Annotated in this window: 58 protein-coding genes, 1 other RNA gene and 1 pseudogene (2 of these 60 running past the window's edge); 7 read left to right on the top strand and 53 right to left on the bottom strand. The window is 65.6% G+C overall.

Translation table 11 applies throughout. The annotated features are described in order from the left end of the window. The 24 genes from FURADRAFT_RS19805 to FURADRAFT_RS00440 all read right to left on the bottom strand — a co-directional run. Window positions 1-430: the beginning of a retention module-containing protein gene (locus FURADRAFT_RS19805; RefSeq protein ID WP_008952132.1), read on the bottom strand. Its footprint begins 1,049 nt before the window's first position; 430 of the gene's 1,479 nt are visible here — the first part of the coding sequence; it begins with the start codon at window positions 428-430; its stop codon lies beyond the left edge, outside the window. 89 nt (window positions 431-519) lie between these two features. Beyond that, a complete protein-coding gene (locus FURADRAFT_RS00550; RefSeq protein WP_008952131.1) occupies window positions 520-1,134 on the bottom strand; it encodes a helix-turn-helix transcriptional regulator in 615 nt (204 codons plus the stop codon). A 4-nt stretch (window positions 1,135-1,138) separates the two neighbouring features. Next, entirely contained in the window at window positions 1,139-2,557 is a 1,419-nt protein-coding gene (locus tag FURADRAFT_RS00545; protein ID WP_008952130.1) for an HlyD family type I secretion periplasmic adaptor subunit, read from the bottom strand. Then, complete coding sequence (locus FURADRAFT_RS00540) at window positions 2,554-4,662, bottom strand: type I secretion system permease/ATPase (RefSeq protein ID WP_328268997.1); 2,109 nt, start codon at window positions 4,660-4,662, stop codon at window positions 2,554-2,556. Before FURADRAFT_RS00540 ends, FURADRAFT_RS00545 begins: the two co-directional genes overlap by 4 nt. A 142-nt stretch (window positions 4,663-4,804) precedes the next feature. Continuing rightward, window positions 4,805-5,155 carry a DUF2069 domain-containing protein gene (locus FURADRAFT_RS00535; RefSeq protein WP_008952128.1) on the bottom strand — a complete coding sequence of 117 codons (351 nt, stop codon included), beginning with the start codon at window positions 5,153-5,155 and terminating at the stop codon, window positions 4,805-4,807. Then, window positions 5,152-5,880, bottom strand: a complete 729-nt coding sequence (gene tatC / locus FURADRAFT_RS00530; RefSeq protein ID WP_008952127.1) for a twin-arginine translocase subunit TatC — start codon at window positions 5,878-5,880, stop codon at window positions 5,152-5,154. The genes FURADRAFT_RS00535 and tatC overlap by 4 nt, the downstream gene beginning before the upstream one ends. After that, window positions 5,877-6,395: a Sec-independent protein translocase protein TatB gene (gene tatB, locus FURADRAFT_RS00525; RefSeq protein WP_008952126.1), complete on the bottom strand. Its 519-nt coding sequence runs from the start codon at window positions 6,393-6,395 to the stop codon at window positions 5,877-5,879. Before tatB ends, tatC begins: the two co-directional genes overlap by 4 nt. 15 nt (window positions 6,396-6,410) lie before the next feature. After that, window positions 6,411-6,608 carry a Sec-independent protein translocase subunit TatA gene (gene tatA / locus FURADRAFT_RS00520; RefSeq protein ID WP_008952125.1) on the bottom strand — a complete coding sequence of 66 codons (198 nt, stop codon included), beginning with the start codon at window positions 6,606-6,608 and terminating at the stop codon, window positions 6,411-6,413. Between the two features lie 67 nt (window positions 6,609-6,675). After that, on the bottom strand, window positions 6,676-6,999 hold the full coding sequence (locus FURADRAFT_RS00515) for a histidine triad nucleotide-binding protein (protein ID WP_008952124.1): 324 nt from the start codon (window positions 6,997-6,999) through the stop codon (window positions 6,676-6,678). Between the two features lie 19 nt (window positions 7,000-7,018). Further along, window positions 7,019-7,345, bottom strand: a complete 327-nt coding sequence (locus tag FURADRAFT_RS00510) for a phosphoribosyl-ATP diphosphatase (RefSeq protein ID WP_008952123.1) — start codon at window positions 7,343-7,345, stop codon at window positions 7,019-7,021. A gap of 114 nt (window positions 7,346-7,459) precedes the next feature. Continuing rightward, the gene (gene hisI, locus FURADRAFT_RS00505; protein ID WP_081455917.1) at window positions 7,460-7,858 is read right to left on the bottom strand and encodes a phosphoribosyl-AMP cyclohydrolase; all 399 of its coding nucleotides are present in this window, start codon (window positions 7,856-7,858) and stop codon (window positions 7,460-7,462) included. Window positions 7,859-7,872: 14 nt separating this feature from the next. After that, window positions 7,873-8,640, bottom strand: coding sequence for an imidazole glycerol phosphate synthase subunit HisF (gene hisF, locus FURADRAFT_RS00500; RefSeq protein ID WP_008952121.1), 768 nt, complete (start codon window positions 8,638-8,640; stop codon window positions 7,873-7,875). A 77-nt stretch (window positions 8,641-8,717) separates the two neighbouring features. After that, window positions 8,718-9,458, bottom strand: coding sequence for a 1-(5-phosphoribosyl)-5-[(5-phosphoribosylamino)methylideneamino]imidazole-4-carboxamide isomerase (hisA, locus tag FURADRAFT_RS00495; RefSeq protein ID WP_008952120.1), 741 nt, complete (start codon window positions 9,456-9,458; stop codon window positions 8,718-8,720). A 24-nt stretch (window positions 9,459-9,482) separates the two neighbouring features. Next, the gene (hisH, locus tag FURADRAFT_RS00490; protein WP_008952119.1) at window positions 9,483-10,124 is read right to left on the bottom strand and encodes an imidazole glycerol phosphate synthase subunit HisH; all 642 of its coding nucleotides are present in this window, start codon (window positions 10,122-10,124) and stop codon (window positions 9,483-9,485) included. Next, a complete protein-coding gene (gene hisB / locus FURADRAFT_RS00485) occupies window positions 10,121-10,714 on the bottom strand; it encodes an imidazoleglycerol-phosphate dehydratase HisB (protein ID WP_040652113.1) in 594 nt (197 codons plus the stop codon). Before hisB ends, hisH begins: the two co-directional genes overlap by 4 nt. A 2-nt stretch (window positions 10,715-10,716) precedes the next feature. Continuing rightward, window positions 10,717-11,787, bottom strand: coding sequence for a histidinol-phosphate transaminase (gene hisC / locus FURADRAFT_RS00480; RefSeq protein ID WP_008952117.1), 1,071 nt, complete (start codon window positions 11,785-11,787; stop codon window positions 10,717-10,719). 131 nt (window positions 11,788-11,918) lie between these two features. Further along, on the bottom strand, window positions 11,919-13,211 hold the full coding sequence (gene hisD, locus FURADRAFT_RS00475) for a histidinol dehydrogenase (protein WP_008952116.1): 1,293 nt from the start codon (window positions 13,209-13,211) through the stop codon (window positions 11,919-11,921). Between the two features lie 18 nt (window positions 13,212-13,229). Then, window positions 13,230-13,871, bottom strand: coding sequence for an ATP phosphoribosyltransferase (gene hisG, locus FURADRAFT_RS00470; RefSeq protein WP_008952115.1), 642 nt, complete (start codon window positions 13,869-13,871; stop codon window positions 13,230-13,232). A gap of 39 nt (window positions 13,872-13,910) precedes the next feature. Beyond that, window positions 13,911-14,681, bottom strand: coding sequence for a flagellar brake protein (locus FURADRAFT_RS00465; protein WP_236261502.1), 771 nt, complete (start codon window positions 14,679-14,681; stop codon window positions 13,911-13,913). Window positions 14,682-14,718: 37 nt separating this feature from the next. Next, on the bottom strand, window positions 14,719-15,306 hold the full coding sequence (locus tag FURADRAFT_RS00460; RefSeq protein ID WP_008952113.1) for an SCO family protein: 588 nt from the start codon (window positions 15,304-15,306) through the stop codon (window positions 14,719-14,721). Continuing rightward, window positions 15,306-16,205 carry a heme o synthase gene (gene cyoE / locus FURADRAFT_RS00455; RefSeq protein WP_008952112.1) on the bottom strand — a complete coding sequence of 300 codons (900 nt, stop codon included), beginning with the start codon at window positions 16,203-16,205 and terminating at the stop codon, window positions 15,306-15,308. Before cyoE ends, FURADRAFT_RS00460 begins: the two co-directional genes overlap by 1 nt. Next, a complete protein-coding gene (locus FURADRAFT_RS00450; protein ID WP_008952111.1) occupies window positions 16,202-17,218 on the bottom strand; it encodes a COX15/CtaA family protein in 1,017 nt (338 codons plus the stop codon). Before FURADRAFT_RS00450 ends, cyoE begins: the two co-directional genes overlap by 4 nt. Before the next feature lie 132 nt (window positions 17,219-17,350). Continuing rightward, complete coding sequence (locus tag FURADRAFT_RS00445; protein WP_008952110.1) at window positions 17,351-17,899, bottom strand: hypothetical protein; 549 nt, start codon at window positions 17,897-17,899, stop codon at window positions 17,351-17,353. Then, window positions 17,896-18,627, bottom strand: a complete 732-nt coding sequence (locus FURADRAFT_RS00440; protein WP_236261513.1) for an SURF1 family protein — start codon at window positions 18,625-18,627, stop codon at window positions 17,896-17,898. The genes FURADRAFT_RS00445 and FURADRAFT_RS00440 overlap by 4 nt, the downstream gene beginning before the upstream one ends. On the opposite strand from FURADRAFT_RS00440, the gene FURADRAFT_RS00435 reads away from it, so the two are divergent. Beyond that, window positions 18,593-18,790 carry a DUF2909 domain-containing protein gene (locus FURADRAFT_RS00435; RefSeq protein WP_008952108.1) on the top strand — a complete coding sequence of 66 codons (198 nt, stop codon included), beginning with the start codon at window positions 18,593-18,595 and terminating at the stop codon, window positions 18,788-18,790. The genes FURADRAFT_RS00440 and FURADRAFT_RS00435 overlap by 35 nt on opposite strands. A 61-nt stretch (window positions 18,791-18,851) precedes the next feature. Here the strand turns inward: FURADRAFT_RS00435 and FURADRAFT_RS00430 are convergent, their stop codons facing one another. The 8 genes from FURADRAFT_RS00430 to pssA all read right to left on the bottom strand — a co-directional run bounded on the left by FURADRAFT_RS00430 (window position 18,852) and on the right by pssA (window position 27,182). Further along, a complete protein-coding gene (locus tag FURADRAFT_RS00430) occupies window positions 18,852-19,709 on the bottom strand; it encodes a cytochrome c oxidase subunit 3 (RefSeq protein WP_008952107.1) in 858 nt (285 codons plus the stop codon). 168 nt (window positions 19,710-19,877) lie between these two features. Then, window positions 19,878-20,054 carry a DUF2970 domain-containing protein gene (locus FURADRAFT_RS19920; protein ID WP_008952106.1) on the bottom strand — a complete coding sequence of 59 codons (177 nt, stop codon included), beginning with the start codon at window positions 20,052-20,054 and terminating at the stop codon, window positions 19,878-19,880. After that, entirely contained in the window at window positions 20,051-20,596 is a 546-nt protein-coding gene (locus FURADRAFT_RS00425; RefSeq protein ID WP_008952105.1) for a cytochrome c oxidase assembly protein, read from the bottom strand. Before FURADRAFT_RS00425 ends, FURADRAFT_RS19920 begins: the two co-directional genes overlap by 4 nt. A gap of 9 nt (window positions 20,597-20,605) precedes the next feature. After that, on the bottom strand, window positions 20,606-22,234 hold the full coding sequence (gene ctaD, locus FURADRAFT_RS00420; RefSeq protein WP_008952104.1) for a cytochrome c oxidase subunit I: 1,629 nt from the start codon (window positions 22,232-22,234) through the stop codon (window positions 20,606-20,608). Between the two features lie 43 nt (window positions 22,235-22,277). Continuing rightward, window positions 22,278-23,393, bottom strand: a complete 1,116-nt coding sequence (coxB, locus tag FURADRAFT_RS00415) for a cytochrome c oxidase subunit II (RefSeq protein WP_008952103.1) — start codon at window positions 23,391-23,393, stop codon at window positions 22,278-22,280. Window positions 23,394-23,619: 226 nt separating this feature from the next. Continuing rightward, on the bottom strand, window positions 23,620-24,243 hold the full coding sequence (gene bioD / locus FURADRAFT_RS00410) for a dethiobiotin synthase (RefSeq protein ID WP_008952102.1): 624 nt from the start codon (window positions 24,241-24,243) through the stop codon (window positions 23,620-23,622). 141 nt (window positions 24,244-24,384) lie between these two features. Next, entirely contained in the window at window positions 24,385-26,178 is a 1,794-nt protein-coding gene (locus tag FURADRAFT_RS00405) for a 2-isopropylmalate synthase (RefSeq protein WP_008952101.1), read from the bottom strand. Window positions 26,179-26,402: 224 nt separating this feature from the next. Then, window positions 26,403-27,182: a CDP-diacylglycerol--serine O-phosphatidyltransferase gene (gene pssA, locus FURADRAFT_RS00400; protein WP_008952100.1), complete on the bottom strand. Its 780-nt coding sequence runs from the start codon at window positions 27,180-27,182 to the stop codon at window positions 26,403-26,405. 352 nt (window positions 27,183-27,534) lie between these two features. Between pssA and asd the strand changes: the two genes are divergently transcribed. Next, window positions 27,535-28,374 carry an archaetidylserine decarboxylase gene (gene asd, locus FURADRAFT_RS00395; RefSeq protein WP_008952099.1) on the top strand — a complete coding sequence of 280 codons (840 nt, stop codon included), beginning with the start codon at window positions 27,535-27,537 and terminating at the stop codon, window positions 28,372-28,374. 268 nt (window positions 28,375-28,642) lie between these two features. On the opposite strand, the gene ilvC is transcribed toward asd, so the two are convergent. From ilvC to ilvB, 3 genes are read right to left on the bottom strand one after another with little or no spacing between them, the layout of a single operon-like run. Further along, window positions 28,643-29,659 carry a ketol-acid reductoisomerase gene (gene ilvC / locus FURADRAFT_RS00390; RefSeq protein ID WP_008952098.1) on the bottom strand — a complete coding sequence of 339 codons (1,017 nt, stop codon included), beginning with the start codon at window positions 29,657-29,659 and terminating at the stop codon, window positions 28,643-28,645. Window positions 29,660-29,715: 56 nt separating this feature from the next. After that, window positions 29,716-30,207, bottom strand: a complete 492-nt coding sequence (gene ilvN / locus FURADRAFT_RS00385) for an acetolactate synthase small subunit (RefSeq protein WP_008952097.1) — start codon at window positions 30,205-30,207, stop codon at window positions 29,716-29,718. Between the two features lie 15 nt (window positions 30,208-30,222). Further along, window positions 30,223-31,983 carry a biosynthetic-type acetolactate synthase large subunit gene (gene ilvB, locus FURADRAFT_RS00380; protein ID WP_008952096.1) on the bottom strand — a complete coding sequence of 587 codons (1,761 nt, stop codon included), beginning with the start codon at window positions 31,981-31,983 and terminating at the stop codon, window positions 30,223-30,225. 229 nt (window positions 31,984-32,212) lie between these two features. Between ilvB and FURADRAFT_RS00375 the strand changes: the two genes are divergently transcribed. Then, a complete protein-coding gene (locus FURADRAFT_RS00375) occupies window positions 32,213-32,728 on the top strand; it encodes an RDD family protein (protein WP_008952095.1) in 516 nt (171 codons plus the stop codon). Window positions 32,729-32,832: 104 nt separating this feature from the next. On the opposite strand, the gene guaD is transcribed toward FURADRAFT_RS00375, so the two are convergent. The 3 genes from guaD to FURADRAFT_RS00360 all read right to left on the bottom strand — a co-directional run bounded on the left by guaD (window position 32,833) and on the right by FURADRAFT_RS00360 (window position 36,702). After that, window positions 32,833-34,143 (bottom strand): guanine deaminase, encoded by a 1,311-nt coding sequence (gene guaD / locus FURADRAFT_RS00370; RefSeq protein ID WP_008952094.1) that lies wholly within the window; start codon window positions 34,141-34,143, stop codon window positions 32,833-32,835. Between the two features lie 100 nt (window positions 34,144-34,243). Then, a complete protein-coding gene (locus FURADRAFT_RS00365) occupies window positions 34,244-34,936 on the bottom strand; it encodes a lytic transglycosylase domain-containing protein (protein ID WP_008952093.1) in 693 nt (230 codons plus the stop codon). Window positions 34,937-34,986: 50 nt separating this feature from the next. Next, entirely contained in the window at window positions 34,987-36,702 is a 1,716-nt protein-coding gene (locus FURADRAFT_RS00360) for a proline--tRNA ligase (protein WP_008952092.1), read from the bottom strand. A gap of 286 nt (window positions 36,703-36,988) precedes the next feature. On the opposite strand from FURADRAFT_RS00360, the gene kup reads away from it, so the two are divergent. Continuing rightward, entirely contained in the window at window positions 36,989-38,854 is a 1,866-nt protein-coding gene (gene kup / locus FURADRAFT_RS00355) for a low affinity potassium transporter Kup (RefSeq protein WP_008952091.1), read from the top strand. 283 nt (window positions 38,855-39,137) lie between these two features. On the opposite strand, the gene ampD is transcribed toward kup, so the two are convergent. Then, the gene (gene ampD, locus FURADRAFT_RS20870; protein WP_236261512.1) at window positions 39,138-39,686 is read right to left on the bottom strand and encodes a 1,6-anhydro-N-acetylmuramyl-L-alanine amidase AmpD; all 549 of its coding nucleotides are present in this window, start codon (window positions 39,684-39,686) and stop codon (window positions 39,138-39,140) included. Between the two features lie 96 nt (window positions 39,687-39,782). Beyond that, window positions 39,783-40,172: pseudogene (locus FURADRAFT_RS20865) on the bottom strand (GNAT family N-acetyltransferase); the annotation flags it as partial. A 177-nt stretch (window positions 40,173-40,349) separates the two neighbouring features. On the opposite strand from FURADRAFT_RS20865, the gene FURADRAFT_RS00345 reads away from it, so the two are divergent. Next, window positions 40,350-40,880, top strand: coding sequence for a hemerythrin domain-containing protein (locus FURADRAFT_RS00345; protein WP_008952089.1), 531 nt, complete (start codon window positions 40,350-40,352; stop codon window positions 40,878-40,880). Window positions 40,881-41,099: 219 nt separating this feature from the next. On the opposite strand, the gene tal is transcribed toward FURADRAFT_RS00345, so the two are convergent. The 3 genes from tal to phoB all read right to left on the bottom strand — a co-directional run bounded on the left by tal (window position 41,100) and on the right by phoB (window position 44,259). After that, window positions 41,100-42,158, bottom strand: a complete 1,059-nt coding sequence (tal, locus tag FURADRAFT_RS00340) for a transaldolase (protein ID WP_008952088.1) — start codon at window positions 42,156-42,158, stop codon at window positions 41,100-41,102. A 95-nt stretch (window positions 42,159-42,253) separates the two neighbouring features. Beyond that, entirely contained in the window at window positions 42,254-43,558 is a 1,305-nt protein-coding gene (phoR, locus tag FURADRAFT_RS00335) for a phosphate regulon sensor histidine kinase PhoR (RefSeq protein ID WP_008952087.1), read from the bottom strand. An 11-nt stretch (window positions 43,559-43,569) separates the two neighbouring features. Beyond that, complete coding sequence (gene phoB / locus FURADRAFT_RS00330; protein ID WP_008952086.1) at window positions 43,570-44,259, bottom strand: phosphate regulon transcriptional regulator PhoB; 690 nt, start codon at window positions 44,257-44,259, stop codon at window positions 43,570-43,572. A gap of 418 nt (window positions 44,260-44,677) precedes the next feature. Between phoB and FURADRAFT_RS00325 the strand changes: the two genes are divergently transcribed. Further along, complete coding sequence (locus FURADRAFT_RS00325; protein ID WP_008952085.1) at window positions 44,678-45,118, top strand: Lrp/AsnC family transcriptional regulator; 441 nt, start codon at window positions 44,678-44,680, stop codon at window positions 45,116-45,118. Here FURADRAFT_RS00325 and yedA read toward each other — a convergent pair. The 10 genes from yedA to rnpB form a co-directional block, all read right to left on the bottom strand. Further along, window positions 45,115-45,996 carry a drug/metabolite exporter YedA gene (gene yedA / locus FURADRAFT_RS00320; RefSeq protein ID WP_008952084.1) on the bottom strand — a complete coding sequence of 294 codons (882 nt, stop codon included), beginning with the start codon at window positions 45,994-45,996 and terminating at the stop codon, window positions 45,115-45,117. The genes FURADRAFT_RS00325 and yedA overlap by 4 nt on opposite strands. Window positions 45,997-46,147: 151 nt before the next feature. After that, window positions 46,148-46,798 carry a protein TolQ gene (gene tolQ / locus FURADRAFT_RS00315; protein WP_008952083.1) on the bottom strand — a complete coding sequence of 217 codons (651 nt, stop codon included), beginning with the start codon at window positions 46,796-46,798 and terminating at the stop codon, window positions 46,148-46,150. A 51-nt stretch (window positions 46,799-46,849) separates the two neighbouring features. After that, window positions 46,850-47,365 (bottom strand): L-threonylcarbamoyladenylate synthase, encoded by a 516-nt coding sequence (locus tag FURADRAFT_RS00310; protein WP_008952082.1) that lies wholly within the window; start codon window positions 47,363-47,365, stop codon window positions 46,850-46,852. Between the two features lie 166 nt (window positions 47,366-47,531). Continuing rightward, window positions 47,532-48,260 (bottom strand): substrate-binding periplasmic protein, encoded by a 729-nt coding sequence (locus FURADRAFT_RS00305; RefSeq protein WP_008952081.1) that lies wholly within the window; start codon window positions 48,258-48,260, stop codon window positions 47,532-47,534. Window positions 48,261-48,532: 272 nt separating this feature from the next. Further along, on the bottom strand, window positions 48,533-49,813 hold the full coding sequence (gene purD / locus FURADRAFT_RS00300; protein WP_008952080.1) for a phosphoribosylamine--glycine ligase: 1,281 nt from the start codon (window positions 49,811-49,813) through the stop codon (window positions 48,533-48,535). A gap of 51 nt (window positions 49,814-49,864) precedes the next feature. Next, entirely contained in the window at window positions 49,865-50,407 is a 543-nt protein-coding gene (gene pagP, locus FURADRAFT_RS00295) for a lipid IV(A) palmitoyltransferase PagP (RefSeq protein ID WP_236261501.1), read from the bottom strand. Window positions 50,408-50,464: 57 nt separating this feature from the next. Next, window positions 50,465-52,042, bottom strand: a complete 1,578-nt coding sequence (purH, locus tag FURADRAFT_RS00290; RefSeq protein ID WP_040652105.1) for a bifunctional phosphoribosylaminoimidazolecarboxamide formyltransferase/IMP cyclohydrolase — start codon at window positions 52,040-52,042, stop codon at window positions 50,465-50,467. A 74-nt stretch (window positions 52,043-52,116) separates the two neighbouring features. Next, complete coding sequence (locus FURADRAFT_RS00285) at window positions 52,117-52,353, bottom strand: helix-turn-helix domain-containing protein (RefSeq protein WP_008952077.1); 237 nt, start codon at window positions 52,351-52,353, stop codon at window positions 52,117-52,119. 36 nt (window positions 52,354-52,389) lie between these two features. Continuing rightward, window positions 52,390-53,418, bottom strand: a complete 1,029-nt coding sequence (dusB, locus tag FURADRAFT_RS00280; protein WP_008952076.1) for a tRNA dihydrouridine synthase DusB — start codon at window positions 53,416-53,418, stop codon at window positions 52,390-52,392. Window positions 53,419-53,603: 185 nt separating this feature from the next. Further along, window positions 53,604-54,009: RNase P RNA component class A (gene rnpB, locus FURADRAFT_RS19865), an RNA gene on the bottom strand. A 106-nt stretch (window positions 54,010-54,115) separates the two neighbouring features. On the opposite strand from rnpB, the gene FURADRAFT_RS00275 reads away from it, so the two are divergent. Further along, window positions 54,116-55,255: the 5' end (the start) of a bifunctional diguanylate cyclase/phosphodiesterase gene (locus FURADRAFT_RS00275; protein WP_008952075.1), read on the top strand. Its footprint extends 2,025 nt past the window's final position; the window shows 1,140 of its 3,165 coding nt (coding positions 1-1,140); the start codon lies at window positions 54,116-54,118; its stop codon lies off the right edge, out of view.

Raw genomic sequence — 55,255 nt, 5'->3', positions numbered from 1 at the left:
TGAGCCCGCCATCCTCGCCACCGGCCCCGCTCAAGCCGGCTGCGGCTGGCGCCAAGGCCGCGAAGGGGTCCTGACCAGACTCGAGCGCCTGCAGAATGGCATTGGTATCCGCGGCAGCCTGCTGATCCACCGACGGCGCCTGCAGCGCCGCTTCATGAGTATCGGGAACGGCTTGGGGATTGAGGATGGACTCGTCCAGGCCGACCAGCCGCCCTCCTTCGATGACCAGGGAGTCGCCGCTGGCCGTGAGCAGAACGGCGGAACCATCGGCATCCGCCACGATCCGCTCGCCAACGTGGACGATGTCACCCGCCTTGAGCAGGCGTACTTCACCCTGGCCATTGATGACTCTGACGGAGCCGTGGACACTATCGACCTTGGCTTCGCCCGACACGGCGATTTCGCTGGAAACATGCGTCGTGATGGCCATGGTGCTTCTCCCTATACTCGATGAATGGATACCGTAAGCATAGGAGGCCGATCGACAAGTTCTTATTGTACTGAAGGGCAATCACCCGACTAACTTCGAACCTTCAGCAGCAATTGCAGACGGTCGGAAACATCGAGTTTTTCAAACACCGCGCTCAGGTGCGCCTTGACGGTGCGCTCACTGATGCCCATTTCTCGGGCGATGAGCTTGTTGCTGGCCCCGGTCAGCAGTTGCTCCACAACCTCCTGCTCGCGCACGCTGAGCGCATCGCGCCAGCCATCCACCGTCGGCTTCTCCGGGATGACACGGGACAGAGTGCCGATCATCTGCGCCATCAGCGCCGCGCCGACCCACACCCCGTCATTGAGGACGGTATCGACCATCAGCCGCAGCATGACCGCCGGCGACAGCGTATGCCCGTAGCCGCGCACGCCAAGTCCGAACAGGTGCAGGCCCTGTTGCTCCTGCGGGGCATCGGCCAGCACCAACGGCCGGCACCGCCGGGCGAGCGCTTGCCACTCCGCATCGCTACGCGGTGCATGCGGCCATGCCAGGTCCAGCAACAGGGGAACGGTCGGCGCCTCTCCGGCCAGTTGCCGGTCCAGGTGATCGCCATCGTCCACCACCACCGGGTCGTCGTCGGCCAGTGCCTCCGTCCAGCGTTGGCACAAATACAGACTCGAGGTCGCGAGCAGGATCGTCACGGCCTTACCTCTCGGTCATGGCATAGCTATGGGCACGCAGCACCGGTTTGAGCAGATAGGACAGGATGCTCTTCTTGCCGGTCATGATGTCCACCTCGGCCACCATGCCCGGAATGATCGGGCGCGACGCACTCCCCAAATAAGACTTGCGCGTCCGCACCCGCACCAGATAGAAGGCGTTGCCCTTGTCGTCGGTGACGGTATCGGCGCCAATCTGCTCCAGCGTGGCGTCCAGCCCGCCGTAGATCGCGAAATCATAGGCCGTGAAGCGGACGAAGGCTTTCTGCCCCGGGTGCAGGAAGGCGATGTCACGCGGCAGGATGCGCGCCTCCAGCAACAGCGTGTCTTCCGTCGGCACGATTTCGACGATGTCCTTGCCCGGCTGCACCACGCCGCCGATGGTGTTCACCAGCAGCTGTTTCACCGTGCCGTTGACCGGAGAGCGCAACTCGGCCAGCTTCACCCGGTCGTTCAGCGCCACCCGGGTTTCGGTCAGGCTGCTCAGCTTTCCCAGGGTCTCGGACAACTCGGCGCTGGCCTGGTTGCGGAACGACAGCTCCACCTCCTCGATCTTGCGCTGCGCCTCGGCGATGGCCGCCTGGATCTTGGGAATCTGGGCCGCCGCCATGTCGCGCTCACCGCGGAAACGGCTGACATCACGTTCCAGCCGCAGCAGGTCGACATCGGACACGGCCCCGCTATCCTTGAGCGGGCGGGTTACCTGCAGCTCCTTGGTGGTGTAGCCGAGCCCCTGCTCGGCCTGTTCCCGCCGCGCCCGCACTTCCACCAGCTCCTGGTTGCGCTGCGCCAGCTGCTCGCGGGCGATCGACACGTTGGCCTCGAGCTCGCGCCGTTTCGAGCCGTACAGCTCCAGCTCGTGCGCCCCGATGTCGGGTGCTTCGCGTTGTACCTCGGGCGGCACCACGAAGGCCCGTCCGTCGGTGATGGCGCGCAGCCGCGCCGCCTTGGCCAACAGTGACAGGTACTGTGCGCGGTTCTCGTTGAGCGATGATTCGAAACGGGTGCTGTCGATCTTCAACAACAGCTGGTTCTTCTGCACCCGATTTCCCTCGCGCACCAGGATCTCCGACACCACCCCGCCGTCCAGGCTCTGGATGCGCTGAATCTGGCTGGAGGGCACCACCTTGCCCTCGCCGCGCGCCACTTCGTCCACCTGGGCCAACGACGCCCACACCAAACCGGCAAACACGATCGCCAGCAGCAGCCAGACAAAGAAGCGCGGCCGCACCGGCTGCTGCTCCAGAATCGCCCAATCGGCATCGGCGGCAAAATCCTGCCGCTCCCGCAGATCGCGCGCACTGAGCCAGTCCAGCCAGCGCTCCAGCCAGGCCGGCCCCAGCCCCCCCTCCGCGCCCGACAGCCGCACCCGCAGCCAATGACGCCAACCGCGACCCTCGCTCATAGCCCTCTCCCCAGCCGCCCTTCCTTGAGCGCCTCCAGCACCTGCTGCTTCGGACCATCCGCCACCACCTGCCCCTGATCCAGCACGATGAGGCGATCGACCAGGTCGAGCAGCCCCGCGTGATGCGTTACCAGCACCATGGTCCGTCCCTGCGCCAGCTTGGCCAGCGACTGCTTCACCTTGGTCTCGCTGGCGCTGTCCATATTGCTGGTCGGCTCATCCAGCAACAGGATGCGCGGCGCGTTGACCAGTGCCCGCGCCAGGCACACCGCCTTGCGCTGTCCCCCGGACAGCGACTCGCCACGCTCGCCGATCAGCATGTCGTAGCCTTGCGGATGATGGTTGACGAAATCGCTCAGCCCGACCATCTCGGTGGCGGCAACCACGCTGGCGTCGTGGACGAAGCTCGACCCCATGGTGATGTTCTGCCGCAGCGAGCCATAGAACAGCAGCGGATCCTGCGCCGCATAGCCGACGTGGCGCCGCAATTCGGCCGGATCGAGCTGTTGGATATCGATACCATCGACCCGTACCGCCCCCTCGGTCGGCGAGTACAGCCCCATCATCAACTTCTGCAGCGAGCTCTTGCCCGAGCCCACCCGGCCCAGCAAGGCCACCCGCTCGCCAGCCTTGATGCGGAACGACACATCCTTCAGCACCGCCTGCTGCGTGCCCGGGTAGACGAAACTGACGTTGTTGAACTCGATCTCACCGACAAACTGCACGCGGTGGAAGAAAGGGGTGTCACTGTCGCGCTCCACCGGCATCTTCATCAAGCCCTCCAGCGACGTCAGGGCGTTGCGTGCGTTGTGGTATTGCGTCAGGAGCCCGGCCACCTGCCCCATCGGCGACAGCGCACGGCTGCTGAGCATCATCGCCGCGATCAGCGCCCCCAGGCTGGCGTCCCCATTGATGATGGCGTACACCCCGACGATCAGGATACCGACCACGATCACCTGCTGCTGAAACGAAGCAAAGTGACTCGCCAGCGACGACAGCACCTTGAGCCGGGTACCGATCTGGGCCAGGAACAACGTGGCCGCCTCCCAGCGCCGCTGCTGCTCGCCCTCGGCACACTGCGTCTTGATCGCCTCGAGCCCGACCAGAGCCTCCACCAGGTAGGCGTTGCGCTGCGCCGCCGCCTTGAAGCTGTCCTGCGTCAGCGACTGCATGCGCGGCTGAATCAACAGCGCCGCGCCGAGAATCAGCACCATCGCCAGAGACAGGGGCAGCAGGAACCACGGGGAGATCCAGGCGATCACCGCCATGAACAGCAACACGAAAGGCAGATCGACGAAGGCCGTCACGGTGGCCGAAGCGATGAAATCGCGCACCTGCTCGAAGGCGCGCAGATTGGCGGCAAACGCGCCGACCGATGCCGGCCGGGCATCGAAGCGCAGACCGACGACTTTTTCGAAGATCAGGGAAGACAGCATGACATCGACCCGCTTGCCAGCGATATCGATCAGGTAGCTGCGCGTCATGCGTAGCAGGAAGTCGAACAGCAGCACCAGCCCCAAGCCGAGCGCGAGCACCCACAGGGTATCGGTGGCCCGGTTCGGCACGACGCGGTCGTAGACGTTCATGGTCACCACCGGCGTCGCCAGCGCGAACAGATTCAGCAAGGTGGCCGCAACCAAGGCATCGCGGTATAGCGGACGGCACTCCAGCAGCGCCTGCCAGAACCAGTGGCGCGTGCGTACCCGGCCCAGTTCGGGAGCACGCGGTTCGAAGCGGAAACGGGGACGAACGAAGATGGCATAGCCGAGATACCGCCCATCGAGCTCTTCGCGCGCCATGGTCATCTCGCCGTCGCTCAAGGCGCCCAGGCTGATACGGGCAGAGCCGTCATCGTTCCAGCCCCACAGCAGGCAGGCATCGTCGTCCTTGAGCAGCAATACCGCTGGGAGCAGATGCTGGTCTATCGTGTCGAGCGGGCGCCGGCTCACGCGCGAGGCGAGGCCGGTGCGCCGCGCGGCGCGGCCGAACAAGGCCGGCGTCAGCCGATTGTTGGAGAGCGGGATGCCCGCCACCAACGCCTCGTGCGTGGTCGTCACGCCATGAATGCGCGTCAGCTGGAACAGGCATTCCAGCAGCGGATCCACATGCACGGACCTCGGAGATATCCCGATGTCCTTGATGGAAGCGCTATCCATCTCCTACCCCCTATTGGCCACATTACCTGACTGAATCGTTATTACTGTTTCAGTCAGTTATAGGACATTCCAGAAGGGTAAGGCAGGACAATTATGTATTTTTTTGGGATTGGCTGGAGCGAACGAAAAAGATGACGAAGCCGAAGAACAACACCGTCAGCATGACCTCCACGCCGGCCAGCTGTTGCGAGAGCCCGGCGTCGGCCCAGGCGCGCATCACGCCTTCGGCGAAGAAGGCGAGGATGAACATGCTCGACCACTGGTAAGTGTAGATACGCCCCTTGAGCACCCCCATCAGTGGCGCCAGCAGCACCACGGCCTTCAGGGCCAGCAGCGAGCCGCCCGGACGCAAGGGAGCCAGCCACAGCTCCCAGCCCAGGGTCAGCAGGATCAGGGCGATCAGACTGACGATCGCCCCCCAATGAAAGAAACGTACACTCATGCGGTCTCGCGCTTGGGCTGACGCCCGAAGAAAATGGCCATGATAATGCCGAACTCGTACAGCAACCACAGAGGCAGCGCCAGCATGATCTGCGACAACACGTCGGGCGGCGTCACCACGGCGGCGACGACAAAAGCTCCGACGATGACATAGGGGCGGCCGGCACGCAGTTTCTCCACCGTCACGATGCCCATGCGCGTCAGGAGGATCACCACGATCGGCACCTCGAAGGTGACGCCGAAGGCGACGAACATGCCGAGTACGAAGGACAGGTACTTGTCGATGTCGGTCATCATCGCCACCCCTTGCGGGGTCACCGAAGACATGAAGCCGAACACCACCGGGAACACCAGGAAATAGGCAAAGGCCATGCCGGTGAAAAACAGCACCACGCTGGACACCACCAGCGGCAGAATCAGCCTTTTCTCGTGGGCGTACAGGCCCGGGGCGACGAAGGCCCAGATCTGATACAGGGTATTTGGCAGCGAGATCAGGAACGCCACCAGCATGGTCACCTTGACCGGCACGAAGAACGGCGCAGTGACGTCGGTGGCGATCATGTTGCTGCCGCTGGGCAGCACGTCGAGCAAAGGCTTGGCCAGTAGGTGGTAAATGTCGCCGGACCAGTGGAACAGGGCCAGAAACACAATCAGCAGACCGGCGGCGGCACGCACCAGGCGCGTGCGCAGTTCGATCAGATGCGCCAGGAGAGGCTGTTCGTTCATTCGCGCGTTTCGGCAGGAGGGGTGGCGGGTTTCACCGGAGGACTGTCGAACAGATCCAGCTGGTTTTCATCGTGGACCACGACAGGCGCGGCGCCCGGCTCGGTGCTGTCACCTTCGCGAGCGGCCGCAAACAGATCGGCTCCCAGCGCCGCATCCGGCTCGGGAGAGTGCGGAGCAATCGAGGAGTGGGCGGAATCGAGCACTGCGGTGGCCTCGTCACCGACTGCACGCACGGCCGCGACATTCTCCTGCATCACACCTTCGACCTCCTTCATCTCGGTCTCGATGCTCTGCCGGAACGAAGCGGTCGCGTTCTGTACCTCCTGCTGCAGCGAGGCGAGGCCGGTCAGGTCGGCCTGCTGGTGGATGTCGGCCTTGACGCTGGCGACGAAGCGCTGCGCCCGGCCGATCAAGGCCCCCAGGGTGCGCGCCACCGTCGGCAGCTTTTCCGGCCCCAGGACGACCAGCGCCACCACGCCAATCAGCAGCAACTCGCCAAAACTGATCTCAAACACCGCGCAGTCCGCCGCTTACTTCTTCTCGGACTCGCCGTCGATAACGCGGCCAGCCGGTTTGTCATCCTTCTCGGTCTCGCCCTTCATGCCTTCCTTGAAACCGCGCACGGCGCCGCCGAGATCCTCGCCGACGTTACGCAGCTTCTTGGTGCCGAAGATCAGGACCACGACCACCAACACGATGAGCCAGTGCCAAATGCTGAAAGAACCCATGATGACTTCCCTTTACTTAATACGATCGTTCAGGCCGCGCGCCTGGACAGCGCCGCGGTCATGTTGCTCAGGCCTTGTGGCCGAACACATGGATATGCAGGTGAAACACTTCCTGGCCGCCGGCGCGGCCAGTGTTGATGCCGGTCTTGAAACCGGCGGCCAGCCCCTGCTCGCGCGCCAGCTTGGGAACGTGCGCCAGCAGGCGGCCCAGCATGGCCTCGTGCTCCGGGCCACACTCGGAGAGCGACGCCACGTGCTGCTTCGGAATGATCAGGAAGTGCACCGGGGCGATTGGCCGGATGTCGTGGAAGGCGAGCACGTCGTCGTCTTCGTAGACCTTGTCGCAGGGAATTTCGCCGGCAGCAATCTTGCAGAAAAGGCAGTCACTCATGTCCACAAATCCTTGGATATCAGGCGGTCGGGGTACGGGAGGCTTTTTCGTCGATGCCGGAAATGCCCTCGCGGCGCTTCAACTCCATCAGCACGTCCTCGGCACGAAGGCCATGATAGGTGAGCAGCACCATCGAGTGGAACCACAGATCGGCCACTTCGCGCACCAGGTGCAGCTTGTCCTTGTCCTTCGACGCCATCAGGGTTTCGGCGGCCTCTTCGGCGACCTTCTTCAGGATGGCATCCTCGCCCTTGTGGAACAGCGATGCCACGTAGGAGGACTGCGGACTGGCTTCGCGCCGGGCTTCCAGCGTGTCGCCGATCGTTTTCAGCACGTCAATGCTCATGGTGTCGGGGTTCCTGTGCGGTTAATCCGGCAAGTATATGTCGATTCTGTTGCCGTCCGGTAACAAAGGTCGAGCAGGGTTATCCTAGGTCAAACATCGGCCGGGAAGCCCGGCTCAATGCTGGTGGTAGATGGCGTCTGGGTCTTTCAGCACCTCGTCCACCACCACCCAGCCGCCATTCTCGTAGCGGCGGTAGAAGCAGCTTTCCCTGCCGGTATGACAGGCAATGCCGCCGGCCTGCTCCACCTGCATAGTGACCACGTCGCCGTCGCAGTCGAGGCGCAGTTCCTTGACGCTTTGCAGATGGCCCGACTCCTCGCCTTTCTTCCACAGGCGCTGACGCGAGCGGCTCCAGTAATGGGCGATACCGGTATCGGCGGTGAGCTGCAGCGACTCGCGGTTCATCCACGCCACCATCAGCACACGGCCGCTGCGGACATCCTGGGCAATGGCCGGCACCAGGCCGTCGTCGTCCCACTTCACTTCATCAAGCCAGTTCATCTTCACTTCCATTGTTTCGGTGTGGCTTACAGCCGCACTTCGATGCCGGCGGCCTGCATCGCTTCCTTGGCCTCGCGCACGGTGTATTCGCCAAAGTGGAAGATGCTGGCGGCCAGTACCGCATCGGCCTTGCCTTGCTTGATGCCATCGACCAGATGCTGCAGGTTGCCGACACCGCCCGAGGCGATCACCGGAATGTTCACGCCTTCGGACACGGCCCTGGTCAGCGGCAGGTTGAAGCCGATCTTGGTACCGTCACGGTCCATGCTGGTGAGCAGAATCTCGCCGGCGCCCAGCTCCTGCATCTTCTGCGCCCACTCCACCGCGTCGAGACCGGTGCGGTTGCGGCCGCCATGGGTGAACACCTCCCAGCGGTCGTTCTCAGGCGTCACCGCCTTGGCGTCGATGGCGACCACGATGCATTGGCTGCCGAACTTGTCTGCGGCCTCTTTCACCAGTTCCGGGTTGGTCACGGCGGCGGTGTTGATGCTGACCTTGTCGGCGCCGGCGTTGAGCAGGCGGCGAATATCCTCGACCTTGCGCACGCCCCCGCCCACGGTCAGCGGGATGAACACCTGCTCGGCGACCGACTCGATCACGTGCAGGATGATGTCACGATCGTCGGAACTGGCGGTGATGTCGAGGAAGGTCAGCTCATCGGCTCCCTGTTCGTTGTAACGACGGGCGATTTCCACCGGGTCGCCGGCGTCACGCAGACCGACGAAGTTGACCCCTTTCACCACGCGGCCGGCAGTGACGTCGAGGCAGGGAATGAGGCGTTTGGCTAAAGGCATGGGCGAGTGCTACCACGGCAAGACGGGACACCCCGTCACCAGCCACATGACTGGTGCGGCAGTGCCCCGCAAATCAATTAGACGCTCAACTCGTCGGCCAGGTTCTGGGCCTGGGCGAAGTCGATGCTGCCTTCGTAAATGGCGCGGCCGGTGATGGCACCTTCGATGCCTTCGCCTTCCACCGCGCACAGCTGCTTGATGTCGTCGAGGTTGGTCAGGCCACCGGAGGCGATCACCGGAATGGTCAACGCCTGTGCCAGCTTGACGGTAGCCTCGATGTTGACGCCGTTAAGCATGCCGTCGCGACCGATGTCGGTGTAGATCACCGAGGCCACGCCGTAATCCTCGAAGCGCTTGGCCAGATCGATCACGTTGTGCTGGGTGATCTTGGCCCAGCCGTCGATGGCGACCATGCCGTCCTTGGCGTCGAGGCCGACGATGACCTGTCCGGGGAAGGCATCGCAGGCATCGTGCAGGAAGCCGGGGTTCTTCACCGCGGCGGTGCCGATGATGACGTACTTGAGACCCATGCCGAGATAGGCATCGATGGTGTCGAGATCACGGATGCCGCCGCCGAGCTGTACCGGCAAATCCTCGCCTACCTCGGCGAGAATGTCGCGGATCACCGCCAGGTTCTTCGGCTTGCCGGCGAAGGCGCCGTTCAGATCCACCAGATGCAGGCGGCGGGCGCCCTGATCACGCCAGTGCACGGCCACCTTGACCGGGTCGTCCGAGAACACGGTGGCATCTTCCATCACGCCTTGCTTGAGGCGGACACACTGACCATCCTTGAGGTCGATTGCGGGTATGAGCAACATGGTGCTGAGTGATTTGTCGGTAAGTTAGACACTGCCGTCCCAGGCGAGGAAGTTCTTCATCATCTGAAGTCCCGCGCGGTGGCTCTTTTCGGTGTGAAACTGGGTCGCGAACACGTTGTCGCGCCCCACGATGCAGGAAAACCGGTCAGGGTATTCGCTCTCGGCCAAGGTCAGGCCGGGGTCGGCCGGGGCGAAATGGTAGCTGTGCACGAAGTAGAAGCGCTCGCCGTCGTCGATGCCGGCGAACAGCGGGTGCGACCGGGTCTGGAACACCCGGTTCCAGCCCATGTGCGGTACCTTGAGGCGATCGCCGTTGGCGTCGACCATGCCGTCGGCAAAACGCACCACGTTGCCGGCAAACAGCCCGAGACCGGGGGTATTCCCCTCCTCGCTGTGCTCGAACAACAGCTGGGCGCCAACGCAGATGCCGAAGAACGGCTTGCTCTTGGTGGTCTCGATCACCGCTTCGGCCAGGCCGTAGCTGTTCAGTTCGCGCATGCAATCGGGCATGGCGCCCTGCCCCGGGAAGACGACCTTGTCGGCCTTGACGATGGCCTCGGGGTCGCGCGTCAGAAACACCTCGGCGCCAACCTCGTTGACGGCCTCGACGGATTTCAGCACGGAATGCAGGTTGCCCATGCCGTAGTCGATAACGGCGACTTTCATGCGGTCAATGTCCCCTTGGTGGACGGCGTCACGCCGGCCATGCGTTCGTCGAACTCGACCGCCATCCTGAGCGCCCGGCCAAAGGCCTTGAACACGGTCTCGGCCTGGTGGTGGCTGTTGACGCCGCGCAGGTTGTCGATGTGCAGCGTCACCATCGAGTGGTTGACGAAGCCGTGGAAGAATTCGGAGAACAGGTCGACGTCGAAGCCGCCGATGGCGGCGCGGGTGAAGTCGATGTGGTACTGCAGGCCGGGACGGCCGGACAGATCGATCACCACGCGCGAGAGCGCTTCGTCGAGCGGCACGTAGGCGTGGCCGTAGCGGCGGATGCCCTTCTTGTCGCCGATGGCCTTGGCGAAGGCCTGGCCGAAGGTGATGCCGATGTCCTCGACGGTGTGATGGGCATCGATATGCAGGTCGCCCTTGGCGACGATTTCGATGTCGATCAGGCCGTGTCGGGCGATCTGGTCCAGCATGTGGTCGAGGAACGGCACGCCGGTATCGAAATGGGAGTGGCCGGTGCCGTCCAGGTTGAGGCTGACGGTGATCTGGGTTTCCAGCGTATTACGGGTAACGGTAGCGGTGCGCATGGTCATTCGAAATAGGCGTTAAGCGCGGCAAGTACCGCGGAATTCTCGTCCGGCGAGCCGACGGTGAAGCGCAGGCAATGCGCGAGCAAGGGATGGGCGCCGTGCAGGTTCTTGATCAGGATGCCCTGCTGACGCAGGTAGTCGAACAGGGCCGGGGCGTCCGGGACGCGGACCGTGAGGAAATTGGCCTCGCTCGGGAAGACGGTACAGGCGGGCCACTGTGCCAGCGCTTCGGCCAACCTGGCGCGCTCGCGGCGCAGTTCGCTGGCCTGGGCGTCGAACACGTCCATGTGTTTGAGCGCCACCTTGGCGGCCGCCTGGGTCAGCACGTTGACGTTGTACGGCGGGCGCACCTTGTCGAGTTCGGAGATCCAGTCCGGGGAACCGGCGGCGTAGCCTAGGCGGATGCCGGCCAGGCCGAGCTTGGACAGCGTGCGCATCACCAGCAGGTTGTCGACACGGCCGGCGAGATCCATGAAGCTGTCGTCGGCGAAGGCCTGGTAGGCCTCGTCGACCACCACCAGCCCCGGCGCGGCGTCCAATACCGCCAACACGTCTTCACGCGGGAAGCGGTTGCCGGTCGGGTTGTTGGGGTAGGACAGGAACACCACGGCAGGCTGGTGCCGTTCGATGGCGGCCAGCATCGCCGACAGGTCGAGGGTAAAGTCGGCTTTGAGCGGCACGCCGACGTACTCCAGCCGGGAGAACAGCGCGTTCATCTTGTACATGACGAACGACGGCTCGGCGGCCAGCATCACCGCGCCGGGCTTGGCCAGGGCCTGTGCCACCATCGTGATGATTTCGTCGGAGCCGTTGCCGAGCAGCACCTCGGCCGCCGCCGGGATGGCGAAGGCGTTCTTGAGCTGCGGCTTCAAGCCGCCCCCGTGCGGATCGGGATAGCGGTTGATCAGCGCGTCGGCCAGCGCCTGCCCCAGTTCCGCGCGCAGCGGTTGCGGCAGGCGGTAGGGGTTTTCCATGGCGTCGAGCTTGATCAGGCCCGAGGCATCGGCGACGTGATAGGCCCCCATCGCGGCGATTTCAGGGCGGACCAGGTGTTGTGCAGACAGTTTCATCTCGATTCCACGAACCGGCCGATCACGGCCGGGACGCTGCGGCCCGGCATGGGGCCGGCTCAGGGTGGCGACAAGTCGTCATCGTACCGCGTTCGTTCCGATTGGGCTACCCGGGGACGGTCTTGCCCGCCTCATTTATCCAGCCGTAATTCGGCGGCGCGGGCGTGGGCGGTCAGGCCCTCGCCGTGAGCCAGCACGCTGGCGATCTGGCCGAGCTTCTGCGCGCCGGCGTGCGAGACGCGGATCAGGCTGGTGCGCTTCTGGAAGTCGTACACCCCGAGCGGGCTGGCGAAGCGCGCGGTGCGGCTGGTCGGCAGCACATGGTTGGGGCCGGCGCAGTAGTCGCCCAGGCTCTCGGAGGTGAAGCGGCCCATGAAGATGGCGCCGGCGTGCTTGAGGCCGGGCAGCCAGGTGTCCGGCTCGGCCACCGACAACTCCAGGTGTTCCGGGGCGATGTAGTTGGCGATGGCGCAGGCCTCGGCCAGGTCCATCACCTCGATCAGCGCGCCGCGGTTACCGAGGCTGGCCTCGATGATGGCGCGGCGCGGCATGCTCGGCAGCAGTTTCTCGATGCTGGCTTCCACCTGGGCGATGTAGTCCGCCGACGGACACAGCAGGATGGCCTGGGCGATCTCGTCGTGCTCGGCCTGGCTGAACAGGTCCATGGCGATCCAGTCCGGATCGGTCTCGCCATCGCAGATCACCAGGATCTCGGACGGGCCGGCCACCATGTCGATGCCGACCACGCCGAACACGCGGCGCTTGGCGGCGGCGACGTAGGCGTTGCCGGGACCGGTGATCTTGTCGACCTGCGGCACGCTCTCGGTGCCGTAGGCCAGCGCGGCGACGGCCTGCGCCCCGCCCACGGTGAACACCTTGTCGACGCCGGCGACGTAGGCGGCCGCCAGCACCAGGTCATTCCTTTCGCCGCCCGGCGTCGGCACCACCATGATGATCTCGCCCACGCCGGCGACCTTGGCCGGCAGCGCGTTCATCAGCACCGAGCTGGGGTAGGCGGCCTTGCCGCCCGGCACGTAGATGCCGACGCGGTCGAGCGCGGTGACTTGCTGGCCCAGCAGCGTGCCGTCCTCGTCCTCGTAGCTCCACGACTGCATCAACTGCTTCTCGTGGTAGCGTCGCACCCGCGCGGCGGCGGCTTCCAGCGCCTCGCGCACGTTGGCCGAAAGACGGTGGTAGGCGGCTTCGAGCTCGTCGCGCGACAGCGTCAGGCCGGCCATCGAGGCGGCATCGGTGCGGTCGAAGCGGTTGGTGTACTCCACCAGCGCCGCGTCGCCGCGCGCCTTGACGTCGTCGCAGATGGCGGCCACGGCGGCATCGACCGCCGGGTCCTGCGCGGTTTCAAACGCCAGCAGCGCCTTGAGGCGCTCGGCAAAATCGGCTTGGGAGGAAGAGAGTCGCAGCATGCTGGTTCCGTTTCTGGCTCAGGCCGGCACGGCCGAGGCGAAGGCATCCAGCACCGGCTGGATGGTGTTGTATTTCAGCTTCAGCGCGGCCTGGTTCACCACCAGTCGCGAACTGATGTCGAGGATGTGCTCGACCGCCAGCAGGTTGTTGGCGCGCAGCGTGCCGCCAGTGGACACCAGGTCGACGATGGCGTCGGCCAGGCCGACCAGCGGCGCCAGTTCCATCGAGCCGTACAGCTTGATGATGTCGACGTGCACGCCCTTCTGCGCGAAGTGTTCGCGGGCGATCTTGGGGTACTTGGTAGCCACCTTGAGGCGCGCGCCGTGCTTGACGGCATCGTCGTAGTCAAAGCCGTTCTGCACCGCCACCATCATCTTGCACTTGGCGATGTTGAGGTCGAGCGGCTGGTACAGGCCGGCGCCGCCGTGCTCGATCAGCACGTCGCGCCCGGCGATGCCGAGGTCGGCGGCGCCGTACTGCACGTAGGTCGGCACATCGGAGGCACGCACGATGACCAGGCGCACGTCCGGATGGTTGGTGCCGATGATCAGCTTGCGCGAGGACTCCGGGTCTTCGGCCGGAACGATACCGGCGGCGGCCAGGAGCGGCAGGGTTTCTTCAAAAATGCGGCCCTTGGACAGGGCAATCGTCAGCGTCATGGCGAGGCTCAGGCAATCAATATTCAGTAAGGTTGGGCATCAGGGCATCAGGGCGCGGCGTTCGCGCTCGAGCTGGCCGACGTAACGCTGGATCAGGTTTTCCATGGCGGTCGGCAGCTGCTGGAAGGCGCAGCCGATGCGCAGCGCATCCTGTCCGTTGCGGCGCTGGACCGGCAGGCGGTGGCGCACTTCGAGGCGGACCTGCAGCACGCCCAGCGGCTTGAGGTCGAGCGAGCAGTCGTAGTACACCTGCCCGACGTCGAAACCCGCCGTGGTCGGCGACGGCAGCCAGAACGACAGGCCGCCCAGGCTGATGTCGAACAGCGGCAGGTCGAGCGTGTGCTGCGGGTAGTCGACGATGCGGCAGATCACCGGGTTGGCGACCGGGGTCTGGATGCGGAAGAACTCGCGCCGCTGCAGCTTGATCACCTGCTCCGGCAGGTCGACCTCGAACGCCGGGCGTCCGTCCAGCTCGATGCGCCGTGGCTGGCCGGTGACGAACTGGGTTTTCACCCCGTCCGGCGAGCAGACGAAGACGTTGCGCTCGCTGGCCAGGAATTGCTCGTTGACGCCGGGTTCGGCCCCCCAGTCCAGCGTCAGGGTGCCGTTCTGGGCGTCGACGCCGAGGATACGGGTGAGGATGAAGGTGCGGCCCTTGTTGGAAAACACCGTCACCATATGCCCCTGCTGGGCAATGCTGCGCAGATGGTGGGCAATCTCGACCGGCGATGCCAGGGTGTAGTTGGCCAGGTCCAGCGTGTCACTGGGGGCGACCGGGCTATCGGAGCGGTTTTCTTCGGTCACAATCACGACTTTCGGTATCTTCGGCGGCGCATCGACGCCCATTTTAGCGTATTAGCTCTTTTATATCATGAGCCAGATCGGCCGCGGGCAAACCGTAAGGCAGATAGACGCGCAATTGTCCGCTCCGATCGAACAAATAGGCGCCGGCGCTGTGGTCCACGCTGTAGCCGCCGCCCGGCTCGGCACGCTTCTGCGCCACGATCTTGAAGCGTGCCTCGACCTCGCGCACGGCCTCCGGCGAGCCGCTCAGGCCGATGAAGCGGGGGTCGAAATGCGGCACGTAGCCTGCCAGCAGCGCCGGGGTATCGCGCTCGGGGTCGACGGTGATGAACAGCACCTGGACCTGGTCGGCCTGGGAGCCCAGCAGTTTCATCGCCGAGGCGAATTCGAGCATGGTGGTAGGGCAGACGTCGGGACAATGGGTATAGCCGAAGAACAGCGCCACCACCTTGCCCTTGAACTCGCTGAGCGAACGGGGTTTGCCGGTGTGATCGGTCAGGGTGAAGTCGCCGCCGAACTTGACGCCGGCAATATCGGTACCCTTGAATTCCGCCTTCGGGGTGTCGGGCGAACAGGCCAGCAGCGAAGCCAGCAACAAGCACGTCAGCAGTCTGACTATGAATGCGCGCATCAGTACGGAGCAATCCACCAGTAGTGATCGATCAGCAGGGCCGCAAACAGCCAGGTCAGGTACCAGATCGACCAGGTGAAGGTGCGGCGCGAGAGGGCGTCAGCATACTGGCGATGGAGATGGGCGGCAAGCCAGATAAAACGGGCGTTGAGCATGACAACGACGACAAGGTAGAGCAGGCCTGCCTCGCGCAATGCGACCGGGAGCAGCGTCACCCCGGCCAAGAGGCAGGCATAGAGCAGGATGGACAGGGTGGTGAAACGGATGCCGTGGGTGACCGGCAGCATCGGCAGGCCGGCGCGGGCGTAGTCGTCGCGGCGGTACAGCGCCAGCGCCCAGAAGTGCGGCGGGGTCCAGGTGTAGATGATCAGAAACAGCACCAACGGCAGCGCGCTGATGTCGCCGGTGACCGCCGCCCAGCCCAGTACCGGCGGCATGGCGCCGCTGGCACCGCCGATCACGATGTTCTGCGGGGTGTTGGGCTTGAGCAGCAGGGTATAAACGATGGCGTAACCGACGAAGGTGGCCAGCGTCAGCCAGGCGGTGAGGGCGTTGACGAAGGCCACCAGCAGCGCCATGCCGAAACCGCCGGCGCCGAGTGCCACCAGCAGCGTCTCCAGCACGCCGGCCTCGCCGCGTGCGGTGGCGCGCCAGGCGGTGCGGCGCATGCGCGCGTCGACGGTGCGCTCGACCAGGCAGTTGACCATCGCCGCCGCCCCGGCCACCAGCGCGATGCCGAGCGTGGCGGGAATCACCAGGTTGGCCGAAGGCAGCTCGGGCGTGGCGAGGAACATGCCGATCACGGCGCAGAACACGATCAGCGCCACCACGCGCGGCTTGGCCAATTGCCACAAGGCGCGCACGTGGCTCCGGGTGAGGTCGCGGCTCAGCGTCGTCATTGCAGGCTCCTTTTGTCGGTCAGGCCATGGTGCAGCCGGACGGACAGCGTGGGCAGCGCCGGCAAGGCGCGCCAGCGGCATTGCGCGGCGAGCAGCACCGTCACCGACAGCAGCAACAATGCCCCGGCGTTGTGCGCCACGGCCAGCGGCAGCGGCAGTTGCAACAGCACATTGGCGATGCCCAGCGCCACCTGCAGCAGCCAGGCCCCCAGCAACAACAACAGCGACGGACGCAGCGCAGCCTGGCGCCAGCCGCTCAAGACCAGGCTCCATACCAGCAGCGACACCAGCACGGCGCCGGCACGATGCAACCAGTGGATGGCGATCAGGTTAGCGCTGTCGAGCGGTGTGCCGTCCGGTGCCATGCCCAGCTCCCGCCACAGATGGAAGGCGTGCTCGAAGCGCATCGCCGGCGGCAGCCAGGCGCCGTTGCAGGTCGGAAAGCCCTGGCACGCCAGCGCGGCATAATTGGACGAGACCCAGCCGCCGAGCGCGATCTGCAGCAGCACCGCCAGCACCAGCAACCACGCCAGCCCGGTGACGGCATGGGGCGCCTCGACGGCCGGCCGACGCAGGCCGAACCACAGCAGCCCGGCGGCGATACTCATGCCGCCGATCAGGTGCAGCGAGACGATGGCGGGCTTGAGCAACAGGGTGACGGTCCACATGCCGAGCAGGCCCTGCACCACTACCCCGGCGAGCAACAGACTGGCCGGGAGCCGCTCGTGACGCCGCCGCCAGGCCAGCACGGCCGTGAGCAGGATGACCAGCCCCAGCGAGGCCGCCAGGTAGCGATGCAGCATTTCCTTCCACGCCTTGGGCAGACTCACCGGGCCGTCGGGGTTGGCCACGGCGATCTGCTGAATGGTGTCGGCGGCATGGTGGGGCGAGAGCTGACCGTAACAGCCTGGCCAGTCGGGACAGCCCAGGCCGGCGTCGGACAAACGCACGTAGGCGCCGAACGGCACCACGAGACAGGCCAGCAGGATGGCGAAACCGATGAGCTTTCTCATGTCTCCCCTTTCGGACGGGTTTCCCGTCGTGGTCAGGACCGTTTGGCCCACCGGGCAGGCCTAGGCTGGCCGCGGCGGATACGGCACAGGCCGTGAGTCTTGCGCGCCCGGACCGGCACGCGGCGCCCGCTCTCAGCCCAGACCGTTATTGGTCTTGAGCAGACGGGCCAGTTCGCGGATGACCGGCCCCGGCTCGGCCTGATCGGGGTAGAACATCACCTGGTTGCCCAGAGGATCGATCAGGTAGTAGCCGTCGCGACGCAAGGCGGCGGCGGGGTCGAGCGGCAGCCCGAGCAGCCCCGCCGGCAGCGGGCCGGCATCCGGCGTGCGCAGCTCGACGCGCTGCATCCGCGTGAAAGCCTCCCCCTGCGCGGCATGAATCTGCCGAAGCACGAAACGCCGCTGCTTGCAGTCATCGGAACAGCGCCCGGCCTGCACCGTCAGCAGCACCCACTTGCCCCGGGGCCACCCCTCCTGCCGCGCGCCGGCCAGCGGCGCCACCTGCAGCAGTTGGCCGTAGCTCTTGCCCCCGGCCGGCGGCATCAGGTAGTACGCCAGGTAGGAACCCAGCACCGGGCTGATGCAACACAAGGCGATCAGGAACAGCTTGAGGCGGCCTCGGTGCCGCGGCACCGCGCCCCCGGCACGGGCGGGCTGGCCATCGATGGGCAATGACATCATGTGCGCCTCCACAACAGCACCGACCCTGCTATCAGGCATAGCCCAAGCAGCAGCCATTGCAAAGCGTAGCCATAGTGGCGACGGGGATCGAAGGGGGGCCGGGCGGGCCAGGCCCGCAACGGCGCGGTGGTCTCACCCAACACCACCACCCCGCCGCGCAAGTGCCGGCCCAAGCGCCGGGCCAGTTGCACCGGATCGACGTCGTCCACCCGGCCCTGGGTACCACGCAACGCACCGGGCAACGTGAAGCGCTGCGGCAAGGGCATCCAGCGCCCGTCCAGCTTGGCGGGCAACGGCGGCAGCGGCGTGCCTGCCCGTGCGTCTACCAGCCACCCCCTATCCACCAGCACCGCCGAGCCATCGGCCAGCGCCAGCGGTACCAACACCCTCACCCCCGGGCGGCCCTCCAGCAGCGAGTTGGCCAGCAGCAATGACGCCGCCATCGGCCGGCCTTGCAGCTGCACCCGGCTCATGTCCGGCACGGCGGACAGCGCTCGCGTCTGCAGGGGCTCTGCCGGACGTCGTGCCGACGCATCGAACGCCGCCAGTTGGGCGGAGCGAACCTCGCCTCGCTGCCATTGCCAGACAGAAAGGAGGCCGGGTACGCCGGCCAGCAGGACCAACCCCAGCGCCTGCCAAGCCCGGGACTTTCGTCTAGGCTTACAAGAGGACACTGGTAAAGGGGGACCGGATATGAAACTGCTCGTGCTCGTTCTGCTCGCCTGCATCATCCTCACCCTGTTCTGGGGCTTGAACGGCCTGTTGCGCAGTGAGCCCGGCTCGCAACGCGTAGTGCGCTCGCTGACGCTCCGGGTCGGGCTGTCGATCGGCCTGTTCTGCCTGCTGATTCTGGGCGCGCTGTTCGGCTGGTGGCGCCCCCATCACCTGTGAGTTCCGCTCGTTCGGCCAACCCTGAGGTTGGCCGAAGAATTAAGACACTGGCCGGCGCTCCCTAGAGCCAGTACACCAGGGTAAACAGCAGCAGCCACACCACGTCGACGAAGTGCCAGTACCACGCCGCCGCCTCGAAGGCGAAATGGTGCTCGGGGTTGAAATGCCCCCGCATCACCCTCAGCCAGACCACCGCCAGAATGATCGCCCCCAGCAGCACGTGCATGCCATGAAAGCCGGTCAGCATGTAGAAGGTCATGCCGTAGGCACCCGAGGCCAACGTCAGATTCAGCTCGTGCATGGCGTGGCGGTATTCATAGGCCTGCAGGCTGAGAAACAACACCCCCAGCAGCACCGTCGCCCCCAAGCCAATGGTCAGCGACGCGCGTTTGCCCTGGATCAGCCCCCAGTGCGCCCAGGTCAGCGTGGCGCCCGACGACAGCAGGATCAGCGTATTGATGGCCGGGAGCCCCCACGCCGCCATCGCCTGGTAAGGCTGGGTGATGCCGGGCCCGGTGGACAAGGGCCACGCGGCGGCGAAATCCGGGTAGAGCAGCTTGTGTTCGAAATTGCCGAGCTCGGGCACCGAGATCGTGCGCACGTAGAACAACGCGCCGAAAAAAGCGGCAAAGAACATCACCTCGGAGAAGATGAACCAGCCCATCCCCCAACGGAACGAGGTGTCCTCCTTGCCGTGATACTCCCCTTTCAGGCTCTCGCGGATCACGTCGCCAAACCAGCCGAACAACATGTAGAACAGGATGGCGAAGCCGACCCCCAGCGACACCTTGCCAAAACCGACACCGTTGACCGCCAGTGCCGCGCCCAGGCCCAGGCAGAACAGCGCCAGCGCACCCACCACCGGCCAGCGCGAGGGTTGTGGCACGAAGTAATGCGTTTGATGCGAGACCGATTCCATGCCCGTTCTCCTGTAGATGACTCACTCCCCGCCCCAGCCGGAACGAGGACGGCCCGACCGCGCGGAAGAGCAGCGGCGGCATCCCCGCTCAGCAGCCCCGGCAACGCGCCGAGCGCCATGCTTCGCCGCAGGCCGCCGCCCGCCTTGGCGCGCCCAGACCCGTCGACGTCAGCGGGTCACCAGCGACACCAGCAGTAACAGCCCGCCGATGAAACATGCCAGCAGCAGCAGCGCGGCCACCGCGATCTGCCAGAAGCGCAGCTTGACGTCCTGCCGTGCCGCCTTGCCCTTGCGGATGCCGAGAAACGCCGACAGCACCGCCGACACCCCGGCCAGCCATTTCACGGCGTCCCCTGCCCCGGCACATCGAACACGCTGTAGGCCAGCGTGATCTCGCCGATCTCGGCTGGCATGGCGCGGTCGATCACGAACACCACCGGAAAGCGCCGGGTCTCGCCGGGTTTGAAGACCTGCTGGCGGAAACAGAAACACTCCAGCTTCTTGACGTAATTACCGGCCGCCGCCGGCAGGTAGCGCGGCACCGCCTGGCCGGTGACCTCGCGGTTGCTGGCGTTGGTGATCTCGTAGTCGACCCGCACGAATTCGCCGCGCGGCGCCGCCATCTGCCCCACCAGCGGCCTGACCTGCCACGGCAGGCCCGCTTGCACCGTGGCGTCGAAGCGCAGGCGCACCGGCGCCGCCGTGACCGCCGGATCACTCGCCACTGCCGCCGGCGCATCGGCCTTGACCAGCTGGTTGATGCCGGTCACCTCGCAGATCACCCGGTACAGCGGGATCAGCGCCCAGGCGAAGGCGAACATCACGCAGGCGATGACGCCCAGTTTCAGCAGCAGTACCCGGTTATCCGCTCGGCTCGATTCCGCCATACCTCCCGCTCAGTGATGAGCGCCCCCCGTCATGGAATGGATCACGCCGTTATCGCCCGCCTCCACGTGCGGCGCCTCGACGAAGCTGTGGTAAGGCGCCGGCGTCGGAATCTGCCACTCCAGCGTCTCGGCCCCCTCCCACGGCTTGTGCGGCGCCGCCTGGCCGTGCCGGATCGAGCGCAGCATGTTGTAGAGGAAAATCAATTGCCCCAGGCCGAAGCAGAAGGCGCCGATCGAGGCGATGCGGTTGAAATCGGTGAACTGCAGCGCGTAATCGGGAATGCGCCGCGGCATACCGGCCAGGCCGAGGAAGTGCATCGGGAAGAAGGTCACGTTGAACCAGATCATCGACCACCAGAAGTGGAATTTGCCGAGCGGTTCCGAGTACATCTTGCCGGTCATCTTCGGAAACCAGTAATAGATCGCCGCGAACAGGCTGAACAGGGCGCCCGCCACCAGCACGTAATGGAAGTGCGCCACCACGTAATAGGTATCCTGCAACTGGATATCCACCGCGGCCACCGACAGGGTCACGCCGGACAGGCCGCCGATGGTGAACAGACAGACGAAACCGACCGCGAACAGCATCGGCGTCTCGAAACTCATCGACCCCTGCCACATGGTGCCGATCCAGTTGAACACCTTCACCCCGGTCGGCACCGCGATCAGCATAGTGGCGTACATGAAGAACAGCTGGGCGGTGGCCGGCATGCCGGTGGTGAACATGTGGTGCGCCCACACCATGAACGACAGCACGGCGATGGAGCTGGTGGCGTACACCATCGAGGTGTAGCCGAACAGCGGCTTGCGGCTGAAGGTCGGGATGATGTGGCTGACGATGCCGAATGCCGGCAAGGCCATGATGTACACCTCGGGATGGCCGAAGAACCAGAAGATGTGCTGGTACATCACCGGGTCGCCGCCGCCGGCGGCGTTGAAGAAATGAGTGCCGAAGTGGCGGTCGGTCAGCACCATGGTCACCACCCCGGCCAGCACCGGCATCACCGCGATGATCAGGTAGGCGGTGATCAGCGACGCCCAGGCGAACATCGGCATCTTCATCATCGTCATGCCCGGCGCGCGCAGGTTGAGGATGGTGACGATGATGTTGATCGAACCCATGATCGAGCTCACGCCGAGGATGTGGATGGCAAAGATGGTCAGGTCCATGCCCATGCCCATCTGCGTGGCCAACGGCGCGTACAGCGTCCAGCCGGCGGCGGCAGCGCCACCGGGCACGAAGAAGGAAATCAGCAGCAGCGCCGCCGCCGGTGGCAGCAGCCAGAAACTCCAGTTGTTCATGCGCGCAAACGCCATGTCCGGCGCGCCGATCATCAGCGGCAGCAGCCAGTTGGCGAGCCCGGTGAAGGCCGGCATGATGGCGCCGAACACCATCACCAGGCCGTGCAGCGTGGTGAGCTGATTGAACAGCTCCGGCTGGAAGAATTGCAGCCCCGGCTGGAACAGCTCGGCGCGGATGCACAAGGCCATCACCCCGCCCGACAGGAACATGGTGAACGAGAACCACAGGTACATCGAGCCGATGTCCTTGTGGTTGGTGGCAGCCAGCCAGCGCCAGAGGCCGGTCGGCTTGCCGTGTGCGTGGGGAGCGTGTCCCGCCGTGGTGCTGATCGCCATGCTCGTCCTCCTGATTCCCCTGCCGTCGCGGTCAGGGCGGGCTTTATGCCTTGCCACCGCGCGCCGCCTTGATGTCCTTGGGCTGCACCACATCGCCGGTATGGTTGCCCCAGGCATTGCGCTCGTAGGTGATCACCGCCGCGATGTCGGTGTCCGACAGCTGCTTGCCCCAGGCGGCCATCGCCGGGTTGCGCTTGCTGCCGTTAAGCACGATGTCGATATGCGCCGGCTTGTCCTTGGTGGCGATGGGGGAGCCGTCCAACGCCGGGAACGCGCCCGGAATCCCCTTGCCGTTGGCCTGGTGGCAGGCCACGCAGTTCTGCTGAAACACTTTCTCGCCGCGCGCCTTGAGATCCGCCAACGCCCACACCTTGTTGGGGTCGTCGGCACTGGCGGCCGCCAGCTTCTTCCTGGCGGCGAGCCACACGGCGTAATCCTCCGGCGTCCGGGCGTCGACCACGATCGGCATGAAGCCATGGTCCTTGCCGCACAGCTCGGCGCACTGCCCGCGGTACACCCCCGGCTTGTCGACCAGGAACCAGGCGTCGCGCACGAAACCGGGAATGGCATCCTGCTTCACCCCCAGCGACGGCACCCACCAGGAGTGGATCACGTCGTTGGCGGTGAGCAGCAGCCGCACCTTCTTGCCGGTCGGCACCACCAGCGGCTCGTCCACCTCCAGCAGGTAATGCGTGCCCTTGGCCGAAGCACTGTGCAGCGCCTCGGTCGGCGTCGCCAGATGGCTGACGAAACCGACACCGTCGTCCAGGTAGTCGTAGCGCCACTTCCACTGGTAGCCGGTGATCTTGATGGTCATGTCCTCGGCGCGCGTGCTCTTTTGCGCCAGCACCGCCTTGGTGGCCGGCCACGCCATGCCGACCAGGATCAGGAACGGGATCACGGTCCAGATGATTTCGACGGTGGTGTTTTCATGGAACGGCCGGGCCCGGTGCCCGAGCGATTTGCGGTGGCGCAAGATGGCGTAGAACATCACGCCGAATACCACGATGAAGATGGTGACCGTGATCAGCAGCAGCAGGCTGTGCAGGTCGTAGATCTGGCGCGCCACCGGGGTCACCGGCGGCTGGAAGGTAAAGTCGGCAGCGTAGACGGTACCGACCCCACCCAACATGGACAGCAGGATACGCTTGCCGGACATCGCGTCCCCCTTGTATACCTAGGCGGCCCACGTCGGACCGAAGCAGACATGCCGACCTTTTCGCGCGCCGGCTATTATCGATAGTAGGAAAAAGCACCCGGAAAACAAGAACATGTCATGACGCACTGCAATATGCAGGGCATGAAAAAGGCTTCGGCCAACCTTTCACGGTTGGCCGAAGCCTTGTCAGTACAGCCAGAGCACCAGCCCGACCCGGCACCCGCCCTCAGCCTTCGTAGGGAATCTCCAGCAACAGCGGCGCGGCGATGTGCGCCTGTAGCGTGGCAAGGTTCTCGGCGTACGCCGCCTGCTCCGGCACCACGCGGTTGGCCACCCACCCGGCCAGCGGCAGGCCGGCGGCTTCGATCGCCCGCACCGTCAGCAAGGCATGGTTGATACAACCCAGCCGCATCCCCACCACCAGGATCACCGGCAGCCGCAGCACCTGCGCCAAGTCCTTCATGAACAAGCACTCGGTCAGCGGCGCCAGCCAGCCGCCCGCCCCCTCCACCAGCACCACGTCCGCCGACTCGGCCAGACGCCGGTAGTGCGCGCCGATCACCTCGAGCGAGATATCCACCCCGGCCTGGCGTGCCGCGATATGCGGCGAGATCGGCGGCAGGAAACGGTAGGGGTTCATCAGCTCGAGATCGGTCTGGCCGGTCGCAGCCACCAGGCGCTCGACGTCGCTGTTGCTCCAGCGCCCGTCCGGCAACACCTCGCAGCCCGACGCCACCGGCTTCATCGCCAGCACGCGCTGGCCCTCGGCGCGCCAGCGTTCGATCAGCTTGACGGCGGCATGGGTCTTGCCGATGTCGGTATCGGTTCCGGTGACGAAATAGCCTTGCATGCTGAGTCCTTGTTCGAGAAGTAGCCGTCGTGCCGATCGGCACACCCTGGACACGACAAAGGGCGACCCCTCGTGAGGGTCGCCCGGCCTGCCAATCAGGATTGCCGATTCGCGGCTAGAAATGGTGGGGACGCGGTAACGTCACACCTCGCCTTGCGGATTAACGCGCTCCAACTTGCTGGCCAGCTTGTTGAGTGCGGAAAGATAAGCCTTGGCACTGGCGACGATCACGTCGGTATCGGCACCCTGGCCGTTGACGATGCGGCCATCGCGCGCCAGACGCACCGTCACCTCGCCCAGCGACTCGGTGCCCTTGGTCACGGCGTTGACCGAGTACAGCTCCAGTTCGGAATCGCTCTTGGCCACGCTCTCGATCGCCTTGAACACCGCATCCACCGGGCCGGAACCACTGCTGACGGCACGCTGCTCGGCACCGCGCTCGTTGAACACGATCTCGGCCCGCGGCAGCTCGCCGGTCTCGGTATTGACCTTGAGCGAGACGAACTTGAACTCTTCCTGGTCGATCGCCACCATCTCGTCCGACACCAGCGCCTGCAGATCCTCGTCGAAAATCTCGCGCTTCTTGTCGGCCAGCTCCTTGAAGCGGGCGAAGGCGGCGTTGAGCGCCTCCTCGCTGGACAACACGATGCCCAGTTCCGCCAGCTTGGTCTTGAAGGCGTTGCGGCCGGACAGCTTGCCCAGGGTCAGACGGTTGGTGGACCAGCCCACGCTCTCCGCCGACATGATTTCGTAGGTCTCGCGATGCTTCAGCACGCCATCCTGGTGGATGCCGGACTCGTGGGCGAAGGCGTTGGCGCCGACGATGGCCTTGTTCGGCTGCACCGGGTAGCCGGTGATGGTCGACACCAGCTTGGACGACGGCACGATCTGGGTGGCATCGACACGGGTATCGACGGCAAAGATGTCCTTGCGGGTGCGCACCGCCATCACGATCTCTTCCAGCGCGGCGTTGCCGGCGCGCTCGCCCAGACCGTTGATGGTGCACTCCACCTGGCGCGCCCCGCCCAATACCGCAGCCAGGCTGTTGGCCACCGCCATGCCCAGGTCGTTGTGGCAGTGCGCCGACCAGATCACCTTGTCGCCGCCCGGGGTCTTGGCGATCAGCTCGCGGAAGAACGCCTCGGTGACACGCGGCACGGCGTAACCGACGGTATCCGGCACGTTCAGCGTGGTGGCGCCGGCCTCGATCACCGCGCCGAAGATGCGGGCGAGGAAGTCGATATCGGAGCGCAGCGCGTCCTCGGCAGAGAATTCGACGTCGTCGGTATACTCGCGGGCAATCTTCACCGCCTTCACCGCCGCCTCGACCACCTGGTCCGGCGTCATGCGCAGTTTCTTCTCCATGTGGATCGGGCTGGTGGCGATGAAGGTGTGGATGCGGCCCTTGACGGCCGGCTTGATCGCCTCGCCGGCGGCACGCACGTCGCGCTCGTTGGCCCGCGCCAACGAACAGACGGTGGACTCCTTGATCACTTCGGCGATGGCGTGGATGGCATCGGCGTCGCCGGGGCTCGCCGCCGCGAAGCCGGCCTCGATCACGTCCACGCCCAGGCGTTCCAGCTGGCGGGCGATACGGATTTTCTCTTCCTTGGTCATCGAGGCGCCGGGGCTCTGCTCGCCGTCGCGCAAGGTGGTGTCGAAGATGTACAAACGATCGCCCATGTTGAAACCCTTCCCTTGTCCCGGCACCACCGCGGTGCCGCTCAGATAGTCGTTGAAGTCGAATCTTCTGCCCTGGCTGGCGGCCAGTTGCGCCAGCTTGTTCAACTGGGCGAGCGGCAGACTGCCGCGCTCGCGCCACTTGTAAATCGCCGCGCGGGAGACCGGTTCGTCCGGAAACGCCGCGTTCAGCGCCTCAGCCAACTCGCTCGGTCCGCCAAAGTTGGCGATCAGACGCTCAATGTCCAATTGCATGCCCAGCTCCTGCTGCGTTATGGATTTCACAATACTGACAGTACGACACAATGTCAAACATAAACGTCCAACTTTTCGAACATGAACTCATTACGGTGTGTCCAATCAACAAATATTAGACATTTAGTCCAACACGATTCTACAGTAAACCGCCCACGCCTCTCCACGAACGCAAAAAAAGGCGGCCAAGGCCGCCTTTTTTCCCGCATCCCGCAATGGGTCGCTTACTGCTCCGGAGACGCCACGCCACTGCCCCCGCTCTTGTTGCGCGACAGGCCGAGCAGCGCCATCACGTAGCCGGACAGGCCATAGCCGACGAAGAAGCCGAACAGCACCAGCGGCGGCTTCGACACCAAGAGCAGGATCACCAGCACCACCACCAGCATGGCGACGAACGGCACCTTGCGGCGCAGGTGAATCTCCTTGAAGCTCCAGAACTTGACGTTGGTCACCATGGAGATGCCGGCGAAGGCGGTAAAGCCCAGCGCCACCCAAGGCAGGATCGCCAGGTCGTTGTAGCCGTACTCGTGGCAGATCCACACCAGCCCGGCCACCAGCGCCGCCGCCGCCGGGCTGGGGATGCCGGTGAACCAGCGCTTGTCGGCGGTGCCGATCATGGTATTGAAGCGCGCCAGGCGCAGTGCGGCGCCGGCGCAATAGATAAAGGCCACCATCCAGCCCAGCTTGCCCAGCCCGCGCAGCATCCACTCGTACGCCACCAGGGCCGGCGCCACGCCGAAGCTGACCATGTCGGAGAGACTGTCGAACTCCGCGCCGAAGGCGCTTTGGCTGTGCGTCAGCCGCGCCACGCGGCCGTCCAGCCCGTCCAGCACCATGGCGATGAAGATCGCCATCGCGGCGTACTCGAAATTCTTGTTCATGCCCTGCACTACGGCGTAGAAACCGGCGAACAGCGCGGCCAGCGTGAACAGGTTGGGCAACAGGTAAATGCCCTGGCGCCGGAGCGTCGGCTTTTCCCGGCTGGGTGTGACAGAAGTCTGCATCTTCACTTTCCGCAGAATACAACGGCACCAAGGCACCGTTGCGGTTGGTATCAACGAATCGGCTTACGATCTTTTGACGGATGGCAGCGGCTCGACACGTGGCCGACGGCATGACAGCCAGGGCCGACCCCGCCAAGGACACGTCCGCGCCGGACAAGGCGCAAAGAGATGCCCGCCTTACCCGCTCCAGCGGACCACACGAAGAGCGCTAACCGGTTCTTAGCCGGCTATTGTAACGCGAGCGGCGCGGCGGGCGTGCAACACCTTGTCAGCCTTGCCAGTCCAGCCAGCGCGGCTGGCAGGCGAATAGGCTATACTTTGCCGCTTTGACCGAACTTTTGGGAACCCGTCCTTGTCAGAGCGCCTCTTCGTCCTGCTGCAGCACCTGCTGCCCAAGCTCCTGATCACTCGCCTGTTCGGTTTCGTCGCGCGCCAGCGCGCTGGCGCCCTGACACAGTGGATGATACGCCGCTTCATTGCCCGCTACGACGTCAACATGGCAGAAGCCGCAGCACGCCAACCCAGTGCCTACGCCAGCTTCAATGATTTCTTTACCCGCGCCTTGCAGCCCGGCGTGCGCCCACTGGCGGCGACGCGGCTGGTCTGCCCGGTGGATGGCGCCATCAGCCAGTTCGGCCACATCGAGCGCGACCAGATCTTCCAGGCCAAGGGCAAATCCTTCAGCAGCGCCGCCCTGCTCGCCGGCGACGCGGCGCTGGCGCGCCAGTTCGACGACGGCCTGTTCGCCACCATCTACCTCAGCCCGCGCGACTACCACCGCATCCACATGCCGTGCGATGGCCGCCTGCTGTCGATGAGCTACGTACCGGGTGAGCTGTATTCGGTCAACCCGGCCACCGCGCGCGGCGTCGACGCGCTGTTCGCGCGCAACGAGCGCGTGGTGTGCCATTTCGACTCGCCGCACGGCCCGTTCGCGCTGGTGCTGGTGGGTGCCACCATCGTCGGCAGCATGGCCACGGTGTGGCACGGCGTGATCAACCCGCCACGTAGCGCCGACGTGCGCCACTGGGACTACCGCGACCAGGACATCACTCTGAAACAGGGCGAGGAGATGGGACGCTTCCTGCTCGGCTCCACCGTGGTGCTGCTGTTCCCGCAGGGTCCGCTGCAGTTCGATGCCGACTGGGCACCCGGCCGCGCGGTGCGCATGGGCGAGGCCATGGCCGACTGAGTGCCGGCGAACGAACCGACCGACGATACTTCCTGACCAGGCGGCAGCGGCTCCGCCGCTGCCGCGCTCGCCCCCCCCTCTCCTGCCACGCTCAACACGGGCTTGCCAGCCAGAGCAAGCGCCGCATCCATCCCACCTGCAGTTCCCCTCATCACTCACGCCCGGTAGCACCTCGCTGCAACGCGCCCGCGCCGAAGGCACTGCTCGGCTTCCGGGCAAGAAAAAAGGCCGGGGAAACCCCGGCCTCACTAGCCAAACTGCACGTCAATCAGTTCTTGGACTGGTCCACCAGTTTGTTCTTGGCGATCCACGGCATCATTGCACGCAGTTCGGCACCAACGGTTTCGATCGGATGCACGGCGTTCAGACGACGACGAGCGGTCATGCTCGGGTAGTTGGTCTTGCCTTCCAGGATGAACATCTTGGCGTATTCACCCGACTGGATGCGGTACAGCGCTTTTTTCATCGCTTCCTTGGTGGCGGAGGTCACCACTTCCGGACCGGTCACGTACTCGCCATACTCCGCGTTGTTGGAGATGGAGTAGTTCATGTTGGCGATGCCGCCTTCGTACATCAGGTCGACGATCAGCTTCAGCTCGTGCAGGCACTCGAAGTAGGCCATTTCCGGAGCGTAACCGGCTTCCACCAGGGTTTCGAAACCGGCTTTCACCAGTTCAACCGCGCCACCGCACAGCACAGCCTGTTCACCGAACAGGTCGGTTTCGGTTTCTTCGCGGAAGTTGGTTTCAATCACGCCACCCTTGGTGCCACCGTTGGCCGCAGCGTAGGACAGGGCGATGTCGCGGGCCTTGCCGGACTTGTCCTGGTACACGGCGATCAGGGTCGGCACGCCGCCGCCCTTGACGTACTCGGAGCGCACGGTGTGGCCCGGGCCTTTCGGGGCAACCATGACCACGTCCAGGTCGGCGCGCGGCACGATCTGGTTGTAGTGCACGTTGAAGCCGTGGGCGAAGGCCAGTACCGCGCCTTGCTTCAGGTTCGGCTCGATGTCTTTGCGATACACGTCCGGCTGCGACTCGTCCGGCAGCAGGATCATGACGACGTCGGCTTCCTTCACTGCCTCGGCAACTTCCTCCACCTGATGACCGGCAGCAACGGCCTTGTTCCAGGAAGCGCCGTCCTTGCGCAGGGCCACGGTGACGTTGACACCGGAGTCCTTCAGGTTCTGGGCGTGAGCGTGGCCTTGCGAGCCGTAGCCAACGATGGTCACCTGCAGGCCCTTGATGATCGACAGATCGGCGTCCTTGTCGTAAAACACTTTCATTTTTTGTCTTTCCCTTCAGCCGAACGGAGATGACTCCGTCCGTATTGATCGATTTATCAGATTTTCAGAACCCGCTCACCGCGGCCAATGCCGGATGCGCCAGTACGAACCGTCTCCAGGATCACTGTGCGGTCGATCGCCTCGATAAAGGCATTCAGCTTGTCGCTCGTACCGGTCAGCTCGATGGTGTAAGTCTTTTCCGTCACGTCGATGATGCGACCGCGGAAGATATCCGCCATGCGCTTCATTTCTTCCCGGTCTTTGCCGGTAGCGCGCACCTTGATCAGCATCATCTCCCGTTCGATGTGCTCGGATTCGTTGAGGTCTATCACCTTGACCACCTCGATCAGCTTGTTGAGCTGCTTGGTGATCTGCTCGATAACGTCGTCGGAGCCGTGCGTGACGATCGTCATGCGCGACAGTGTCCGGTCCTCGGTCGTGGACACTGTCAGGGAGTCGATATTGTACGCCCGGGCCGAAAACAGGCCCACTACGCGGGAAAGAGCCCCCGCTTCATTCTCCAGAAGAATGGAAAGAATATGTCGCATTTGTCCGCCCTTCAATCAGCACAGGTTGCCGTAGTCGCGTTCGGCATCCGGCTCGTCGGTTTTCCTCATATGCGGCGGCAGATCCATTTCGTCCAGACCTTTGCCGTTGCCTATCATCGGGAACACGTTTTCCGACTGATCGGTACGGAAATCCAAGAACACCAGGCGTTCCTTCAGCGCCGGGCTGAAGGCTTCGCGCAGCACCGGCTCGACGTCGGCCGGATTCTCGATCTTGAAGCCGACGTGGCCGTAGGCCTCGGCGATCTTGACGAAATCCGGCAGCGCGTCCATGTACGACTCGGAGTAGCGCGTACCGTAGAAGAACTCCTGCCACTGGCGCACCATGCCCAGGTAACGGTTGTTCAGGCTGACGACCTTGACCGGGGTGTGGTACTGCTTGGCGGTGGACAGCTCCTGGATGTTCATTTGGATCGAGCCCTCGCCGGTGATGCAGGCGACGGCCTTGTCCGGGTTGGCCAGCTGGGCGCCGATGGCGGCCGGCAGGCCGAAGCCCATGGTGCCGAGGCCACCGGAGTTGAGCCACTGCTTGGGCCGGTCGAACTTGTAGTACTGCGCCGCCCACATCTGGTGCTGGCCGACGTCGGAGGTGATGATGGCATCGCCGCCGGTGATTTCGTACAGCTTTTCCACCACGTATTGCGGCTTGATCAGCTCGTTGGAGGGAGCATACAGCAGCGAATTGGGCGCGCGCCATTCTTCGATCTGCTTCCACCACGCCGCCAGCGCAGCCGGATCGGGCTTCTTGCCGCTTTCCTTGAGCTGGTCGAGCATGTCGCGCAGCACGTACTTGACGTCGCCGACGATAGGCACGTCGACCTTGACGCGCTTGGCGATGGAAGACGGATCGACGTCGATATGGACGATCTTCTTCGGCTTGGACAGGAAGTGCGACGGCACGCTGATCACGCGGTCGTCGAAGCGAGCACCCACGGCAATCAGCACGTCACAGTTCTGCATCGCCATGTTGGCTTCGTAGGTGCCGTGCATGCCGAGCATGCCGAGGAACTGCGGATCGCTGCCCGGATAGGCGCCCAGGCCCATCAGGGTGTTGGTACACGGCAGCCCGAGCGAGCGCACCAGTTCGGTGACTTCCTGCTCCGCCGCGCCCTGCACCGCGCCGCCGCCGACGTAGACGTAGGGGCGCTTGGCTTCCAGCAGCAGGTTGACGGCCTTGCGGATCTGGCCCGGATGGCCGCGCAGCACCGGCACGTAGGAGCGGATGCTGACGCTTTCCGGGTAGTGGAACTCGGCCAGCTTCTGCGTCACATCCTTGGGGATGTCGACCACCACCGGACCGGGGCGACCGGTCTTGGCGATGTAAAACGCCTTCTTGATGGTTTCCGCCAGCTCGTTGATGTCCTTGACCAGGAAGTTGTGCTTCACGCACGGCCGGGTGATACCGACCATGTCGACTTCCTGGAAGGCGTCCAGACCGATGGCCGGCGTCGGCACCTGGCCAGACAGCACAACCATCGGAATCGAGTCCATGTAGGCGGTGGCAATGCCGGTCACGGCATTGGTCGCGCCCGGACCGGAAGTGACCAGTGCCACGCCGACCTTGTCGCTGGAACGCGAGTAGGCGTCGGCGGCATGCACCGCTGCCTGCTCGTGCCGTACCAGAACATGCTTGAACTGGCTCTGCTTGAAGATGGCATCATAAATTTCTAGTACCGCGCCGCCGGGGTAGCCGAAAACGAACTCGACTCCTTCTTCCTGCAGGCAGCGGACTACGATCTCCGCGCCCGAAATCTGCATCGTTGCCTCTTTTATGTGGTGGTTTTGTCCCGTTATAGCCTCTGACCTTAGCGTATCTTGGAAAGACCGGTCAAGGGCTTTTGTGCACATGCAAAATCCACGCAAATCCAATGGTTAAGGCGCCCCTAGGGCGGGTATCCGCCTCCATCGGGCTCTGCTACCATGGCGCTCTGATAGCGTGCTGAATGATCGCGCGCACTTGCCCCGACCAACCATTCCCGTTTTCGGCATGACATCTTCCCTGACCACCCCCGGCTTGACCCGTCGCCTGTGTTGCTTGCTGTACGAACTGTTGCTGATGCTGGCGGTGCTGCTGCTCGCCTCGGCACTGTTCACCCCGCTCAAGGCCTGGCTCGGCGCCTCGTTCTGGCTCGAGCAGCTGTTCCGCCTGTTCCTGGCGGCGGCGCTGTTCGGTTATTTCGGCCTGTCTTGGGTGCGGCGCGGCCAGACGGTGGCGATGAAGACCTGGCGCATCAAGCTGGTGGGGCGCGACGGCGGAAGCGTGGGCTGGCCGCAGGCGCTGGGGCGCTACCTGGTGGCGCTGGCGCTGTTCGTCGGTCTGCCGCTGTTGAGCTACCTGGGCTGGGAACGCGCCCTCGGCCACACGCCCGAGGCGCGCTGGCTGCCGCTGCTGTGGTGGTTGATCCCGTTCCTGGCGGCGTTCCACGACAAGGAGCGCCAATTCCTGCACGACCAGCTGGCCGGCACGCGCCAGGTCCTGCTGCCGCCGCGCCAGAAGGCGTAACGCCGGGCAAGACCGGCCCCGCTCCACGATGCCAGGATACGGGCGGGGCCAGGACAAAACGCTTCGGCCAACCTTCAACGGTTGGCCGAAGCGTTTTCGTTTCCTCACCCCGCCAAGCCGGCCGCGGGCTGCAGCTGGCCTGCTACGTAGGTGGCGGCGACGGCGCGGTCGTCGCCCAGGATCATCTGCACGAACAGCGCCTCCTCGATGTCCCGGACGTAGCGCATGCGAAAGTCGATCAGCGGGGTGGAACGCAGGTTGAGTACCACCAGGTCGGCCTCCAGCCCGACCTCGATCGACCCCACCTTGTCCGCGATGCCCAGCGCCTCGGCGCTGCCGCGCGTGGCGAGGTAGAACGCCTGCGGCGCCGACAACGCGACACCGTGCGTCTGCGCCGCCTCGTAGGCCGAGCGCATGGTCTGCAGCATCGAGAAGCTGGTACCGGCGCCCAGGTCGGTGGCCAGTCCGACCCGCACCGGGCGCGGCACGGCGCGGGCGCGGCGCAGGTCGAAGCGGCCGGAGCCGAGAAAGGCGTTGGAACTGGGACAGTGCGCCAGGCTGGCGCCGCTGTCGTAGAGCAGTTGCAGTTCCTCGTCCGCCAGGTGCACGCCGTGACCGTACACGGCGCGCGGCCGCAACAGGCCGTAACGCTGGTAGACCGCGGTGTAGTGCGGACAGTCCGGGTGTAGCGACTTGACCCAGGCGATCTCGCCCGGCGTCTCCGCCAGGTGCGACTGGATCGCCATGTCGGGGTATTCCGCCGCCAGCGCCCCCAGCGCCTCCAACTGCGCCACCGACGAGGTCGGCGCGAAGCGCGGGGTGATGGCGTACTCGGCGCGGCCGCGGCGGTGCCAGCGTTCGATCAACGCCTTGGACTCGGCGTAGGCGCGCTCGGCGTTGTCGAGCAGTTCGGCCGGAGCGTACTGGTCCATGCACACCTTGCCGGCCAGGAGCCGCATCTGGCGCCGCTCGGCCGCCTCGAACAGGGCGTCGACGGAGTCCGGGTGCACGGTGCAGAACACCGCCGAGCTGGTCACGCCGTGGCGCAGCTGCTCGGCGAGAAACACCTCGGCCACCTCGGCGGCGTGCGACTTGTCGGCGAACGCCTGCTCGGTGACGAAAGTGTAGTGGTTGAGCCAGTCGATCAGCTGCTCGCCGTAGGCGGCGATCATCTCGGTCTGCGGATAGTGCACGTGGCAATCGATGAAGCCGGGCAGGATCAGGTGCTCCGGGTAGTGGGTCACGGCGACGTCGGCGCCGAGCCCGGACAGCAGCGTCGCCGGCCCGACGGCGGCGACGCCGCCCGCCTCGATCACCACCACGCCGTCCGACTCGTAGTACATGCCGGCCTCGACGCCGGCCAGCAGCGGGTCGCGGCGGAAGGTGAGCAGCGCCCCCCGTATGGCGGTTTTCATGCCGGGCTCCTTAGAACATCGTCCGTGCTTCATCATGGCAGTTCGCGCCGGCAGGCGCCCATGAAAAACGCCACCGGGCGGTGGCGTGCGGGAAGACGACTCAGTTTTGGGTGGCGCCCGACTCCAGCCGGGCGGTGCGCAGCGCCGCCGGCGGCTGCCACTGCCAATGGGCGCGCCAGGCGCCCAGCACCAGGTTGGGGTACTCCGGCCGGCCGAGGCTGCCGTTGTAACGTCCCAGCGCGCGGAACAGGTTGCCGCGCTCCAGGTCGAGGTAGTGGCGCAGGATGGTACAGCCGTAGCGCAGGTTGGTGGTGAGGTCGAACAGGTTGTGCTCGCTGTTGCCGATATGGCGCACCCAGAACGGCATCACCTGCATCAGCCCGCGCGCGCCGGCGCCGGAGATGGCGTACTTCTTGAAGCCGCTCTCGACCTGGATCAGCCCCAGCACCAGCTGCGGGTCGAGGCCGGCGCGGCTGGCCTCGTACTGGATGGCGGTGAGCAGACGCTGCCGCATCCAGGCGTCGGGGATGCGTTTTTCCAGGCGGCGCGACATCTCGGCGAGCCAGGCCTGGCCTTCGCGGGCGTCGTCGAACACCAGCCGCGGCGCATTGGCGTCGTTCACCGAGCGACGCATCGCCGAGGCCACGTTGGCCGACAACGCTTCCTCGCGCTGCGCGCCGGCCCAGGCCGGCACCGCCGCGCACAGCGCCAGCGCCAGGAGAACGGCCCATCCCTCACGCCACGCCCCTTGTCTCAGCTGGCGTGCGAGCGCGCCGAACGGGCGACTCAGCATCGAACGACGCGGCCAGCAAAGCGAGACGGCGGAACGAGCGGCAGCAGGCATCACTTACCCAGTTTGACTAGCACATGCTCCAGAATAGCATCGACGGCCATGCCAGTGGCTTCGCTGTCGCGGCGGTGCTGGTATTCCACCTTGCCTTCCTTCAGGCCGCGGTCGCCGATGGTGACGCGGTGCGGCACGCCGATCAGCTCCCAGTCGGCGAACATCGCACCCGGGCGCTCGCCGCGGTCGTCGAGGATGACGTCCACGCCGTTGGCGACCAGCTCGGCGTAGAGCTGGTCGGCGGCGGCCTTGACCTCGGCCGAGCGGTCGTAGCCGACCGGGCACAGCACCACGGTGAACGGTGCGATGGCGTCCGGCCAGATGATGCCCTTGGCGTCGAAGTTCTGCTCGATGGCGGCGCCCAGGATGCGAGTCACGCCGATGCCGTAACAACCCATCTCGAAGAACTTGGGCTTGCCGTCTTCATCGAGGAAGGTGGCGTTCATCGCCTGGGAGTACTTGGTGCCGAGGTAGAACACGTGGCCGACCTCGATGCCGCGCTCGATGGCCAGCACGCCCTTGCCGTCCGGGCTCGGGTCGCCGGCCACCACGTTGCGGATGTCGGCGACGATCGGTTCCGGGCAGTCGCGGCCGAAGTTGACGCCGGTGAAGTGCTGGTCGTCCTCGTTGGCGCCGGTGATCATGTCGGCCATCTTGGCCACGGTGCGGTCGGCGTAGACCTTGCCCGGGAAGTTGACCGGACCGAGCGAGCCCGGGTTGGCACCGAAGGAGGCACGGATGGCGTCCGGGCTGGCGAAGGTGAGCGGGCTCTTCACCCCATCGAGCTTGCCGGCCTTGACCTCGTTCAGTTCGTGGTCGCCACGCACCAACAGCAGCACCGGCTGGCCGTCTTCGCCGTCACCGTCCACCACGATGGCCTTGACGGTCTGTTTGATGTCGGCCTTGAGGAAGTCCACCAGGTCGGCGATGGTCTTGACCTTCGGGGTGTACACCTTTTCCATGGCGGCACCCGGCGCCGGACGCTCGCCGGCCGGGGCCACGGCTTCGGCCAGCTCGATGTTGGCGGCGTAGTCGGAGTCCGGGCAGTAGATGATGGCGTCTTCGCCGGTGGCGGCGATCACCTGGAATTCGTGCGAGCGGTCGCCGCCGATGGCGCCGGTGTCGGCCGCTACGGCGCGGTAGGTCAGGCCGATGCGGTCGAATATCTTGCAGTAGGCGGCGTACATGTTGTCGTAGCTGACGCCGGCGGCGTCGGCGCTGCGGTCGAAGGAGTAGGCGTCCTTCATGGTGAATTCACGGCCGCGCATCACGCCGAAACGCGGGCGGCGCTCGTCGCGGAACTTGGTCTGAATCTGGTAGAAGTTCTTCGGCAACGCGCGGTAGCTCTTCAGATCGCCGCGGATCAGGTCGGTGACGACTTCCTCGGAGGTCGGCTGGATCACGAAGTCGCGCTCGTGGCGGTCCTTGAAGCGCAGCATTTCCTCGCCCATGGTGTCCCAGCGCCCGGTTTCCTGCCACAGCCCGGCCGGCTGCACGATCGGCATGATCACCTCGATGGCGCCGGCGCGGTTCATTTCCTCGCGCACGATCGCTTCCACCTTGCGCAGGCTCTTGAGCCCCATCGGCATCCACGAGTAGATGCCGGCGGCGGCCTTGCGGATGAAGCCGGCGCGCAGCATCAGTTTCTGGCTGACGATGTCGGCGTCGGCGGGAGCTTCTTTCAGGGTGGAGATGAAAAACTGCGAGGCGCGCATGGCGGGATGTCCTTGGAAATTCCGATAAATGGCGTTGATTGTAGCGGTTTGCGCCGTCCGGGGGGAAGCGGCGCACCGCTCGCCTTCGCCGCCGGCCCTGGCACCGTTTCGCGGCCTGTGGCAGGCTCCCGACAGAAACCCCGGCCTGCCGGGACATTTACCAGCCGGCTCTTTGCACTGTCCCGGCACAGGAGTAAGCTTCGCGCTCGTTGACCATCTACCGCACTGCAGCAACCTTCCGCGCAACACGGCTTGCTGCCATAAAAACGGCAAAAAACAGAACATTATGCAAGCACACAGCAAGCAGGCGCTGGCGGGCATCACGCTCGCCGCACTGGGCGTGGTGTACGGCGACATCGGCACCAGTCCGCTCTATACCCTTAAAGAATGTTTCGCCGGTCACGGCTTGCCGGTTACCCCGGGCAACGTACTCGGCATCCTGTCGATGATTTTCTGGTCGCTGCTGTTCGTGGTGACGCTCAAGTACGTGATCTTCATCCTCAAGGCCGACAACCGCGGCGAGGGCGGCATCATGTCGCTAATGGCGCTGGCCCGTCAGGCCGCCTCGGGCAAGCGCCGCGGCCTGGTCGTGGTGCTCGGGCTGTTCGGCGCCGCGCTGTTCTACGGTGATGCCATCATCACCCCGGCGATTTCGGTACTGTCCGCCGCCGAGGGTCTGGAGGTGATCAAGCCGGAGCTGGAAGCCTACGTGCTGCCAATGTCGATCGTGGTGCTGATGGCGCTGTTCCTGATCCAGCGCTTCGGCACCGCCAGCGTCGGCATGCTGTTCGGACCGGTCATGCTGCTGTGGTTCGGTACGCTGGGCGTGCTGGGCCTGATGCAGATCGCCGCGACGCCCCAGGTACTGGCCGCGCTCAACCCCCTGTATGCCTTCGACTTCCTGGTCAAACACGGTCACGACGCCTTCCTGGCGCTGGGCGCGGTGGTGCTGGCGCTGACCGGGGCCGAGGCGCTGTACGCCGACATGGGGCATTTCGGCAAGAAGCCGATCCGCCTGGCCTGGTTCAACCTGGTGCTGCCGGCGCTGCTGCTCAACTACTTCGGCCAGGGCGCCCTGCTGATGACGGACCCGTCGGCGATCCGCAACCCGTTCTACCTGCTGGCCCCGTCCTGGGCGCTGATGCCGCTGATCATCCTCGCCACGCTGGCCACCGTGATTGCTTCGCAGGCGGTGATCTCCGGCGCCTACTCGCTGACGCGCCAGGCGATCCAGCTGGGCTACTGCCCGCGCATGGGCATCCTGCACACCTCGGCCAAGGAGATCGGCCAGATCTACATGCCGTTCGTGAACTGGGGGCTGCTGGTCGCGGTGATGGTGGTGGTGCTGGCGTTCAAATCGTCCGGCAACCTGGCTGCCGCTTACGGCATCGCGGTGACCGGCACCATGCTGATCACCACGCTACTGGCCTATATCGTGGCGCGCGCCAACTGGGGCTGGCCGCAGCCGCTGGCGCTGGCGGTGACCTCATTCTTCCTGGTGATCGACACCGGCTTCTTCAGTGCCAACGCGCTCAAGCTGTTCTCCGGCGGCTGGCTGCCGCTGTTGATCGGGCTCGCGGTCTTCACGCTGATGGCAACCTGGAAGCGCGGCCGCGAGATCCTGGTCGAGCGACTGACCGAACACGCCATCCCGCTCGACAGCTTCGTCGAGAACATGGAGTCGTTCCCGCCCAGCCGGGTGCAGGGCACCGCGGTGTTCCTGACCAGCACGCTGCAGGGCGTCCCTCACGCCCTGCTGCACAACCTGAAACACAACAAGGTGCTGCATGAACGCATCGTGTTGCTGACAATGCAAGGCGAGGACGTGCCCTACGTGGCACCGGCGGAGCGGGTACGCATCACCCGCCTGTCCAATTCGTTCTGGCAGGTCGAGGCGTTCTACGGCTTCCAGGAAACGCCGAACGTGCAGGAAATCCTCGATCTGTGCGCCCAGCAGGGCCTCGAATTCGAGGTGATGGATACCTCGTTCTTCCTGTCGCGCGAAACCTTGCTGTCCACCGCGCGTCCGGGCATGGCGCGCTGGCGCGAGCAGCTGTTCGTGTGGATGAGCAAGAACGCGCTGAGGGCCACCGACTTCTTCCACATCCCGACCAACCGCGTGGTGGAGCTGGGTGCGCAGATCGAGCTGTAGTGCCCCTCCTCTCCGAACACACAAAACGGCCGCTCAGCGGCCGTTTTGCATGCACCGGATTAATCAAAAATAAAACCCATAGAGCCATCCCAGTAGGCGAGCGAGCCAAGGCAGATTGAGCGCCGCCAGCGCACAGGAACCGGAATGTACTCAAAGTACATGAGGATTCCGCATCGCTGAGCCAATCTCTGCGTGCCAATCTTCGATTGGCTCAGCGATGGATTCGCACGCAGTCTACCGGCACTCAAGATGCGAAGGCGCAGCCGTCTAATGGGATAGGCGCTCACTCGGCCGGCAGGTCCACCAGTCGTCTCAGCCGCGCCCAGTCGAAGAACGGGCCGGGATCGGTCTTGCGCCCCGGCGCGATGTGTTCGTGGCCGGTCATGCCGGTCAGCCCCAGTTGTTGCTTGAGCAGGCGCGCCAGCGCGATCAGGGTACGGTACTGGGCGTCGGCAAACGGCTCGAAGTCGCAGCCCTCCAGTTCCACCCCGAGCGAGAAATCGTTGCAACGCTCGCGCCCATGCCAGCTCGACACCCCGGCGTGCCAGGCGCGCTCGGTCACCGGCACGAACTGCACCAGCTCGCCGTCGCGGCGGATGAAGAAATGCGCCGAGACGCGCAAGTGGTGGATGGTGGCGTAGTAGGGATGCGCGGCAGGGTCGAGCGTGTTGGTGAACAGCTGCTCCACGCCCGGACCGCCGTAGCGGTACGGCGGCAGGCTGATGTTGTGCACCACCAGCAATTCCGTCGCCACGCCGGCGGCGCGCGCGTCGCGGTTGGGCGAGGGACAGCGGCGCGCCTCCGGCACCCAGCCGGCGGCGTCGAGCGACAGCGCCGGCAGCACCGCCTCGTCGGGGGGACGGCGGTAGCCCAGCCGCCATAGCGCCAGCCCGCCCGGCGAGTGCCAGCGCTGCTCCGGCACGAAGCCGGCCTTGCCGTAGAGGCGCAGTGCCGCCGCGTTGGCCTCGGCGGTGTCCACCGTGACGCGCGGCGCGAGCGCCAGCAGCGCATTGACCAGGCGGTAGCCCCAGCCCTGGCCGAGATGGGCGGGATCGACCACGGTACGCTGGATATGCACCGTATCGCTCTCCTCCTCGTACACCAGCAGACCGCGCAGCGCCGTGCCCTCGAACGCGCCGAGCAGACGATAGGGGCAGGCCGTCACAGCCGCCGGGCTATCCCACAGCAGCGGCAGGTCGGGCGGTTCGCCCAGCCAGTCCAGTTCCACGCGGTGGGCCGCCAGCTGCAGGCGAAACGCGGCTTCGGCCAGGCCCGGCTCGGCCAGATCGGGGGCGCGCACAACGAACGGTTGATCCATGGGGAGACTCTTGGTAACGAGCGAGAGACGCAGCGCCGCACCACGGGCGCATACCCCGTCATTGTGGTGCAGAAGCGCGGCGCCGGCCAGCCTGCCCGGCGTTTCTTGAGCGCAGTCATGGCCGCGCGCGCCGGGCTCGGGCACACTGGACGCCTGCCATCCCACCAGGAACCTGCCATGCTGCGACTCGACAATCTCGGCCAGAATGCCGCCCCCAGCTTCGACGCGCCGCTGGAGATGCTCGGCGCCTGCCACGACAAGGTGCGCCACTTCTGCAGCCTGCTCGACAAGCTGCCCGGCTATCTCGCCGCACAGGGTGTCACCCCGGCACTGCAGAGTTCGGTGGCGGGTATCCTGCGCTACTTCGACGTGGCCGGCCCGGCGCACCACGCCGACGAGGAAGACGAGCTGTTCCCGCTATTGCGCCAGCGCCTGCCCGACACCGACACGCCGCTGGCGCGGCTGGCGGCCGATCACGTCATGTTCGGCCAACGCTGGCAGGCGCTGCGGAAGCAACTGCTGGCGCTGCAGGACGGTACGGCGGCGCGGGTCGACGCCGAAGCGATCCACGCCTTCACGGTGCATTACCGCAGCCACGCCCAGCTGGAGGAGGACTGGCTGTTCCCGCTGGTTGCCGCCACCCTGAGCGAGGAGGAGCTGCGCCAGGCCGGGCAGCGCATGGCGGCGCGGCGGCAGCAACCGGGCTGAGGCTTCGGCCAACCTTATCCAACAAAAAACGGGATGGTACGCCATCCCGTTTTTATTGGCTCCGAAGCATCATCAGGCTCAGAGCGGGTGAAAGACATCGTTGCGAGCACCCCCAGGCTGGTTCGACCCAAGGAAGATCGAATGACTCAGCCGTACAAGTGGTACGGCGAGCATCACAGGACCGGAATGGAGGTGCACAGCAGATTTATTCACCAGATCTCAGGCTGTCAGCTCCAGCAGCGCCTGATACGACTCGACGAACAGCTTGAGACCGTCCTGCTGCAGCTTGTCGCCGACGGCGACAAGGTCGATACCGGAAGCGCCGACGCGGTGCAACACCGTCATCGCTTCCTCCAGCCCGTGCGGCAGGGTCTCGGCGGCGGCGCCGTGGTCGCGGAACGCCGCCAGGGTGGCGTCCGGTACGGTGTTGACGGTTTCCTGGCCGATCAGGCTGGCGACGTACAGCACGTCGGAGTAGGCCGCATTCTTGGTCCCGGTGCTGGCCCACAACAGGTACTGCGGGCGTGCCCCGGCGGCGCGCAGCGCGGCGAATTCGGCGCCGTGGAAACGCTGGCGGTAGCGCGCGTACGCGGCCTTGGCCAGCGCCACCGCGACCTTGCCCTGCAGCTCTGGTGCCAGCTGCGGATCGAGCAGGCTGTCGACGCGCGACAGGAAGAAGCTCGCCACCGCCTTGACCGGCTTGACGTCGTTGCCGTCCTCCAGGCGCTGCTGCAGGCCGGCGAGGTAGCCGTCCCACACTGCCTCGACCTGGGGCAGGCTGAACAGCAGCGTAATGTTGACGTTGACGCCCTCGCGGGTCAGGGTGCGCAATGCCTCCACCCCGGCGGCGGTGGCCGGAATCTTGATCATCAGGTTGGGACGAGCGACCGCCTGCCACAGCCGGCGCGCCGCGGCCAGAGTGCCGGCGGCATCGTTGGCCAACAGCGGCGACACTTCCAGGCTGACGTAGCCGTCGTCGCCGGCGCTGGCGCGGTACTGCGGGGCCAACAGGTCGCAGGCGGCCTGGATGTCCGGGATCACCAGCGCCTCGTAGCACTGCTCGGCGTCCAGCGCGCGCAGTTTCAGTGCGGCCAGGTCTTCCTGATAGCGCGGGTCGCTGGCGATGGCCTTGTGGAAGATGGTCGGGTTGGAGGTCACGCCGGCGATGCCGTCTTCCTCCACCAGGCGCGCGAGCGTGCCGGAGGCCAGCAGTTCACGCGACAGGTTGTCCAGCCAGATACGTTGGCCGAAGGGACGGATGGCTTGCAGGCGGTTCATGGCGTACTTCCCGGTTGGTTGAGGGGTATTCGATGACAACAGGAAGATCATCTTAGCGCGGCACAGCGGCCCACGCCAAGGGCAGGATCACGCGCTCAGGCCGCTTCCGGCTCGGCCATCTGGGAGCGGTTGAACACCACGCTGAAGGTGCTGCCGCGCTCCGGCTCGCTGTGCACCTCGAGGCGCGCCTGGTGGCGCGCCACCACGTGCTTGACGATGGCGAGTCCCAGCCCGGTGCCGCCATTGCCGCGCGAGCGGCCGCGGTCGACGCGGTAGAAGCGCTCGGTCAGACGCGGGATGTGTTCGCGCGGAATGCCGATGCCGCTGTCCTTGACCGAGAACACCAGCTTCTCGCCCTCCTCCTTCCAGCATAGCGTGACGTCGCCGCCGTCCGGGGTGTAGCGCACCGCGTTGGACACCAGGTTGCCGAACGCCGAGTGCAGCTCCTGGGCGTTGCCCCACAGCCACAGCGACGTGTCGCGCTGCAGCCGGATCTGATGGCGCCCCTGCGACAGCCCCTCGGCCTCGACCATCAGCGTGTCGAGCAGCTCGCTCATGTTGACCTTCTCGTTGGCGGTGTTCTTCGGGCTGTTCTCCAGCCGCGACAGGATCAGCAGATCCTCCACCAGGCTCTGCATGCGCCGCGACTGCTCCATCATCATCGGCAGGAACTGGCGCAACAGCGCCGGGTTGTCCGGCATGTCGGAGAGCGTCTCGAGGAAGCCGCCGATCACCGTCAACGGCGTACGCAGCTCGTGCGAGACGTTGGCGACGAAGTCGCGGTGCACCGTCTGCACCCGCTCCAGCTGGGTGATGTCGCGCGACAGGATCAGCTTGCGGGTGGAGTCGAACGGCACCAGCTGGATGCTCAGCACCCGCTCGTCAGGCTGGGAGGAGCGCAGGATCAAGGGCTGGCTGAAGCGGTCCGCCTTCATGTAGGCGTTGAACGCCGGCTGGCGGATCAGGTTGAAAATCTGGTTGCCGACGTCGCGCTTGCGGTCGAGCCCGAAATGCTCCACCGCCATCGGGTTGAGCCACTCGATGCGGTCGTGCTCGTCCAGTACCACCACGCCGTCCGGCATCGCCTCGCCGGCGTTGATGAAGCGCTCCACGGTTTTGGTCAGCTTGCGCTTGCTCTGGCTTTGCATCTTGCTCTGCCGGTACAGCGTGATGAACACCGTGTGCCAGGCACCGAAACCATCCGGCACGCGCTCGGCCGAGGGGTGCTGGAGCCAGCGCAGCAGCAGCGCGAGGTGATAGAGATGGAAGGCGAGCCAGCCGCCCAGGCCGATGCAGAGCACCAGCAAGGCGTCGAGCGCGCCGGAGGCCCACCAGAACCCCAGCCCGAGCAGCACGATGGCCACCAGCCAGAGCAGCGTACGCTGTGCAAATTCGCGCAAAAAAGCCTACCTCACTGTTGCGTGGAGAAGCGGTAGCCGGTGCCGCGCACGGTCTGGATCAGGCCATCGTGCCCGGTCGCTTCCAGCGAGCTGCGCAGGCGGCGGATGTGCACGTCGACGGTGCGCTCCTCGACGAACACGTGGTCGCCCCAGACCTGGTCGAGCAGCTGCGCGCGCGAGTGCACCCGTTCCGGGTGGGTCATGAAGAAGTGCAGCAGGCGGAATTCGGTCGGGCCGAGGTCGATCGGATTGCCATCGGTGCTGACGCGGTGGGTGGCCGGATCGAGCCGCAGGCCCTTAACCTCGACCGCGTCGTCGGTCATTTGTGGCGCACGGCGGCGCAGCACCGCCTTGATGCGCGCCAACAGCTCGCGCGGCGAGAACGGCTTGGTGATGTAGTCGTCGGCGCCGGTTTCCAGCCCGACGATCTTGTCCTGTTCGTCGGAGCGCGCGGTCAGCATGATGATCGGCACCTGGCGCGTGCGCTCGTCGGCGCGCAGGCGCTTGGCGATGTCGATGCCGGAGCCGCCGGGCAGCATCCAGTCCAGCAGCACCAGGTCCGGCAAGGCATTCTTGACCAGCATCAGCGCGGCCTCGGCGGTGCTGGCGCGCAGCACATGGTGGCCGGCCTGGGTCAGGTTGAACGCTATCAGTTCCTGAATGGCCGGTTCGTCTTCAACGAGCAGAATGTTCGCAGGCATGATGATCCATTGGCAGAGAGTCTGCCCAGAGGATAAGAAGCGGGGATTACAGAAATATGACATTTCCCGGGAAATGCCAAGTCACGGTAACAAAGTCGGGGGAAACAGGCAAAAAAACAGGCCTGTCGCAAGACAGGCCTTGAAGGATCGTCGTCAATACTAAAGAGAAATGACTTGAGACCGGGGACAAAGAGATCACCAGAACAGCGACCGCTCCCGACGCATCGGGCACACCTCGGGGGGTCCACGTATCCAGTCCAAGGAGCGTGCCGCCGTCCCGCGGGACGGTAGCGCGCTGCCTCATCACGGAACGTATTGTACGTAGGCTGCGGGGCCGAATTAATAAGAAAACCGTCGATTTACCGGGGTATAATTTTCGTTTCAACGCATATTTCCGGCTAACGCCTTCGAATCCAAAGTGGACAAATTCGATCACAAGATTCTCGCTGCACTGCACGAAAACGCCCGTCTCAGCTTCGCCGAGCTGGCGCGACGGGTGAACCTGTCGGCCCCCGCGGTGGCCGACCGTATCGACAAGCTGGAGCGCGCCGGCATCATCACCGGCTACCACGTCGGGGTGGACCTGGCGCGGCTGGGCTTTCCGATCCAGTGCGTGATCGAGCTGACGGTGAAACACCTGGAGTTCTACGCCGTGCTGGAGAAACTCAAGGACGTGCCGGGCATCGTGTCGTGCGAGTCGATCACCGGCAGCAGCGGCCTGCTGCTGAAGGTGGCGGTGGACACCATGGCGGCATTGCAGACGCTGATCGCCGAGCTGATGCAGTACGGCGACACCAAGACCTCGATCGTCATCGACACCCCGATCACGCCGCGCCTGCCGCCGCTGCCGGTGGACTAGGCGGGGCGCGGCTCGGCCTTCTTCCAGCCGATCAACACCACGCCCGCCACGATCACCACCAGCGCGCCCAGCTCCTGGCGGCCGACCTGCTCCCCGAGAAACAGCACCCCCAGCAGCACCGCGATCACCGGGTTGACGTAGGCGTAGCTGGTGGCGGTGGCCGGACTGACGTTGGCGAGCAGATAGAGATAGGCGCTGTAAGCGATCAGCGAGCCGAACACCACCAGGTAGCCCAGCGCCAGCCAGCCTTCGAAGGTGGGCACCGCCGCCAGGCGCTCGCCGCTTGCCACGCTGGCGACCAGCAGCGCGATGCCGCCCATCAGCATCATCATGGCGCTCGCCATCAGGCCGCCCGGCTGCGGCAGGTGCTTGCTCCAGGCCGAGCCGAGCGCCCAGCCGGCGCAGGCCAGCAACAGCAGGATGCCGCCCAGCGGGCTCAGCGACAGGCTGCTGCCCATGTTGAGCAGCGCGATGCCGGCCAGGCCCAGCCCCATGCCGGCCCACTCCAGCGGGCGGGTGCGCTGCCCGAACAGCCGGGCGCACAAGGTGGTGAACAGCGGCACCGTCGCCACCATCAGCGCCGCCACGCCGGACGACACGCTCTTCTGCGCCACCGTCACCAGGCCGTTGCCCATGCCCGGCATCAGCACGCCGAGCAGGGTGGAGCTGCCGAGCTGGCGCCAGTTCGGCAAGGCCTCGCCGCGCCACAGCAGAAACGACGCCAGCACGGTGCCAGCGATCACGAAGCGCACCCCGGCCATCAACAGCGGTGGCCACGAGTCGACGGCGACGTGGATGGCGAAGTAGGTCGAGCCCCAGATCAGGTAGAGCGACAGCAGGGCGGCAAGGGTAAGGGGAGGCACGCGGCGCGGGGACATGGCAGGACATCGCATCGGAAACAGGATGACATCATCCCACTGCCGGCACGAAATACAAGGCAGGTGGACGCGACAAGACTGTTCGCGCAGGCGAACAGTGGCTTCGGCCAACCTTGGCGGCTAGGCCGAAGCCGGTATCGCGGGCAGGTTCTCAGCGCGTGGCGAGACGCTGCAGGATGTTGGAGAACTCTTCCATGAAGGTGTCGAAGCGCGACGCCAGGCGGTCGACGTCGGCGGCGAAGCGGTTGTAAGCCACCACCGCCGGAATCGCCGCGAACAGGCCGATGGCGGTGGCCACCAGCGCCTCGGCGATGCCGGGCGCCACCGTCGACAGCGTCGCCTGGCCGGCGTTACCGAGGCCGATGAAGGCGTGCATGATGCCCCACACCGTGCCGAACAGGCCGATGTAGGGGCTCACCGAACCGACCGTGGCGAGGAACGAAGTGTGGCTGTCGAGGCGGTCGAGCTCGCGCTGGGCGGCGGCGCGCATGGCGCGGCGCGCCCCGTCCATGATGTCGGACAGCTCGGCGCCGCTACGGCCGCGCTGCTTGAGGAACTCGGCGAAGCCGGACTGGAAGATGCGCTCCATGCCGACGGTGTCGCCCTGCTGGCGTGCATCCTCGTACAGCCGGTTGAGGTCGGTGCCGCCCCAGAAATTCTGCTCGAAGCTTTCGCTGTGGCGCCGTGCCGAGCGCAGCGTGCCGAGCTTGCTGATGATCAGCGTCCACGACAGCACCGACAGCAGCGCCAGCCCCAGCATGACCAGTTGCACCACCAGGCTGGCGTTCAGGATCAGGCTCATGAAAGAAATCGGTTGCAAAGCTAGTTCCTCGTTACAAACGGCGCGTGCGCTTCAGCGGAGCACGCGGCCGGTTTCAAAATCGATGATGGTGGAGGGACGGCGGCTGCCGCCGATGCGTCCCGGCAACGTCAAGACCGCGGCACCGAAGGCGCGGCGGCAGGCTTGTGCGGTTTTCAGCGACGTCTGCCCGGCGCGGTTGGCCGAGGTCGACACCAGCGCCGTCCCCAGCGCGCGGCACAGCGCCGCCGCCTCGCCGTGCGCGGTCACCCGCACCGCGATCTTGTCGTGCCGCCCGCGCAGCAGCGGCGGGACGCGCGGCGAGGCCGGCAGCAAAAAGGTATAAGGACCAGGCCAGTAGCGGGCAAGTTCCGCTTCCTCGGCCGCCGACAACGGGCGGATCAGCGGACGCACCTGCGCCAGCGAGGCGGCAATCACGATCAGGCCCTTGTGGTTGGGGCGTGCCTTGAGCGCCAGCACGCGGCGGATCGCTGCAACATTGAACGGATCGCACCCCAGGCCGAAACAGGATTCGGTGGAATAGGCCAGCACACCGCCCTGCTGCAGCACAGCCCTGGCCCTCCGCAACAGCGCAACGGCGGGCAGGCGCGGCAAGGCCCGGCGCCCACGCGGCGGGGTAAGAGGACGACTCATGACGATGGGGGTGACGGCAAAAGCGCCATTCTAGCAGAGCCGCCGCCGCCCCGGCGGCGGCGTCCCGCAAAACCCGGCCGCTTCAATGCAGGTAGCGGTCGACGATCTTCTGTATCACGCCTTCCTCGCGCATACCGCCGAGGCTGGTGTTGAGCTTCTGGATCAGCGCGTCGTCGGTAGACTTGTTGCAGGCGAGATAGAGCTGCACCGTCTTGAAGGTGAGCACCGGGTGGATGCCGACCTGCTTCTGCTGTGCCGCGAGATACGCGCCCTGGTACTTGCCGGTGGCCCAGTAGTCGATGCGGCCGTCGGCCAGCTTGCGCATGTTGAGTATGTCGGCCGGCACCAGTTCGACGCGGTAGCCGTTGCTCATCAGGAACTGGGCGGTGGCATCGCCGACGTAGCCGCCCAAGAGGTAGGGGCGGACGTCTTCCAGTGCGCGCACCGGGCGCGTGTCGTCGTTGCGCGCGAACAGCACCCAGGGGTTGTCGACCAGCGGTCCGACCCACTTGAACTGCGCCTCGCGATCCTCGCTGCGGGTGGTGGAGTAGACGCAGGTGGCGGGATTGTCGCGCGCGTTGGTGAAGGCCCACACCCACGGCTGCAGCTCGATGGTGTAGGGCACGCGGGCGCGTTTCATCATCTCACGCACGATATCGGTCGACAGTCCCACCACGCTGCCGTTCTTGGCGCTCATGTTGTAGGGAGGGTACGACTCGGTGAGCACGCGCAAGGGTTTGGGAGCGGCGCCGGCATGGCCGGTCAGGGCGAACAGCGCACACAGGACGGCGATCAGGTAGCGACGGGCCATGATATGCTCCTGTTTCCACGGATGATTCAGTATGGCCCATGGCGCGGCGCTGCCAATGAAAAACGGCACCCGAGGGTGCCGTCTAATGCCTTGGAGCAGGTATGGCTTGTGAAAGAAACCCTCCCACAAGGATTCCCTGTGCTCAGGGCCGCGGCGCTAAAGCCGGTTCGCCCCAAAGAGGCGAGTAACGATGCCGCCGTACACATGGTGCGGCGAGCATCACAGGGCCGGAATTGGAGCGTGCCGTCGCTTTATCCACAAGCGCACCGTTCTCAGCCGCGCCGGTGCAACGCCTTGCTGCCGATGTCGCGACGCAGCTGCTTGCCGGCGAAGCGGATCTGGTCGGCCACGGCGTAGGCCTTGCCCTGCGCCATGCGCACGCTGTCGCCCAGGCCCACCACGCACAGCACGCGACCGCCGTTGGTGACCACGCGGCCTTCGCCGTCGAACGCCGTACCGGCGTGGAACACTACAGCGTCGTCGTCGCTGGCCTTGGACAGGCCGTCGATCAGGTCGCCCTTGCGCGGGCTTTCCGGGTAGCCTTCGGCCGCCAGCACCACACCCAGCGCCACGCGCCGGTCCCACTCCGCCTCGACGCGGTCGAGCTGGCCGTTGACGCCGGCCTCAAGCAGCACGGTGAAGTCGGACTTCAGGCGCGCCATGATCGGCTGGGTTTCCGGGTCGCCGAAGCGGCAGTTGAACTCGATGGTGAACGGATTGCCGTCCTGGTCGATCATCAGCCCGGCGTAGAGGAAGCCGGTGTACTCGTGACCGTCCTTCTTCATGCCCTGCACCGTCGGCAGAATGATCTCGCGCATCACGCGCGCGTGCACGTCCGGGGTCACCACCGGTGCCGGGCTGTAGGCGCCCATGCCGCCGGTGTTGGGGCCCTCGTCGTTGTCCTTGAGGCGCTTGTGGTCCTGGCTGGTGGCCATGGCCAGCACGTGCTCGCCGTCGACCATGACGATGAAGCTGGCTTCCTCGCCTTCCAGGAAGTCCTCGATCACCACGCGGGCACCGGCGCTGCCCATCTTGTTGCCGACCAGCATGTCGTCGATGGCGGCGTGCGCCTCGTCCAGCGTCAGCGCCACCACCACGCCCTTGCCGGCGGCCAGACCGTCGGCCTTGATCACGATCGGCGCACCCTTGCCGTCGACGTAGGCGTGCGCCGCGGCGGCGTCGGTGAAGGTCTCGTAGCCGGCGGTGGGGATGCCGTGGCGCTTCATGAACGCCTTGGCGAAGTCCTTGGAGCTTTCCAGCTGCGCGGCGTACTGGGTCGGGCCGAAGATCTTCAGCCCTTCGGCGCGGAAGGCGTCGACCACGCCGGCGGCCAGCGGCGCTTCCGGACCGACCACGGTGAGCTCGATCTTCTCCTGCTTGACGAAGGCGATCAGCTCCGGAATCGCGCTGATCGCCACGTTGGTCAGGTGTGGGTCGAGTTCGGTGCCGGCGTTGCCGGGCGCGACGAATACCTTGGACACGCGCGGCGACTTGGCGATACGCCAGGCCAGGGCGTGTTCGCGCCCGCCGGAACCGATAACCATCACTTTCATCTGTGTTTCCTCAATCTTTCAATGACGGTGCCCGGACCAGGCCGGGCACACTCAAAAACCGTAACGGGCGAACAGGAAGACCACGTTGCCGTTGCCTTTGCCGCCGGGGATGTAGGTCCCCATCAACGCCAGCCGCTTGTACTGCACCGACGCCAGCGGCAGCACGCCCGGCACCGGGAAGTAATGCAGGGTGTCCGAGCGCGAGGTGAGGAAGGCGGTGAAACCGAGCCCGGCCTGCCAGTTCTCGCTGAAGTGGTGCCGGCTCTGGTAGGCGTAGCCGGCGATCGGCTCGAGATCGTTGTGCGAGTCGAGAAAGGCCATGGCGTAGAGGCCGTGCCAGTCGCCGTCGTCGTCGACCAGGCCACGCCCCAGACCGAAACCCCAGGCCTGTTCGTTGAACGAGTCGATCTTCTCCGGCCGGTAGGCGCTGCGCAGGTGGTAGGCGTAGCCGGGCAGGTAGACCTCGCCCTGCCCTTGTTGCCACACCTGATCGACGCGGCGGCAGGCCGCGTCGAGCCAGCCGTCGCCGTCACTGCAGCCCCAGGCCGGGACGGCGCTGGCCAGCAGCAGGGTGAACAGGACGGAGCGGCTCATGGCGGTCATGTGTGGCCGAAGCGCGCTTCGGCCAACCTTTCTCGTGGTTCGCCGCGCTCAGTGGCGGAAGTGGCGCACACCGGTCAGCACCATGGCGATGCCATGCTCGTCGGCGGCGGCGAACACTTCCTCGTCGCGCATCGAACCGCCCGGCTGGATGATGGCCTTGATGCCCTGCTCGGCGATGACGTCGATGCCGTCGCGGAACGGGAAGAAGGCGTCCGACGAGGCCACCGCGCCCTGCAGCGTCAGGCCGGCGTCCTGCGCCTTGCGCGCGGCGATGCGGGTGGAGTCCACACGGCTCATCTGGCCGGCGCCGATACCGGCGGTCTGGCCATTCTTGCAGAACACGATGGCGTTGGACTTGACGTACTTGGCGACGCGCCAGGCGAACAGCAGGTCGCTCATTTCCTGCTCGGTCGGGGCGCGCTTGGTCACCACCTTGAGCTCGTCCAGGCCGACGTTGCGGATGTCCGGGGTCTGCACCAGCACGCCGCCGCCGACACGCTTCAGTTCGAAGCGGTTGGCGCCGGCTTCCAGCGGAATCTCCAGCACGCGCACGTTCTTCTTGGCGGCGATGACGGCCTTGGCCTCGTCGCTGAAGGCCGGGGCGATCAGCACTTCGAGGAACTGGCCGGTCACGGCTTCCACGGTTTCGGCGTCGACCGGGCGGTTGAAGGCGATGATGCCGCCGAAGGCCGAGGTGGTGTCGGTGGCGAAGGCCAGGCGGTAGGCGGTGAGCGGGTCGGCCGCGACGGCCACGCCGCACGGGTTGGCGTGCTTGACGATGACGCAGGCCGGCTGCTCGAAGGTCTTCACCGCTTCCCACGCCGCGTCGGAATCGGCGATGTTGTTGTAGGACAGTTCCTTGCCCTGCAGCTGGCGGTAGTTGGCGATGGAGCCGGCGGCCGGGTCGAGGTCGCGGTAGAAGGCGGCGGCCTGGTGCGGGTTCTCACCGTAGCGCATGTCCTGCACCTTGACGAACTGGGTGTTCAGGCGGTTCGGGAAGGCGGTGCGTTCCGGCACCCCGGCCAGCGAGCCGGCGGCCAGGCTGGTCAGGTAGTTGGAGATGGCGCCGTCGTAGGCCGCGGTGTGGGTGAACGCCTTCTTGGCCAGCTCGAAGCGGGTGGCTTTGGACAGCTGGCCGTCGTTGGCCTTCAGTTCGTCGGCCAGGGTGGCGTAGTCGGCCGCGTCGGTGACGATGGCGACGTGCGCCCAGTTCTTGGCGGCGGAGCGCACCATGGTCGGGCCGCCGATGTCGATGTTCTCGATGGCGTCTTCCAGCGGGCAGTCCGGGTTGGCGATGGTGGCTTCGAACGGGTACAGGTTGACACACACCAGGTCGATGTTGCCGATGCCGTGTTCGGCCATCTTGGCCACGTGCTCGGGCAGATCGCGTCGGCCGAGGATGCCGCCGTGCACTTTCGGATGCAGCGTCTTGACGCGGCCGTCCAGCATCTCGGGGAAGCCGGTGTAGTCGGACACTTCGGTCACCGGCACGCCGGCTTCGGCCAGCAGCTTGGCGGTGCCGCCGGTCGACAGGATATGCACGCCGAAGCCGGCCAGGGTCTGGGCGAATTCGAGAACGCCGGTCTTGTCGGAAACGCTGATCAGCGCACGTTCGATCTTGGTCATCGTTAATCTACCACTCAAGGAAGTCATAAAAATCCGAAAGCAGGCGCCCGGTGAGGGTGGCCTGCTTTCCCATTCTAGATCAGGTCGTAACTCTTCATTTTCTTGCGCAGCGTGTTGCGGTTGAGCCCCAGCAACTCCGCCGCGCGCGTCTGGTTGCCCTGGGTGTGCGACAGCACCACCTCGAGCAGGGGCCTCTCCACGCAGGCCAGCACCATGTCGTAGATGGCCGAGGGCACCTCGCCGTCGAGATCGCGGAAGTATTGCTCCATGGCCAGCCGTACCGACTGGGAAATGTGATCGTTGTTCTGCATGGTTGTTGTTCTGTCGTCAGTTGTCTGAGCGCGGTCTCAGCCCGCCAGGGCCAGGTCCGCGCCCCCCATGGCTTCCACGTACTCGAGGCGCTCGGAGGCGCCGGCCAGCCGGTCGAAGTAATCCGCCACCGCGGCGCGCTGCCCTGCGGTGTCTTCCAGGCGGTACATCGCCTGGCGGAACTCGTTGGAGCCGCGCAGGCCGCGCGTGTACCAGGCGATGTGCTTGCGCGCGATGCGGCAGCCGGAGTACTCGCCGTAAAAACCGTACAGCTCGTCCAGGTGCTCCAGCAGCAGCTGGCGGATTTCCGCCACCGTCGGCGCCGGCAGGGTTTCACCGGTTTCGAGGTAATGCTGGATCTCGCGGAAAATCCACGGCCGCCCCTGCGCGGCGCGGCCGATCATGATGGCGTCGGCGCCGGTGTAGTCGAGCACCTGGCGCGCCCGCTGCGGCGAGTCGATGTCGCCGTTGGCGATCAGCGGGATCGAAATCGCCTGCTTCACGGCGCGGATGGTGTCGTACTCCGCCGCGCCGTGGTACATGTCCTCGCGCGTGCGGCCGTGCAGCGCCAGCGCGGCGATGCCGCAGTCTTCGGCCAGGCGCGCCACCCTGAGCGCGGTCTTGTGTTCGCGGCTCCAGCCGGTACGGGTCTTCAAGGTCACCGGCACGTCCACCGCCTGCACCACGGCCTCGAGGATGCGCCCCACCAGCGCCTCGTCGCGCAACAGCGCGGAGCCGGCGGCGACGTTGCACACCTTCTTGGCCGGGCAGCCCATGTTGATGTCGATGATCTGCGCGCCCTGCTCGACGTTGAGGCGCGCCGCCGCCGCCATCTGCGCCGGATCGGCGCCGGCGATCTGCACCGAGATCGGCTCCACCTCGCCGTCGTGATTGGCGCGGCGCAAGGTCTTGGCGGTGGTCCACAAGGCCTTGTTGGAGGTGATCATCTCGGATACCGCCATCCCCGCCCCCAGTCGCTTGCACAGCATGCGGAACGGGCGGTCCGTCACCCCGGCCATGGGCGCGACGATGAGCCGGTTCTTCAGGGTGTACGGTCCGATGCGCATCTGTTTTATCAAGGATTTAGCGGCGAGAGGGCGGCATTGTAATGCTTTTTGCCCGGCGGGTAAAAAACATTTTGCCTACTTTTTGAGCAGGCTCGATAGCGGCGGAATAAGGGCGCGCGTGCGGCCGGCGTGCGCGCCCAAGCGGGTCGAGCGCTGCCGCCTCATGACATGGCGCGGGGAGGGGGACGGGGAGTCAGCCGGTAAGCCGGGTTCTGTCGTGGACAGTCATTCCTCTAGGCCGACCATTGCTGGCCGGCTCAAGCAACCTACCCGGGGACAACGCGAGCCACGTTAGCGCCCCCCTATTTGGTCTTGCTCCGGATGGGGTTTAGCCTGCCGTCGCGTGTTGCCACGGACGCGGTGCGCTCTTACCGCAGGCAGGTTTCCCCGCCCGTCCGGCCCGGCTTGCGCCTGACCGGTACACCTTTTCACCCTTGCCTGATCCCTGTTGCCAAGGCCATCGGCGGTTCAGCTCTCTGTTCCACTTTCCATCGCCTCGCGGCGTCCGGTCGTTAACCGGCATCCTGCTCTGCGGAGCCCGGACTTTCCTCCCCGTGCCTGAAGGCACGCGGCGACTGTCTGACTGACTCCCCGCGTTGCCATTTTACCTCAGAACCCGGCCAAGCCTGAGGGATATTTTCGCGGGCCGGCTTCATGAAGAAGGTATAATCCGTCACCCCCCCACCGGTTTTTCTTCATGCAGCTTACCCAGGAACGGCTGGCGCATTTGCAGCTGGCCGGCACACTGCTCATCATCTTCCTGCTCGCAGGCAGCCTGACCGGCTATTTCCTGTACAGCCAGGAGCAGGATTTCGCGCGCGCGCAGCAGCAACAGGAGCAGGAGGTTCTGAAGGACGTCGAGGCCGACCTGCGCGCCCACGGCGAGCAGGCGGCCGCGCTGCTGGAGTCGCTGCGCCATCAGACCGAAAGCACGCTGGAACGCCGCCTGCGCCAGCAGGTCGACCAGGCCTACACCCTCGCCGAGAGCCTCTGGCAACAGCAGCACGAGCGGCTGCCGCCCGACCAGCTGCGCGCCCTGATCCGCGAGACGCTGCGCCCGCTGCGCTTCTTCGACGGCCGCGGCTATATCTTCATCGACACCCTGGATGGACGCTGCGTGCTGCTGCCGACAGCGCCGGAACGGGAAGGCAGCTCGCTACTCGACAACCGCGACGACCAGGGCACCTACATCATGCAGAACCTGCTGCGCGTGGTGAACCGGCCGTCCGGCGCCGGGTTCACGCGCTATCGCTGGTTCGCGCCGGGCAGCACCGAGATGACCGACAAGATCGCCTACGCGCGGCGCTTCGAGCGCTTCGGCTGGCTGATCGGCGCCGGCGAATACATCGCCAGCGTGGACCAGGACATGCAACGACAGGGCCTGACCGTGCTGGGCGGCAGCGTGCGCGACCGCAACGACCAGCTGCTGATCCTCGACGCCGCCGGCCGGGTGCTGCTGTTCCCCGGCCAGCCGCAATGGCAGGGGCGCGACTACCGCCAGTTGCCCGCCGCCATCGCCCGTTCGCTGGCCCGCGTCCTGGAACACGGCCCGCGCACCGAGAGCACTTCGATCATGCTGCCGGGCACGGGCTCGGCCGAGCCGCAGAGCCAGCCGGCCTTCACCCTGCACCTGCCGGGCTGGGGCTGGACGCTGATCAGCACCGCCTCGCTGTCCGAGCGCATGCAGACCGAGCGCCTGAGCCGGCAGCAGTCGCTGCGGCGCGAGCTGGCCGGCAAGATCAGCGCCACCGGGCTGATCACGCTGCTGGCGTTGCTCAGCGCGGTGTTGTTCTCGTGGTGGCTGAACCGCTGGATCAAGGGGCTGATCGCACACTAT

Source organism: Pseudogulbenkiania ferrooxidans 2002 (assembly GCF_000174355.1).
Lineage (GTDB): Bacteria > Pseudomonadota > Gammaproteobacteria > Burkholderiales > Chromobacteriaceae > Pseudogulbenkiania > Pseudogulbenkiania ferrooxidans.
This window is presented reverse-complemented; position numbering and strand designations above follow the sequence as displayed.

Excerpts from the sequence above, each read along its gene's own strand:
- FURADRAFT_RS00405 (WP_008952101.1), bottom strand. The coding sequence starts at position 26,178 with ATGCAATTGGACATTGAGCGTCTGATCGCCAACTTTGGCGGACCGAGC.
- ctaD (WP_008952104.1), bottom strand. The coding sequence starts at position 22,234 with ATGGCGATCAGCACCACGGCGGGACACGCTCCCCACGCACACGGCAAG.
- FURADRAFT_RS00360 (WP_008952092.1), bottom strand. The coding sequence starts at position 36,702 with ATGCGCGCCTCGCAGTTTTTCATCTCCACCCTGAAAGAAGCTCCCGCC.
- FURADRAFT_RS00545 (WP_008952130.1), bottom strand. The coding sequence starts at position 2,557 with ATGAGCGAGGGTCGCGGTTGGCGTCATTGGCTGCGGGTGCGGCTGTCG.
- dusB (WP_008952076.1), bottom strand. The coding sequence starts at position 53,418 with ATGCGCATCGGACCGTACACCCTGAAGAACCGGCTCATCGTCGCGCCC.
- hisG (WP_008952115.1), bottom strand. The coding sequence starts at position 13,871 with ATGACGCTGACGATTGCCCTGTCCAAGGGCCGCATTTTTGAAGAAACC.
- FURADRAFT_RS00435 (WP_008952108.1), top strand. The coding sequence starts at position 18,593 with ATGAAACTGCTCGTGCTCGTTCTGCTCGCCTGCATCATCCTCACCCTG.
- FURADRAFT_RS00285 (WP_008952077.1), bottom strand. The coding sequence starts at position 52,353 with ATGCAGAACAACGATCACATTTCCCAGTCGGTACGGCTGGCCATGGAG.
- guaD (WP_008952094.1), bottom strand. The coding sequence starts at position 34,143 with ATGAAAACCGCCATACGGGGGGCGCTGCTCACCTTCCGCCGCGACCCG.
- FURADRAFT_RS00515 (WP_008952124.1), bottom strand. The coding sequence starts at position 6,999 with ATGAGTGACTGCCTTTTCTGCAAGATTGCTGCCGGCGAAATTCCCTGC.
- tal (WP_008952088.1), bottom strand. The coding sequence starts at position 42,158 with ATGAACCGCCTGCAAGCCATCCGTCCCTTCGGCCAACGTATCTGGCTG.
- pssA (WP_008952100.1), bottom strand. The coding sequence starts at position 27,182 with ATGCAGACTTCTGTCACACCCAGCCGGGAAAAGCCGACGCTCCGGCGC.
- tatC (WP_008952127.1), bottom strand. The coding sequence starts at position 5,880 with ATGAACGAACAGCCTCTCCTGGCGCATCTGATCGAACTGCGCACGCGC.
- hisH (WP_008952119.1), bottom strand. The coding sequence starts at position 10,124 with ATGAAAGTCGCCGTTATCGACTACGGCATGGGCAACCTGCATTCCGTG.
- hisF (WP_008952121.1), bottom strand. The coding sequence starts at position 8,640 with ATGCCTTTAGCCAAACGCCTCATTCCCTGCCTCGACGTCACTGCCGGC.
- kup (WP_008952091.1), top strand. The coding sequence starts at position 36,989 with ATGCAAGCACACAGCAAGCAGGCGCTGGCGGGCATCACGCTCGCCGCA.
- FURADRAFT_RS00375 (WP_008952095.1), top strand. The coding sequence starts at position 32,213 with ATGACATCTTCCCTGACCACCCCCGGCTTGACCCGTCGCCTGTGTTGC.
- ilvC (WP_008952098.1), bottom strand. The coding sequence starts at position 29,659 with ATGAAAGTGTTTTACGACAAGGACGCCGATCTGTCGATCATCAAGGGC.
- ilvN (WP_008952097.1), bottom strand. The coding sequence starts at position 30,207 with ATGCGACATATTCTTTCCATTCTTCTGGAGAATGAAGCGGGGGCTCTT.
- hisI (WP_081455917.1), bottom strand. The coding sequence starts at position 7,858 with ATGGAAGTGAAGATGAACTGGCTTGATGAAGTGAAGTGGGACGACGAC.
- tatA (WP_008952125.1), bottom strand. The coding sequence starts at position 6,608 with ATGGGTTCTTTCAGCATTTGGCACTGGCTCATCGTGTTGGTGGTCGTG.
- hisD (WP_008952116.1), bottom strand. The coding sequence starts at position 13,211 with ATGCTGCGACTCTCTTCCTCCCAAGCCGATTTTGCCGAGCGCCTCAAG.
- yedA (WP_008952084.1), bottom strand. The coding sequence starts at position 45,996 with ATGTCCCCGCGCCGCGTGCCTCCCCTTACCCTTGCCGCCCTGCTGTCG.
- pagP (WP_236261501.1), bottom strand. The coding sequence starts at position 50,407 with ATGAGCCGCTCCGTCCTGTTCACCCTGCTGCTGGCCAGCGCCGTCCCG.
- FURADRAFT_RS00460 (WP_008952113.1), bottom strand. The coding sequence starts at position 15,306 with ATGCGCGCATTCATAGTCAGACTGCTGACGTGCTTGTTGCTGGCTTCG.
- FURADRAFT_RS00365 (WP_008952093.1), bottom strand. The coding sequence starts at position 34,936 with ATGCTGAGTCGCCCGTTCGGCGCGCTCGCACGCCAGCTGAGACAAGGG.
- FURADRAFT_RS00430 (WP_008952107.1), bottom strand. The coding sequence starts at position 19,709 with ATGGAATCGGTCTCGCATCAAACGCATTACTTCGTGCCACAACCCTCG.
- cyoE (WP_008952112.1), bottom strand. The coding sequence starts at position 16,205 with ATGACGACGCTGAGCCGCGACCTCACCCGGAGCCACGTGCGCGCCTTG.
- purD (WP_008952080.1), bottom strand. The coding sequence starts at position 49,813 with ATGAAAGTGATGGTTATCGGTTCCGGCGGGCGCGAACACGCCCTGGCC.
- FURADRAFT_RS00510 (WP_008952123.1), bottom strand. The coding sequence starts at position 7,345 with ATGAGCATTGACGTGCTGAAAACGATCGGCGACACGCTGGAAGCCCGG.
- hisA (WP_008952120.1), bottom strand. The coding sequence starts at position 9,458 with ATGTTGCTCATACCCGCAATCGACCTCAAGGATGGTCAGTGTGTCCGC.
- FURADRAFT_RS00535 (WP_008952128.1), bottom strand. The coding sequence starts at position 5,155 with ATGAGTGTACGTTTCTTTCATTGGGGGGCGATCGTCAGTCTGATCGCC.
- hisB (WP_040652113.1), bottom strand. The coding sequence starts at position 10,714 with ATGCGCACCGCTACCGTTACCCGTAATACGCTGGAAACCCAGATCACC.
- phoB (WP_008952086.1), bottom strand. The coding sequence starts at position 44,259 with ATGCCTGCGAACATTCTGCTCGTTGAAGACGAACCGGCCATTCAGGAA.
- coxB (WP_008952103.1), bottom strand. The coding sequence starts at position 23,393 with ATGTCCGGCAAGCGTATCCTGCTGTCCATGTTGGGTGGGGTCGGTACC.
- FURADRAFT_RS00305 (WP_008952081.1), bottom strand. The coding sequence starts at position 48,260 with ATGGCCCGTCGCTACCTGATCGCCGTCCTGTGTGCGCTGTTCGCCCTG.
- ilvB (WP_008952096.1), bottom strand. The coding sequence starts at position 31,983 with ATGCAGATTTCGGGCGCGGAGATCGTAGTCCGCTGCCTGCAGGAAGAA.
- hisC (WP_008952117.1), bottom strand. The coding sequence starts at position 11,787 with ATGAAACTGTCTGCACAACACCTGGTCCGCCCTGAAATCGCCGCGATG.
- bioD (WP_008952102.1), bottom strand. The coding sequence starts at position 24,243 with ATGCAAGGCTATTTCGTCACCGGAACCGATACCGACATCGGCAAGACC.
- FURADRAFT_RS00445 (WP_008952110.1), bottom strand. The coding sequence starts at position 17,899 with ATGATGTCATTGCCCATCGATGGCCAGCCCGCCCGTGCCGGGGGCGCG.
- purH (WP_040652105.1), bottom strand. The coding sequence starts at position 52,042 with ATGACCAAGATCGAACGTGCGCTGATCAGCGTTTCCGACAAGACCGGC.
- tolQ (WP_008952083.1), bottom strand. The coding sequence starts at position 46,798 with ATGAGCCTGATCCTGAACGCCAGCCTGGTGGTGCAACTGGTCATGCTG.
- FURADRAFT_RS00425 (WP_008952105.1), bottom strand. The coding sequence starts at position 20,596 with ATGGCGGAATCGAGCCGAGCGGATAACCGGGTACTGCTGCTGAAACTG.
- FURADRAFT_RS00345 (WP_008952089.1), top strand. The coding sequence starts at position 40,350 with ATGCTGCGACTCGACAATCTCGGCCAGAATGCCGCCCCCAGCTTCGAC.
- FURADRAFT_RS00440 (WP_236261513.1), bottom strand. The coding sequence starts at position 18,627 with ATGCAGGCGAGCAGAACGAGCACGAGCAGTTTCATATCCGGTCCCCCT.
- FURADRAFT_RS00450 (WP_008952111.1), bottom strand. The coding sequence starts at position 17,218 with ATGAGAAAGCTCATCGGTTTCGCCATCCTGCTGGCCTGTCTCGTGGTG.